Raw genomic sequence first — 57,341 nt, forward strand, 5'->3', positions numbered from 1 at the left:
GGGATGTACATGATGGCGAAGCCCTCGCCCGGCTCGAACACGCCCGGCTTGCTGTCGTCCTTCTCCGCGCCGTCCTTCGCCCAGGTGTCCTCGATGCGCTCCTTGGCCCGGTCCGTCTCCTGACCGGCCAGGACGTTGGTCCACCACAGCTGGTAGGCGACGAACAGCAGCATCACCACGCCGAAAGTGATGAACAGTTCTCCGACGGCTCGGCTGGCGACGACGCCGACGCTGTCCTTGGCGGCGCGGGCGGCGCGGCGGGCCTCGACGCGGGAGAGCGGGGCGGCCGGGCCGGCTCCGGCGGCCGGGGTGGCGGGGGTGGTCGCGGGGCCGCCCCGGCGTCCCTTGCCCCGGGTGCCGCCCTTGGCCGCCCGGCGGCGTTCCGCCCGGCCGGGCCCGGGAAGGGGCTCCACGGCCTCCAGGACGGTCGTGTCGCCCGGGGAGGGACTCCGAGGGGCCCGAGGGGTTTCGGGGGCCTCCGGGGCCTCGTACGGGGCCGCGGCGGCGTCTTCACGGGGAGCCGGGCGGGATGCCTCGTAGGGGGTCGCGCGGGGAGCCTCGTACGCGGGCTCCCGGGGCGCCTCGTAGGCGGGCTCCTGAGGAGCCGGGTAGGAGCCGGGCTGGGGCTGCCGGTACGTCTGCGACGCCTCCGGATACGACTGCGCCTGGTCCGCATAGGGCTGCTGCCGCGCGTTCGACTGCGCCTGGTCCGGATACGTCTGCGCGGGCTGCCGGTACGGCTGCGGGTGGTCCGGGTAGGCCTGCGGGGTTTCCTGGTAGGCCTGTTGGGGCTCCTGGTACGCCTGCTCCTGGTACGGGTACGGCGCCGGGGCCGGCTCCTGGTACGGCGAGGGAGCCGCGTACGGGTCCGCGGGTATCGGCTCGGGCTCCGGATCGTTCGACGGCCGGAACCAGGGGGAGCCCGTCGTCACGCGACGGCCTTGCCCACCACCGGCGCGAGGCCCGCCGACCGTCCGACCGCCCCCTTGTCGCCGCACTGCTCGAGCCAGTTGGCGAGCATCAGGTGCCCGTGCTCGGTGAGGACGGACTCGGGGTGGAACTGGACGCCCTCGACCGGAAGTTCGCGGTGGCGCAGGCCCATGATGATGCCGTCCTCGGTCCGCGCGGTGACCTCCAGCTCGGCCGGCAGGGCGGCGGGCTCGGCGGCCAGCGAGTGGTAGCGGGTCGCGGTGAAGGGCGAGGGCAGCCCGGCGAAGACGCCGCGGCCCTCGTGCGTGACGGGGGAGGTCTTGCCGTGCAGCAGCTCGGGCGCGCGGTCGACGACGCCGCCGTACGCCACCGCCATCGACTGCATGCCGAGGCAGACGCCGAAGACGGGCACGCCGGTGGCGGCGCAGTGCCGGACCATGTCGATGCAGACCCCGGCCTGCTCCGGTGCGCCCGGCCCGGGCGAGAGCAGGACCCCGTCGAACCCGTCCTGGGCGTGGCTCAGCTCGACCTCGTCGTTGCGGAGGACTTCGCACTCCGCGCCGAGCTGGTAGAGGTACTGAACGAGGTTGAAGACGAAGCTGTCGTAGTTGTCGACGACGAGAATGCGCGCGCTCACTGGCCGTCCACCGTCACATCGTTGAACGGAAGCAGCGGCTCCGCCCAGGGGAACACGTACTGGAAGAGGACGTAGACGACCGCGAGGACCAGCACGATCGAGAGCAGCGCACGCACCCACGCGTTGCCCGGCAGATGCCGCCAGATCCAGCCGTACATGACGTCGACCGCCCCTTCTGTTCGTTACGGGGACCAGAGTACGGGGCGAGGGGGCCGTCGGGGGTCAGCTGTCCAAAGCCTGTGGACGGCCGTCGGCGACCGGGAGGGTCGCGTCGAGGTGCGCCCAGACGACGAGCCGGTGGCTGCTGCCCCACTCGGGTTCGCAGGTGGTGAGGGTGAGGTAGCGGCCGGGCCCGTCGAATCCCGACTTCGCGGGGACGGGGTCGATGACGCCGACGTCGGTGGGGACGGTCCGGTGGGGGGCGCGGTCGACGCGGTACGTGAACCAGGTCGTCCCGTCGGTGAGGACGATCGCGTCGCCGGCGCGCAGCCGGGGGAAGTCCTTGAAGGGGTCTCCGTAGGTGCGGCGGTGGCCGGCGACGGCGAAGTTGCCGGTGGCGCCGAGGCGGGCGGTGCCGGCGTAGTGGCCGAGGCCCTTCTTCAGGGTGTCGACGCCGGTGCCCTGGAGGACGGGCCACTTCCAGTCCCTGCCGAGCCGGGGCACGTACATGACGGCGATGCCCCTGCCGGGGGCGTAGGGCGCGGCCTCGGGGGTGGGGGCGGCGGCGGTCGGGACGGGGGTGTCGGTCCACGCGCGCTGGAGGGTGTCGATCTGGCCGGCGCTGGCGCTCGCGGCCTGGACCCCGGTCCAGTACAGGACGTACACGACGAAGAGGACGATCAGGGCGCCGACGGTGACGCACAGCTCGCTGAAGGTCCTCACGACGAGACGCAAGCGGCCCTCCCGCAGTCGGCTCCCGGCGGCGGCCGGCCGGCCGCGCGTGGCGTCAGCCCACCGGCTTCGCCTGGTGGAGGTCCACTGTGCCCGAGTACCCGGGGAGAGTCACCGCCCGGTGGTCGTCGACTTTCCAGCCGAGTCCGTACGCCTTCACGTACAGCTGGTAGTTCTGGATCGCCGGGGAGGCCGCGAGGGCCCTGGTCAGCTTTCCGCGGTCGCCCACGGCGGTGATCTTGTAGGGGGGCGAGTAGACGCGGCCCTGGAGGATCAGGGTGTTGCCGACGCAGCGGACGGCGCTGGTGGAGATGAGCCGCTGATCCATGACCCGGATGCCCTCGGCGCCGCCCTGCCACAGGGCGTTGACGACGGCCTGGAGGTCCTGCTGGTGGATGACCAGGTCGTTCGCCTGGGGCTCGGGGTAGCCGGGGGCGGCATGGGCGTTCGGCGGGGCGTCGTCGAGGGTGACGGTGAGACCGGAGCCGGAGATCTCGGTGGTGCCGGCCGCCTTCTCCAGCGCGTGGAGTTTCGCGTCCTCCGCGCGCGTGGAGCCGTCGTCGCGGGCGGCGAGGGAGTCGACCTGGGAGCGCAGCGCCGAGGTGGACTCGTCGAGTCCCTCGTTCTTGTGACTGCGCTCCTCGATCAGGTCGGAGAGCCGCAGGAGCGAGGCGTCGGTGCGGATGTTCGTACCCTTGGCGGTGTTGAAGCTCGTGACGAAGATCAGTCCGGCGAGGGCGAAAACGGCAAGGGTGAGCACCCGGACGGGGCGCCACCTCGCGGTGCGGCCCGGTCCTTCGGGAGTGCCGGCGGAATTGCTCAACGTACCCTGATCCCCTTCGGTGCCGCGGAACCACTACGCTAACGGACGCCTGGGGGACGCAGTCGTCCTCCTTCGTCACATCCCGGCGCCAGCCACAGTTCCCTGCGCGGTCACGCAGCGCATCGACAGGAGAGTCCCTCGTGCCGAAGTCACGGATCCGCAAGAAGGCCGACTTCACGCCCCCGCCCGCGAAGCAGGCCACCTCGATCAAGCTGACCAGCCGCAGCTGGGTGGCGCCTGTGATGCTCGCGCTGTTCGCCATCGGGCTGGTGTGGATCGTGGTCTTCTACGTCACCGACGGTTCGATGCCGATCGAGTCGCTCCGGAACTGGAACATCGTGGTGGGCTTCGGCTTCATCGCGGCCGGCTTCGGCGTCTCCACGCAGTGGAAGTAGCCCCGTAGCCCAGGGCGCCGGTGGCTCCAGCGGCGCCGGACGGCGGCGAACGACAGGGGTACGGCGGCCGTCTAGCGGGCGTACCGGTTGCTCGTCAAGCTCTCCCCTGAACTTATCCACAGCGTTGTGCACAGCACTGGATAACTTACGAAGATCTGTGGATAACTCGCACGCGGTTGACGCCGGTATGACCGGAATCACCCTCGGCCGGGACGACAAAGCCCCTCGCCTCCCTGAAGAAACACCAGGTCAGAGGCGAGGGGCGCAGTCTTTCCCCACAGAGTGGGGAGAGCCCGCCACACACTGTGGATAACTCTGGGGAAAGCTCACAGAGAAGCTCGTCCACAGCCCTGCACGCTCAGGTGAGCGCCGCGGAGCGGGCCAGCACGATCCCCACGTCGATCAGCAGCACCAGGGCCAGCGCCCCGTACTGCACCAGGTTCCGGCGGGCCCTCGGCGCGTGCACGAGCGCGTACGTGACCACCGCGCCCGCGACCAGACCACCGACGTGGGCCTCCCAGGAGATCCCCGGTCGGGTGAATGTCATCAGCAGGGACAGGGCCACGAAGAGGACCACCGGCCGCATGTCGTGGCGCCGGCGGCGGGCGAGCACCACCCAGGCCCCGATCAGGCCGTAGACGACACCGGACGCGCCCAGCGAGGGCTGGTTCTGCGCGGCGACCAGATAGGCCAGCACGGAGCCGGAGAGCCCCGAGAGCAGGCACAGGGCCGCGTACCGGATCCGCCCCAGTTCGGGCTCGACGATCCCGCCGATCACCCACAGACCCAGCACGTTGAAGAGGATGTGCCAGATCTCCTGGTGGAGGACGGTCGCCGTGAGCAGCCGGTACCACTCGCCGTCCGCGACCCCGACGAGTTCCCCGAGCGCCGGGCTGTAGGCGTAGCCGATGAGCACCAGCTCGTCGACGAACCGGTCGCCGAACGCCAGTACGGCGAGGTACACCGCGAGGTTGATCCCGATGAGGATCTTCGTGACGAGGCGGTCGTCCGACGCGACCCGGCCGCCCGCGAGGGTCCGCGGCTGGTTGGCGTCGGCGGCGTGGCCGGTCCCCGAACCGCTGCGCACGCAGTCGGGGCACTGGAAGCCGACGGAGGCGGAGACCATGCACGAGGGGCAGATCGGCTTCTCGCAGCGCGTGCAGCGGATGCCGGTCTCCACCTCGGGGTGGCGGTAGCAGCGCGGCACACCGGTGTGGTCGCGCGCGGAGGGTTTCGGTTCCACGAGAGGTGCCGTCCCTTCCGTCTCAGCGCTTCTCGATCACCACGGAGTCGATGACCACGTCCTGCAGCGGCCGCTCGGTGTGCGGGTCGGTCGCGGTGGCCGCGATCGCGTCCACGACCTTCCTGCTCTCCTTGTCCGCCACCTCGCCGAAGATGGTGTGCTTGCGGTTCAGCCAGGTCGCGGGGGCGACGGTGACGAAGAACTGCGAGCCGTTGGTGCCCGGGCCGGCGTTGGCCATGGCCAGCAGGTAGGGGCGGTCGAAGAAGAGCTCCGGGTGGAACTCGTCGGCGAACTCGTACCCGGGACCGCCCGTGCCGTTCCCCAGCGGGTCGCCGGCCTGGATCATGAACCCCTTGATGACCCGGTGGAACACCGTGCCGTCGTACAGCGGGTCCGAGGAGACCGTGCCCGTCCCGGGGTGCGTCCACTCGCGCTCACCGCCGGCGAGCTCGACGAAGTTCCGGACGGTCTTCGGGGCGTGGAACGGCATGAGCCGCACCTCGATGTCACCCAGGCTGGTCTTGAGGATCGCGTACAGCTGCTCGGCCACGGTCGCCTTCCGTCCACGTCATGTCACGTCTGTCGCTGCCGTGTCCGATCCTCGCATGCCCCGGATGCCCACCCCACATGCCGGACTTGGCTCCGGGGGGCATGATTCCGAAGAGGATGGAAAGGCGAAAAGCCGACATCGTCGCCACCGAGGAGGAGGAATCCCGTGACCCGCATGGACAGCGTGCGCGCCGCGTCAGATTCGGCGAAGGAGAGCGTCCTGCACGCCGCGGAAGCGGTGGCGCCGTACGCCGGTACGGCCAAGGACCAGGCCGCGCACTACGCCCACGAAGCACGTGTGGTGATCGCGCCGAAGGTCTCCAAGGCCGCTCAGCAGGCTCGGGCGCAGGCTCGGGCGCAGTACGACTCGTACGTCGCACCGCATGTTCCGCCGCGGGTCGACGCGGCCGCACAGCGTGCGGCGGTCAAGACCCGCCGGGCCTGCCGTCAGGCGGCCGACTACACCGTTCCGCGTGTCGAGCACGCGGTCGCCGCGACCGGTCCCGTCCTGGAGGAGGCCGGGTCGCGTTCCACCGCCGCCTGGGCCGCGCTGCGCGGTCAGGTGACGCCGGGGGAGATCGAGAAGATCGTGAAGAGGCACGAGCGCCGGGCTCGGGCCGGACGCCTCGCCAAGGGCCTCCTGGTCCTGGGCGTCGTCGTCGGCGGCGCGTTCGCCGCCTGGAAGTGGTGGGACAAGCAGGCCAATCCCGACTGGCTGGTCGAGCCGCCCGTCGCCACCGAGGTGGAGGAGGGCGCGGTACTGGCTTCCTACGAGGAGGGCGGGGACGTCCTCGACCCCGAGGTGGAGGCCAAGCAGTCCGAGGCGGAGGCCGCTGCGGCGGCCGAGGAGGCCGGCGACCACGACGAGCGCCGCTGACCCACGGGGAGGACGCCGGGCCGTTCCGGCCGACTCCCCCCGTATGTGACCAGGGCCCTGTCATCCACTGCCGGGGTCCTGGTTGCTGCCGGGGTGCTGCGGGGTCCTACGGGGATGCCGTGGGGTCCCGCGGTGATGCTGCGGCGTCCTCCGAGGATGCCGCGGGGTCCGCGGGGTCCGCGGGGTCCTGCTGACGAACGGGTGGTGCTCGGCTGTACGGCGATCCGGCCGGTGAGAGCCGGGGTCGAGCCGGGCTCCGTGGTGGCCGGGGTGATGCTCGGTCGTCCTGCGATCCGGCCGGGAAGGGCCGGGGTCGTGCCGGGCTCCGTCGGGGTGGTGCCGCCGGGGCCCGCGTCGTACGGGGCGAGGCCGTACGGGGACGTGCGGATACGCGTACGGGTACGGGTACGGGTGCGCGGAGTGCGCATCGTCGTCTCCCCGCGCCCTACGCCGACGCGGCGAGCGCCAGCTCCGTCAGCGCGGCCGGCTCGTCGCCCTCGGAGAAGGTGGTCACACCGGCCGCGGAGCGGTTGCGGGTGGCGGGAGAGGAACCGTGGGCCTCGGCGGCGATGCGCTGCTTGATCGTGGGCGGCAGGGAGCGGTCCCCGACCAGCGGCAGGCGATGCGCCCGCTGCGCCGGTACGGACGCCAGTGCGGCCCGCTTCTCCGCGGCGGCGGCACCGGCGGCCGGACCGGCCGGCTCCTCCGGCTGCTGGACGGCGGGCTGCTGGGCGGCTGCGGCGGTGCTCGCCAGGCCGACGGAGGCGAGCAGGGCGAAGAGGACGGAGATGAAGGCGGTCCAGAACTGCTTGACCTTGGCGGTGGCCATGGCCCCTCACTTTCGTGATGTTCTCGAATGGTTCATTTCGGTTTGCGCGCTTTACGTACTTTCCTCATGATGTGGATGCGCGCCCGATTTCCACGGAACGTCGCCGCCGTCGCGCAGTTCTTCCGATGAACACCACCCGTCCGGAGCAGCGGCCCGGTCCGGCCCCCCGTTCGACGCCCGGAGGGACGGCCGGGGACACCCGGCACGGGAGAAGGCGGCCCGAGGCCCGCCGGGACAGGGCGAGCGAGCCGGCCGAGGCCGCCGCAGCCCCCGCCGACGCCACCCGCCCCAGACATGCGAAAACCCCCTGTGACCTGCGTTTCCGCAGTTCACAGGGGGTGCTTTCCGTGGAGCCTAGGGGAGTCGAACCCCTGACATCTGCCATGCAAAGACAGCGCTCTACCAACTGAGCTAAGGCCCCGGAACGAGAACAGCGTACCGGGTCACCCCCCATGCCCGGCAAAAGGATTGGGACTCCCGGTCGGCGACCACGCTCCGTAAGATGCTGATCGAGGTTCGCAGTGGCGAACCTAGGGATGGGGAGAAGAAATGGACGCAGCGCAGCAGGAAGCCACGGCGCGAGCCAGAGAGCTTCAGCGCAGTTGGTACGGAGAGCCGCTGGGGGCGCTCTTCCGTCGGCTGATCGACGATCTGGGACTCAACCAGGCCAGGCTCGCGGCGGTGCTGGGGCTCTCCGCGCCCATGCTGTCCCAGCTGATGAGCGGCCAGCGGGCCAAGATCGGCAACCCGGCCGTCGTCCAGCGCGTCCAGGCACTCCAGGAGCTCGCCGTGCAGGTCGCCGACGGCACCGTCAGCGCCGCCGAGGCCACCGACCGCATGGACGAGGTCAAGAAGTCGCAGGGCGGCTCCGTCCTCACCAGCACCGGCCAGCCGGCCACCGGGTCGGGCGCCCCGACCGTTCGCAGGGTGGTCCGCGAGATCCAGTCGCTGCTGCGCTCCGTAGCCGCGGCCGGCGACATCATCGACGCCGCCGACTCCCTCGCCCCGGCCCACCCCGAACTGGCAGAGTTCCTCCGGGTGTACGGCGCGGGACGCACCGCGGACGCGGTCGCGCACTACGAGTCGCACCAGAACTGACGCGGTCGGCAGCCGGCCGGCATCGCCTCGACAGGGACCAACGGGGAGCGGACGCAGCACGATGGGTGAGGTTTTCGCCGGGCGGTACGAGCTGGTCGACCCGATCGGGCGGGGCGGTGCGGGCGCGGTGTGGCGCGCCTGGGACCACCGGCGCCGCCGCTACGTGGCGGCCAAGGTGCTCCTGCAGAGCGACGCGCACACCCTGCTCCGCTTCGTCCGCGAGCAGGCGCTGCGGATCGACCATCCGCACGTCCTCGCCCCGGCCAGCTGGGCCGCCGACGACGACAAGGTCCTGTTCACCATGGACCTGGTCGCCGGCGGCTCCCTGGCCCATGTGATCGGCGACTACGGCCCGCTGCCGCCGCGGTTCGTCTGCGTCCTGCTCGACCAGCTGCTCTCGGGCCTGGCCACGGTGCACGCGGAGGGGGTCGTGCACCGCGACATCAAGCCCGCGAACATCCTCATGGACGTCACCGGGACCGGACGGCCGCACCTGCGGCTGTCCGACTTCGGCATCTCCATGCGCAAGGGCGAACCCCGCCTCACGGAGACCGACTACGTGGTGGGCACGCCCGGCTACTTCGCGCCCGAGCAACTCCTCGGCGCGGAACCCGACTTCACCGCCGACCTGTTCGCCGTCGGCCTGGTCGCCCTCTATCTGCTCCAGGGCCGCAAGCCGGACTCCCGGGCACTGATCGAGCACTTCGCGGCCCACGGCACCCCCGGCGCCCCCGACGGCGTCCCCGAGCCCCTGTGGCAGGTGCTCGCCGGTCTGCTGCAGCCCGACCCGCAGGCCCGCTTCCGGACGGCCACGGGCGCGCGCAAGGCCCTGGCCGCGGCCGTCGAGATGCTGCCCGAGCCGGGCCCCGACGAGGAGCGGGTCGAGATCTTCGACCAACTCGGTCCGCTGCCGCCCGGCTTCGGCCCGCAGGGCCCGACGGGACCCGCCGGCGGCGAGCCGGGCGGCCCCGCGGCGCGCGCCCAGGGTGCGGGCACGGCCCCCGCACCCGCTGCGGCGCCCGTCGGCGCACCGACGGCCCCCACCACGCCCGTGGTACCGCCCCAGCAGCCCCCACAGCCCCCGTACGGGCCCCCGCACCCGGCCGTTCCCGCCACGGCCCCGCTCGCCGCCCCCGTCACGACGTCCGCGCCGCTGCCCGGGCCGTCCGAGACGGGCAGCTTCCACCTGCCCCCGCCGCTCGCCCCGCCGGCGCCCTCCTTCGACGGGACGCCGACCTGGCCCGCACCGTACGGACAGGCCCCGGCGCATCCGTACGCCGCTCAGCCCGTCCAGACACCCGGGCCGTACGGCAGTCCCACGCCGCCCCCGGCGGCGCCGCCCGCCCCGGTACGCCGGCCGGGACCGCCCCCCAAGGTGGCGATCCCGGTCCTGCTGCTCGCGCTGGTCTGCTTCGCGGTCGGCTTCTGGGCCCTCGCCCAGACCTGACCCGGACCGGCACCGCGCCCCGTCTACGCCGCCGCGCGCCTCCGCGCCAGCAGCGTCCATCCGCCGAGCCCCAGGAGCAGAACCGTTCCGCTGCCGATCCCGGCGACCGCGACGACCCGCAGGGAGCCGTCCGCGTCCACCGCCTGCGCCCCGGATACGCCCTGGTCCGCCGCCTCCCGGTCGTCGGCGGTCACGCTGAACCGCCCGGGGTCGCCGTCGTACCCCGGCCCCGGCTTCGCGGCGCCGCGGAGCGACACCCGCAGGGTCAGCGGCACCGTGCGGTCCCCGTACTCCGCGGCCATGGCCGGGTTGAGCGTGGCCGACAGGTAGTACCAGCCGGCGAACCGCATGCCGTTGGTGGCCTCGTCGGAGGAGCTGCGGTTCTCGTGGGCCACCGGCCGCAGCGCGTCGAGCGCGAGCGTCGCCGGCTTCCCGCTGTAGGAGACGGTCCCCTCGTCGACGTGGCCGAGCGCCGGGTTCTCCAGCGAGAGGACCAGGGCGTGGCCGATGTACTCGTCGCCGCTGGCGCTGCTGCCGAGTTCGGCGGTGGTGAAGAGCTGCTGCCCCCAGTCGACCGGCACCCGGTAGAACAGCGTCTGGCCGGGCCGGATGTCGGAGCGCCACTCGCCCTGCGTCAGCGAGATCGCGTCGTGGATCCCGGACCCGCCCTGGCGCTGGCGCGGGTCGCCCGGCGGCGGTCCGGGGGTGCCGGACGCCCAGACCTCGGGGAGTTCGGTCGGCCCGGCCTTCTTCAGGAGGGGCTCGGAGGCGTAGCGGATCTCCAGCTCCCAGTCCTCCGTGCTCGCCTTCGACTCGCGCTCGACGAGCACGTAGTAGGCGCCCGCGCCCTGGCAGGTGGAGCTGTCCGCGTCGATGATGCGGCGGGCGTAGGCGGCGAGCGGCCGGGCGAACTCGCCGGAGGAGAAGTTCGCCTGCTGGTAGCCGCACTCGAAGCCGGAGCCGTCCTGGATGCTGACCTTGAAGCCGTCGCCGTACTCGGCCTCGCCGCCGGCCCTGGGCACCGCGACGACGGAGACGTACGCGTTCTGCCGGTCGAGGTCGACCCGGTAGTAGACCTTGCCGTCCTTCTTGAGCGTGTCGCGGTAGGTCTGCCCGGTCCGCAGCTGGACGGCGTCCGAGCTCGACGCGGCGCCCTGGACGCGCTGGGCCGAGCCGTCGAAGGCGTACGGCGGGATCGCACCCCCGGCGGCCGCCGCACGCGCGGGAAGCGCCGCCGACCGCCCCGGAAGGGCCGCCGCCGGCCCGGGGAGGGCCACGACCGCCCCCACCGCAGCGACCGCCGTGATCAGGGCCCCCGCCCTCCGGCCGAGGCCCGCCTGCGTCTTCACGCGCTGCTCCTCTTCACTCAAGCACGTCGGCATTTTGCTCAGGCAAAGCAAAGCCCCGGCCCGCTCTCGCGCGGCCGGGGCTTCACCCACAGAGGGTTCGGGTCTCAGACACCGGAACCTGCGGGCACGGAGTCGGTCGCCTCCGTCCACAGGTCCTGCTCGGCGCGATCCGCCTGGATCTGGCGGTACACGAGGAGCCCGCCGATGGCGGCCAGTGCGACCAGGAGAAGCTTCTTCACCGCGCGACCTCGTCTTTCGTTGACGTAGGAGACTTCTGACGCCCACTCTACACATCGACCGATACCGATCGGTGACCTGTACGAGGTTCAAACCTCTCAGGGCCCCCGGACAAAGAAAACGACCCGGACGGAGGAACCGTCCGGGTCGATCTTCACTGTGGGGCTAACAGGATTTGAACCTGTGGCCTCATCCTTATCAGGGATGCGCTCTAACCAACTGAGCTATAGCCCCGCCGCGCTCTGCGGTGTGTGTCCCGCGCGCTGACTCCTGAACATTAGCGCACAGGAGGGCCAGTCCCAAAATCGGTAACCGACCGGCCCCCTCGCAGGTCACTCGCCCGTCACTCGTCCTCGGCGAGCGTGAGCTCCACGCCGCCGACGAAGCCGGCCGACAGGTTGTAGATGAACGCGCCCAGCGTCGCCAGCGCGGTCATCAGGACCACGTCGATCACGGCGATCACCGAGGTGAACATCAGCACCCGCGGCAGCGACAGGAACGACTGGAGGTCGAAGCCGTTGGACTCGTTCGAGCCGGTGGCCTCACTGATCGTGCCGCCGACGGTCGAGAAGACGCCCATGGCGTCCATGACCATCCACAGCACCGCCGCCGCGACGACCGTGCAGATGCCCAGCGCGATGGAGAGCAGGAAGCTCACCTTCATCACCGACCACGGGTCGGCCTTGGCCACCCGCAGCCGCGCCTTGCGCGTACGGGGCGTCGTGCGGGCCCCCGTGCGCGGCCGGCGCACCGCGCCCGTCTGACCGCCCGCCGTGCCGCCCGGCGCCGGAGCGCCGTACGCCTGCGGCGGGTGGTAGGGGCCCGCCGGCTGCTGCGCGCCCGCGCGCTCGCCGGGCAGCGGCCCGTTGTAGGTCTCGTACGAGGGCTGCTGCCCCCGAGTGTCCGTCACCGCAACCCCCTGGGAGTCCGTGGCGGAGCCACGGGCGCCGTTCGCTCCAGCACCAGCAGAAGCTCCGGCGGCCGCCGATCCGGCGCCCGTGGCTCCACTCACGCTCTTACTCCTCGTGCTCCCCGGCCGAGGGCTCCGTGCCCTCGACTGCCTCGGTCTCGACCACGACGGTCCCGACCGCTGCCTCGGCCGCCTCCACGGCGCCCTCGGCGTCGACTGCCTCGTCGATGTCGTCGTCCTCGCTGCCGGCCTCGGCGTTCCGTGCGATGCCGACGACGGCATCCCGCTTGCCCAGGTTGATCAGCTGGACGCCCATGGTGTCACGGCCGGTCTCCCTGACTTCGTTGACTCGCGTACGAATCACACCGCCGGACAGCGTGATGGCGAGGATCTCGTCGGTCTCCTCGACCACCAGCGCGCCCACGAGCGAGCCGCGGTCCTCCACGATCTTGGCGGCCTTGATGCCGAGGCCGCCACGACCCTGGACGCGGTACTCGTCGACGGGGGTGCGCTTCGCGTACCCGCCGTCGGTCGCGGTGAAGACGAACGTACCGGGCCGGACGACATTCATCGAGAGCAGTTCGTCGTCTGCGCGGAAACTCATCCCCTTGACGCCCGATGTGGCACGTCCCATCGGACGCAGCGCGTCGTCCGTGGCGGTGAAGCGGATCGACTGCGCCTTCTTGCTGATGAGGAGCAGATCGTCCTCGGCGGACACCAGCTCGGCCCCGATCAGCTCGTCGTCGCGGCCGTCCTCGGTCTCCCTGAGGTTGATCGCGATGACACCGCCGGATCGCGGCGAGTCGTAGTCCTTCAGCGCGGTCTTCTTGACCAGGCCCGCCTTGGTGGCGAGCACCAGGTACGGGGCGGCCTCGTAGTCGCGGATCGCCAGGATCTGGGCGATCTGCTCGTCCGGCTGGAAGGCCAGCAGGTTGGCCACGTGCTGGCCGCGGGCGTCCCGGCCGGCGTCGGGCAGCTCGTAGGCCTTGGCGCGGTAGACCCGGCCCTTGTTCGTGAAGAACAGCAGCCAGTGGTGGGTGGTGGAGACGAAGAAGTGGTCGACGATGTCGTCCTGCTTCAGCTTCGTGCCCCGCACGCCCTTGCCGCCGCGCTTCTGCGAGCGGTAGTCCTCGGTCTTGGTCCGCTTGACGTAGCCACCGCGCGAGATGGTGACGACGATGTCCTCCTCGGCGATCAGGTCCTCGATGGACATGTCACCGTCGAAGGGCACCAGCTTGGACCGGCGGTCGTCGCCGAACTTGTCGACGAGCGCGGCCAGTTCCTCGCTGACGATCGCACGCTGGCGCGCGGGCGAGGCCAGGATGGCGTTGTACTCGTCGATCTTGGCCTGGAGGTCGTCGTGCTCGGCGACGATCTTCTGGCGCTCCAGGGCGGCGAGCCGGCGGAGCTGCATCTCCAGGATCGCGTTGGCCTGGATCTCGTCGATCTCCAGCAGCCCCATCAGGCCCGTGCGGGCCACCTCGACGGTCTCGCTGCGGCGGATGAGCGCGATGACCTCGTCGATGGCGTCCAGGGCCTTGAGGAGGCCGCGCAGGATGTGGGCGCGCTCCTCGGCCTTGCGCAGCCGGAACTTCGTCCGGCGGACGATGACCTCGATCTGGTGCGTCACCCAGTGGCGGATGAACGCGTCCAGCGAGAGGGTGCGCGGCACGCCGTCGACGAGCGCCAGCATGTTCGCGCCGAAGTTCGTCTGCAGGTCGGTGTGCTTGTACAGGTTGTTGAGGACGACCTTGGCGACGGCGTCGCGCTTGAGCACGATGACGAGGCGCTGGCCGGTGCGGGACGAGGTCTCGTCGCGGACGTCGGCGATGCCGCCGATCTTGCCGTCCTTGACCAGGTCGGCGATCTTCTGCGCGAGGTTGTCCGGGTTCACCTGGTACGGGAGCTCCGTGACCACCAGGCACTGGCGGTTGTGGATCTCCTCGACCTCGACGACCGCGCGCATCGTGATGGAGCCGCGACCGGTGCGGTACGCCTCCTCGATGCCCTTGCGGCCGACGACGAGCGCGCCGGTGGGGAAGTCCGGGCCCTTGATCCGCTCGATCAGCGCGTCGAGGAGCTCCTCGTGGCCGGCGTCGGGGTGCTCCAGCGCCCACTGGGCGCCCGCCGCGACCTCGCGGAGGTTGTGCGGCGGGATGTTGGTCGCCATGCCGACCGCGATGCCGGCGCTGCCGTTGATCAGCAGGTTCGGGAAGCGGGACGGCAGGACCGTCGGCTCCTGGTTGCGGCCGTCGTAGTTGTCCTGGAAGTCGACGGTCTCCTCGTCGATGTCCCGGAGCATCTCCATCGACAGCGTCATCAGCTTGCACTCGGTGTACCGCATGGCGGCGGCCGGGTCGTTGCCCGGGGAACCGAAGTTGCCGTTGGAGTCGACGAGCGGCATGCGCATCGACCAGGGCTGGGCGAGGCGGACGAGCGCGTCGTAGATCGAGGAGTCGCCGTGCGGGTGGTAGGTGCCCATGACGTCGCCGACGACGCGGGCGCACTTGTAGAAGCCCTTCTCGGGCCGGTAGCCGCCGTCGTACATCGCGTACAGGACGCGCCGGTGGACGGGCTTGAGGCCGTCCCGTACGTCGGGCAGCGCGCGGGACACGATGACGGACATCGCGTAGTCGAGGTACGAGCGCTGCATCTCGGTCTCGAGCCCGACGGGCTCGATCCGCAGCACGGGCTCTTCTTCGGTGGTCCCGGTCGGGGTGGTTTCGTCGGCCATTGCTGGTCGTCAGTCCTTTCGTACGGTCAGCTGAGACCGACTCAGATGTCGAGGAAGCGAACGTCCTTGGCGTTGCGCTGGATGAACGAGCGGCGTGCCTCGACGTCCTCGCCCATCAGCACCGAGAACAGGTCGTCGGCCTGCGCGGCGTCGTCCAGGGTGACCTGGCCGAGCACGCGGTGCTCGACGTCCATGGTGGTGACGCGCAGCTCCTCGGCGTTCATCTCGCCGAGACCCTTGAAGCGCTGGATCGAGTCTTCCTTGATGCGCTTGCCGCTCTGCTTGCCCAGCTCGACGAGCGCGTCCCGCTCCCGGTCCGAGTAGGCGTACTCGAAGTCGTCCCGGCCCCACTTGATCTTGTAGAGCGGGGGGCGGGAGAGGTAGACGTGGCCCGCTTCGACCAGCGGCCGCATGAAGCGGAAGAGGAAGGTCAGCAGCAGGGTGTTGATGTGCTGGCCGTCGACGTCGGCGTCCGCCATCAGGATGATCTTGTGATAGCGGAGCTTCTCGATGTCGAAGTCCTCGTGCACACCGGTGCCGAAGGCCGAGATGAGCGCCTGGACCTCGGTGTTCTGCAGGATCTTGTCGATCCGGGCCTTCTCGACGTTCAGGATCTTGCCGCGGATCGGCAGGATGGCCTGGTACATCGGGTTGCGGCCGGACTTGGCCGAGCCGCCGGCGGAGTCGCCCTCGACGATGAAGATCTCGCACTTGGCCGGGTCGTTCGACTGGCAGTCGGACAGCTTGCCCGGCAGCGACGCCGACTCCAGGAGGCCCTTGCGGCGGGTCAGGTCGCGCGCCTTGCGCGCGGCCACGCGCGCGGTGGCGGCCTGGATCGACTTGCGGATGATGTCCGCGGCCTCGATCGGGTTGCGGTCGAGCCAGTCGTTGAGGTGCTCGTAGACCGCCCGCTGCACGAAGGTCTTGACCTCGGTGTTGCCCAGCTTGGTCTTGGTCTGGCCCTCGAACTGCGGCTCGCTCAGCTTGACCGAGATGATCGCGGTCAGACCCTCGCGGATGTCGTCGCCCGTGAGGTTGTCGTCCTTCTCGCGGAGCAGCTTCTTGTCGCGCGCGTACTTGTTGATCAGCGAGGTCAGCGCCGCACGGAAGCCCTCCTCGTGCGTGCCGCCCTCGTGGGTGTGGATGATGTTGGCGAAGGAGTACACGCCCTCGCTGTAGCCGCTGTTCCACTGCATCGCGACCTCGAGGGACAGGGACTTCTCCTTGTCCTCCGCCTCCAGGTCGATGACGGTGGGGTGCACCAGCTCGCCCTTGCGCGAGTTGAGGTACTTCACGAAGTCGACGATGCCGCCCTCGTAGTGGTACTTCACCGTGCGCGCGGCCGGCTCCGCGGCCGCCTCGGCGTCGGGGTCGTCGGCGCCGACCGTGGCCTTGGCGGACTCGCGCTCGTCGGTGAGCGTGATCGTCAGGCCCTTGTTGAGGAAGGCCATCTCCTGGAAGCGGCGCGAGAGCGTCTCGAAGGAGTACTCGGTCGTCTCGAAGATGTCCGGGTCGGCCCAGAACGTGACCGAGGTGCCGGTCTCGTCGGTCGCCTCGTGCTGGGCGAGGGGCGCGGTCGGGGCGCCCATCTTGTAGTCCTGCGTCCAGCGGTGGCCGTCCGTCCTGATCTCGACGGAGACCTTGGTGGACAGCGCGTTCACGACCGACACGCCGACGCCGTGCAGACCGCCGGAGACGGCGTAGCCGCCGCCGCCGAACTTGCCGCCCGCGTGGAGCACGGTGAGGACGACCTCGACGGCCGGCTTGCCCTCGGAGGCCACGATGCCGACCGGGATGCCTCGGCCGTTGTCGACGACGCGCACGGCGCCGTCGGCCAGGATCGTCACGTCGATGGTGTCGGCGTGACCGGCAAGGGCCTCGTCGACCGAGTTGTCGACGACCTCCTGCACCATGTGGTGCAGACCGCGCTCGCCGGTCGAGCCGATGTACATGCCAGGGCGCTTGCGCACCGCATCCAGGCCTTCGAGGACCTGGATGTTGCTGGCGGTGTACTGGTTGTTCTCGTTGGGGTCGCCGGAATCGGCCACGAAGCGCCCTTTCTGGCACAGCACAGGCCGTTCTCCGGGCATACGGGAGCGGCTGCGTCGTTCGACTTGTTCCGCAGGGTGGCGGGATTGTCTCCCAGTCTACCGGTAGCGCCGACAGTCATGGGGGTTTGCCGGTGCCTGAGTCCGCATGTGCCGCCCTGAGCGGGAGCCAAACGACTCCCCATATCCGGACAGGGGCTCCAGAGCCCCCTGACGGCCACCCAGCGCTTCGGACCGATGCCTCGCTGTGGGCACTCGCCGCGCGGGGTGGAAGAGGGGTGGGCACGACGCGGCCGCGCGGCGTCCGTGCTCCGGACCCGCGCCGCGGGAACCGCCCCCGGTGACGGCTACCCGTGGGTATCCCCGGGGAGCGGGAACCGCCCCCGGTGACGGCTACCCGTAGGTATCCCCGGGGCCCACGGAGCCCGGCGCCCGCAGCGGGCCGTAGCCCCGGCGGGGCCCGCCCGGCCCGAGCACCTTGATCATCCGCACGGTGCCGTGCCCGAGGTCCTCGTTGAGCCGCGCGACCAGCGTCGGCGCCAGCAGCCGCAGCTGGGTGGCCCAGGCCGTGGAGTCGCACTGCACGGTCAGCACACGGGCGTCCGGCTCGTCGTCGAACCGCACCGGTACGCAGTGCTTGGCCAGGTCCTCGCCGACGATCTGGGGCCAGCGGCCCATGACCCCGCCGACGGCCGCCGGCGTCTCCCAGCCCCGCTCGGTGATCAGCCGGTTGATCGCGGCGCCGAGCGCCATCGGGTCGCGTCCGTCGGCGCGCGCGCCGGAGCGCAGTCCGCCGCCGCGGCGCGCCTGCTTCTTCTGCTGGGCGGCCGCGCCCCTGGCCTTGGCCTGCTCCTTGGCGGCGCGGAGCGCGACCCGGGCGAGATCGACCCCCGAGGACTCGGGGACGGCCGGCGCCGACGGAGTATCCACAGGCTGGGGAAGCTTTTCCTCGCTCATACGCGCTCCGCCGTCCCTCCGGCCACCCGGTACCGGGTCCCCGCGAGGACTCCGGGCACGTCGTCGTCCACGGCCGCCGTCACCAGGACCTGCTCGCCGCCCGCGACGAGCTCCGCGAGCCGCTCGCGCCGCCGCGCGTCCAGTTCGGCGAAGACGTCGTCGAGGACGAGGACCGGCTCGTTGCCCTCGGACCGCAGGAGGTCGTACGAGGCCAGCCGCAGCGCCAGCGCGTACGACCAGGACTCGCCGTGGCTGGCGTACCCCTTCGCGGGCAGCTCGCCGAGCTTGAGGAGCAGTTCGTCGCGGTGGGGTCCGACGAGGGTGACGCCCCGCTCGATCTCCTGCTTGCGGACCTCGGCCAGCGCGTCGATCAGCTGTCCGTACAGCTCCTCGCGGGTGTGCCCGGTGCCGGGCGCGGAGGGCCGGTACTCCAGCAGAACCGGTCCGCCGCCGGGCGCGAGCTGCTCGTACGCCTTGTCCGCGAGCGGCTGGAGTACGGCGATCAGGTCGAGCCGCTGGGCGAGCAGCTCGGCCCCGGCCCGCGCGAGGTGCTGGTCCCAGACGTCGAGGGTGGACAGGTCCATGCCGCGGCCGCCGTGCCGCCGGGCCATCGCGGCGGACTTCAGGAGCGTGTTGCGCTGTTTGAGGACACGGTCGTAGTCGGAGCGCACGCCCGCCATGCGCGGCGCGCGCGCCGTGATCAGCTCGTCGAGGAAGCGCCGGCGTTCGCCCGGGTCGCCCTTCACCAGGGCGAGGTCCTCGGGCGCGAACAGCACGGTCCGCACGATGCCCAGCACGTCTCGCGGTCTGACCTGCGAGGACCTGTTGATCCTGGCGCGGTTGGCACGGCCGGGGTTGAGTTCCAGCTCGACCAGCTGGGAGCGCTCGCCCTGGGTGACGGCGGCGCGGATCACCGCGCGCTCCGCGCCCATCCGGACGAGCGGGGCGTCGGAGGCGACGCGGTGGCTGGCGAGGGTCGCGAGGTAGCCGACGGCCTCGACCAGGTTGGTCTTGCCCTGGCCGTTCGCGCCCACGAAAGCGGTGACGCCCGGGTCGAGCGGGACCTCGACCCGGGCGTAGGAGCGGAAGTCGGCCAGCGACAGATGCGTGACGTGCATGGTTGGGCGCCGACCTTCTTCCCCCGGCGGCTGTGCACCGCGGGGTGCACAGCCTGTGGATTACTTCTTCGTCTCGACCGCGTGGCCGCCGAACTGGTTGCGCAGCGCGGCGATCATCTTCATCTGCGGGGAGTCGTCCTGACGGGAGGCGAACCGCGCGAACAGCGAGGCGGTGATCGCCGGCAGCGGGACGGCGTTGTCGATGGCGGCCTCGACCGTCCACCGGCCCTCGCCGGAGTCCGACGCGTAGCCGCGCAGCTTGTCCAGGTGCTCGTCCTCGTCGAGGGCGTTGACCGCGAGGTCCAGCAGCCAGGAACGGATGACCGTGCCCTCCTGCCAGGAACGGAAGACCTCGCGCACGTCGGTGACGGAGTCGACCTTCTCCAGGAGCTCCCAGCCCTCGGCGTAGGCCTGCATCATCGCGTACTCGATGCCGTTGTGGACCATCTTCGCGAAGTGGCCGGCGCCGACCTTGCCCGCGTGGACCGAGCCGAACTCGCCCTCGGGCTTGAGCGCGTCGAAGATCGGCTGGACCTTGGCGACGTCCTCGGCGGAGCCGCCGTACATCAGCGCGTAGCCGTTCTCCAGGCCCCAGACGCCGCCGGAGACACCGCAGTCGACGAAGCCGATGCCCTTGGCCTTCAGCTCCTCGGCGTGCTTCTCGTCGTCGGTCCAGCGGGAGTTCCCGCCGTCCACGACGATGTCGCCGGGGGAGAGCAGCTCGGCCAGCTCGTCGATGGTGGACTGGGTCGCGGCACCGGCCGGGACCATGACCCACACGACGCGGGGCCCCTTGAGCTTGGTGACAAGCTCTTCGAGGCTCTGGACGTCGGCGAGGTCCGGATTGCGGTCGTATCCGATGACGGTGTGGCCTGCGCGGCGGATGCGCTCGCGCATGTTGCCGCCCATCTTGCCGAGACCGACGAGACCGAGCTCCATCAGAGATTCCTTTAGCGTCGTGTGCGGTGTACCCGGGTCCGAGCCTACGCCCGGACACCGGTGCACACCTGTGGGGTCAGCCGCTCAGGCGATCCCCCGGAAAGCGCGACGCGGACCGGCTCAGCCGCTGAGGCGCACCGGCATGATCAGGTACTTGTAGGCCTCGTCCGCCTCGGCGTCCAGGGCAGGCTTGCCGCTCAGCAGCGCCGGCTTCGTGGAGGTCGTGAAGGAGAGCTGGGCGACCGGGGAGTCGATCGCGCTGAGGCCGTCCAGCAGGAAGGTCGGGTTGAAGGCGATCGAGATGTCGTCGCCCTCCAGCTGCGCGTCGACGCGCTCCACAGCCTGTGCGTCGTCGCTGGAGCCGGCCTCCAGGATCAGCACGCCCTGCTCGAAGCTCAGCCGGACCGGGGTGTTGCGCTCGGCCACCAGGGCCACGCGCTTGACGGCCTCGACGAACGGCGCGGTCTCGATGACGGCGACCGAGTTGAACTCGGTGGGGAAGAGCGTCCGGTACTTGGGCAGGTCGCCCTCGAGGAGGCGGGTGGTGGTGCGGCGGCCCGCGCCCTCGAAGCCGATGAGGCCCTCGCCCTTGCCGGAGCCCGAGAGCGCCAGGGTGACCGTGTCGCCGCTCGTGAGCGCCTTGGCGGTGTCCAGGAGGGTCTTCGCGGGCACCAGGGCGACCGCGGAGGCGTCCGGGGACTCCGGCTTCCACAGGAACTCGCGGACCGCGAAGCGGTAGCGGTCGGTGGAGGCCAGGGTGACGGTGTCGCCCTCGATCTCGATGCGCACACCGGTGAGCACCGGCAGCGTGTCGTCGCGGCCGGCGGCGATGGCCACCTGGGCGGCGGCGGAGGCGAAGACCTCACCCGGGACGGTGCCGGTCGCGGTGGGCATCTCCGGCAGCGCCGGGTACTCCTCCACGGGAAGGGTGTGGAGGGTGAAGCGGGAGGAGCCGCAGACCACGGTCGCCCGTACACCGTCTGTGGAGATCTCCACCGGCCGGTTCGGGAGGGCGCGGCAGATGTCGGCGAGCAGACGGCCGGAGACCAGGACGGTGCCGTCCTCCTCGACCTCCGCCTCGACGGAGACGCGGGCCGAGACCTCGTAGTCGAAGCTCGAGAAGCTCAGCGCGCCGTCCTCGGCCTTCAGCAGCAGGCCCGCGAGCACGGGAGCCGGCGGACGGGCCGGGAGGCTGCGGGCCACCCAGGCCACCGCCTCGGCAAGTACGTCGCGCTCCACCCGGATCTTCACCGGAACCGCCTCCTGCTTGTTGCTGGCTCTTCGTCGACTGCGGGAACCAGTCTGACGTACGCCGCAGACACTCGGTGCTGCTCGGGGTCAAGTCGCGACAAGAGCGGCTCGACGCTCCGGCGCCGAGTTGTGCACAGGCCCCACTTCGAAGCGGATTCCTAGCTAACTCTGAGTGGGAGTAGTAGTAGGGCCTGTGGAAACGGTGGATAACGTCGTTTTCCCAGGTCAGACCCGATTTTTTGTCCACTGCGCCTGTGGGTGGAACCGGTGGACAACTGGGGGTCTCTGTGGACACCCGAAAGTTCTGCACACCCGATACACAGGCCATGGGGAGTTCTCCCCAGCGCTGTCCCCAGCTTTACCCACGTTCCCCACAGCCCAACCGTCCTCCTTGGTGTGACGGCTTTCACTCGACGCGGTGAGCGGAGGCGATTCGTTGCCGAACAGTGGACAGGGGTGTGGAGAAGCTGTGGGCAACGGACCCTCCCCTGTGGGCGGCCAGTGGACAACTTTCCGGCGCCTCTGTGGACGGATCTTCTGTCCACAGGCTGTGGAGATCTTTTACCAACAATTCCACAAGGGCCTGACCTGGGGTGATGGTCTGTCAACAGCCAGGCCTGTGGACACGATCCGGATAACTCGACAGTCCCCACCCTGTGGACGGGAGATCATCCCGCAATCTGTGGAGAACCCGCCACCGGAACGGAGTAATCGAACAGCCCGTCCCCCGGACGAGGGCCCGGACCGGTCCCAGGCGCGCTCGCGGAGGGCTTCCGACGCCCTCCGCGGCCCCTCCCGGAGGGCCGGGAGGGCGCATCCACGGCTCCCGCGGCCGACCGCAGAACGGCTCCAGGAGAACCGCGCGGGGGCACCGGGAGAACTGTGCGGGGGCTCTGGGAGGACGGCCCAGGGGCTCCGGACGAACCGTGCCGGGACTTCGGGAGCAACGGCGTCGAGGCAGCGGGAGGACCCGGCGTCGAGGCAGCGGGAACGCCGATGGGCGCCCCGGGAGGTGTCCCGGGGCGCCCATCGCAGGCGGGCTCGGCCGCGATCGCGGCGGTGGCGGTGGCGGTGGCGGCCGCGGCGGCGTCAGCCGTTCTTGATGCGGTTCGTGAGCTCGGTGACCTGGTTGTAGATGGAGCGGCGCTCCGCCATCAGCGCGCGGATCTTCCGGTCCGCGTGCATCACCGTCGTGTGGTCGCGGCCGCCGAACTGCGCGCCGATCTTCGGCAGCGACAGATCCGTGAGCTCACGGCACAGGTACATGGCGATCTGCCGGGCCGTCACCAGGACGCGGCTGCGCGAGGATCCGCAGAGGTCCTCCACCGTCAGCCCGAAGTAGTCGGCGGTGGCCGCCATGATGGCCGGCGCGGTGATCTCCGGCGAGGAGTCCTCGCCGCCCGGGATCAGGTCCTTGAGGACGATCTCGGTGAGCCCCAGGTCCACCGGCTGCCGGTTGAGGCTCGCGAACGCCGTCACCCGGATCAGCGCGCCCTCCAGCTCACGGATGTTCCGCGAGATCCGGGACGCGATGAACTCCAGCACCTCCGGCGGGGCGTTGAGCTGCTCCTGCACCGCCTTCTTGCGCAGGATCGCGATGCGCGTCTCCAGCTCCGGCGGCTGCACGTCCGTGGTCAGGCCCCACTCGAAGCGGTTGCGGAGCCGGTCCTCCAGGGTCACCAGCTGCTTGGGCGGCCGGTCGGAGGAGAGCACGATCTGCTTGTTCGCGTTGTGCAGGGTGTTGAAGGTGTGGAAGAACTCCTCCTGCGTCGACTCCTTGCTCGCGAGGAACTGGATGTCGTCGACGAGCAGGATGTCCACATCGCGGTAGCGCTTGCGGAAGGCGTCGCCCTTGCCGTCGCGGATCGAGTTGATGAACTCGTTCGTGAACTCCTCGGAGCTCACGTACCGCACACGGGTGCCCGGGTAGAGGCTCCGCGCGTAGTGACCGATCGCGTGCAGCAGGTGCGTCTTGCCGAGCCCGGACTCCCCGTAGATGAAGAGCGGGTTGTACGCCTTCGCCGGCGCCTCGGCCACCGCGACCGCGGCCGCGTGCGCGAAGCGGTTCGAGGAACCGATGACGAAGGTGTCGAAGAGGTACTTGGGGTTCAGCCGCGCGTGCTGCTCACCGGGGGCGCCGGCCCCGCCCTGAGCCGACGAGGAACCGTGACCGCCGCCGGGACCCCCGCCCGGAACGCCCGGCCGGGGACCGGGACGGGCGCCGTGGTTCTGCGGGTCCGGCAGCTCCGCCCGCTCCGGACGCGGCTGCTCGTAGCTCCGCGGCGGCTCGTCGTACCGCGGCTGCCGGGACTGCTCGGGCGCGCTCGGACCGGTGTACGGGGCCCGCTCCTGGTAGCCGCCCAGCCGGGGCTGCTGCCAGGACAGGTCCTCCTGGGTGCGCGGCCAGGCCCCGGGGTCGGGGCGCTGCTGTGTGTAGTCCGGGTAGGCCGGGCGCGCGGTCGGCAGGCCGTCGTCGGGCATCGGCCGGTGGCCGTAGCCGTCGTACTTCTCGTACGGCTCGTGCTGCTGGCGCTCGTCGTAGCGGGGCTGCTGCGGCTGCTGGAGCGGCGGCGCCGGCGGGGTCGGCTCGCCGGCGGAGTCGTCGACGGTGATCGCGATCCGGATCGGGCGGCCGCACTCACGGCTGAGCGTCTCGCTGATCAGCGGGGCCAGCCGGCCCTCCAGGACGCGCTTGCCCCACTCGTTCGGCACGGCGAGCAGCGCCGTGTCCGCGACGAGGGCGAGGGGCTGGCAGCGCTCGATCCACTGCTTGTCCTTGGGCTCGATTCCCTGCTGGCCCTCGGAGAGGAGGTGCTCGAGGACGCGTGGCCACACTGCGGCAAGATCGGCAGGAACGTCAGCCACAGGGCACGCTTTCTCGCAGGTCCCACGATGGTGTGGTTCTCGGGGGACGGTGGGGCGATGTCCGGGAGGACAGATCCGCGGGGAACAGGTAAGGACAGAACGGAAAAGATTGTGGAGACCAACCACGGTAGTCGCGGCGGCTGACGTGGTTCAAGTTGTTGTCCACAGCCTGTGCACAATGGGGGGTGGCGACAGGTCGGTTTGACCGGATGGCGTAGCCGCGCGTACCGTAACCAGGTCGAGTTGTCGATGGCTGCTGCCGCCTGCCTCCGATGGGCAAAGATCACGGTCTGTGATCGTGAAGCGGTGCACTCGGGCGTATTGCGAGCTACTCGTGGGCGCACGGTGACAGCCAGGCGATGTCCCGCCATCTACGAATCATTTCTGGAGCCCCCGAGTGAGCAAGCGCACCTTCCAGCCGAACAACCGTCGTCGCGCCAAGACCCACGGCTTCCGCCTGCGGATGCGTACGCGCGCCGGCCGCGCCATCCTTGCGAACCGCCGTTCCAAGGGTCGCTCGGCGCTGTCCGCCTGATCCGCTTAAACAGGTCATGACGTGCTGCCTACCGAGAATCGGCTGAGGCGGCGCGAGGACTTCGCAACCGCGGTACGCCGAGGTCGCCGGGCCGGTCGCCCGCTCCTCGTCGTCCACCTACGCAGCGGTGCAACGAACCCGCACGCGCCTGGGGAGAGCGCTCCCCCGGCACGTGCGGGTTTCGTCGTGAGCAAGGCCGTGGGCGGGGCGGTCGTACGCAACCAGGTCAAGCGTCGCCTGCGCCACCTCGTCCGCGACCGGCTCACCGAGCTGCCCCCCGGTAGCCTGGTGGTCGTACGGGCGTTGCCCGGAGCCGGCGACGCCGAACACGCACAGCTGTCCCGAGACCTGGACGCCGCTCTTCAGCGGCTGCTGGGAGGGGGCGCGCGATGAAGTACCCGCTGCTGGCTCTCATCAAGCTGTACCAGTGGACGATCAGCCCGCTTCTCGGGCCCGTCTGCCGGTACTACCCGTCGTGTTCCCACTACGGATTCACGGCCATCGACCGGCATGGCGCGATCAAGGGCACGGCCTTGACCGCCTGGCGCATCCTGCGGTGCAACCCGTGGTCGCCCGGCGGTGTGGACCATGTCCCCCCGCGTAAGCGCCCCCGCTGGCACGAAATGCTGAGGAACGCGCTGCGCGGCGACAAGGGCGGGTCCACCGCCGAGACGAGCCCGGCCGCAGAGACCTCGCCCAATGCTCAAGGAGCCTGATTAGTGGACACGATTGCCAGTCTGTTCAGCTTCATCACCACACCTGTCTCATGGGTGATCGTCCAGTTCCACAAGGTGTACGGGGCGGTCTTCGGCCCTGACACGGGCTGGGCCTGGGGCCTGTCCATCGTGTCCCTCGTGGTGCTGATCCGTATCTGCCTGATCCCGCTGTTCGTCAAGCAGATCAAGTCGACCCGGAACATGCAGGCGCTCCAGCCGAAGATGAAGGCGATCCAGGAGCGCTACAAGAGCGACAAGCAGCGTCAGTCCGAAGAGATGATGAAGCTGTACAAGGAGACGGGTACCAACCCGCTCTCCTCGTGCCTTCCCATCCTGGCGCAGTCGCCGTTCTTCTTCGCCCTCTACCACGTGCTCTCCAGCATCGCCTCGGGCAAGACCATCGGCGTCATCGACGACCAGCTCCTCGCGAGCGCCCGGCAGGCCCACATCTTCGGTGCCCCGCTGGCGTCGAAGTTCACGGACTCCGCCGCCGAGGTCGCCGCGCTCGACGCCTCGCTGACCTCGGTCCGCATCGTCACCGCGATCATGATCATCCTGATGTCGGCCTCGCAGTTCTTCACCCAGCGCCAGCTGATGATGAAGAACGTCGACCTCTCGGTGAAGACCCCGTACATGCAGCAGCAGAAGATGCTCATGTACATCTTCCCGGTGATCTTCGCCGTCATGGGCATCAACTTCCCGGTCGGTGTCCTCGTCTACTGGCTGACCACCAACGTGTGGACCATGGGCCAGCAGATGTACGTGATCAACCAGAACCCGACCCCGGGCAGCAAGGCGCAGGACTCCTACCTCCAGCGCCTGCTGAAGAGCATCACGCAGCACGGTGAGGTCCGCGGCCGCCGCCGGAAGACGATCGTCAAGGTCATCGTCGCCAAGGGCAGCGACCGCAACGAGAACGAGCGCCGCTTCTTCGCGGGCCTGACCAAGGCCGGCTTCGCCGCCCAGGCCGACGGCACCGTGATCAAGGGCGACATGATCGTCGCCGACGCCGAGGGCGGCGCCGCCGCCAAGCGTCAGCAGCCCAAGCGCCAGACCAAGGCCCAGCGCCAGGCTGCCGCGGCCCAGCACACCACGGCGAAGGACACCGAGGACGCTTCCGAGTCGGCCGCCGAAGAGGCACCGGTCACCTCGCTCGAGAAGAAGCCCCAGGGTTCTGCCAAGGCCGGTGCCAAGGAAGAGCCCAAGGGCGAGGCCCAGGGCGACAAGCCCGCGCGTCCCCGTGCCAACTCCGGAGGGGCCCGCCAGCAGGGCAAGTCCGGTCAGCGCAAGGGCCAGCAGCGGCCCAAGCACCCGTCCTCCAAGAAGTAAGCCTCGCCGAAGCAAGAAGGAGTCCATCCGTGACGGAAGGCACCACCTCCGCCGCCGCCGAGGGTGGCGACACCCTGACCCGCCTGGAGCAGGAGGGTGAGATCGCGGCCGACTACCTCGAAGGCCTGCTCGACATCGCCGATCTCGACGGCGACATCGACATGGACGTCGAGGCGGACCGCGCCGCGGTCTCGATCATCAGCGACTCGGCGCGCGAGCTGCAGAAGCTCGTGGGTCGAGACGGTGAGGTCCTGGAGGCCCTCCAGGAGCTGACCCGGCTGGCCGTGCACCGGGAGACCGGTGACCGCAGCCGTCTGATGCTCGACATCGCGGGGTTCCGCGCCAAGAAGCGCGCCGAGCTCGCCGAGCTGGGAGCCAAGGCCGCGGGCGAGGTGAAGTCCACCGGCCAGCCGGTCAAGCTGGACCCGATGACGCCGTTCGAGCGCAAGGTCGTGCACGACGCGATCGCCGCCGCCGGTCTGCGCAGCGAGTCCGAGGGCGAGGAGCCGCAGCGCTTCGTCGTTGTTCTCCCGGCCTGAACCCTCACGTAGTCTCGGCCCCGTCTGTTCGCAGGCGGGGCCGATCTTTGTCAGCCTGATAGTCAGCCACCACAGCGCGCCCGCAGACGATGCGTGCGGTACGGAAGGACGGTTCCCGTGACGGAGGAAGCGCAGCTCCCCGAGGCTCCGGAGCAGGCGCGGACAGTCTTCGGCGAGTACTTCCCGGAGGCCGTGCGGTATGCGGAGCTCCTCGCGGACGCGGGTGTGAAGCGCGGTCTGATCGGCCCGCGTGAGGTGCCGCGGCTGTGGGAGCGCCACCTGCTGAACTGTGCCGTCCTCTCCGAGGTCGTCCCCGAGGGCGTCACCGTCTGCGACGTGGGCTCCGGCGCCGGCCTTCCCGGCATCCCGCTGGCCCTGGTCCGGCCCGACCTGAAGATCACGCTTCTGGAGCCGCTCCTCCGCCGGACGAACTTCCTCCAGGAGGTCGTCGAGCTGCTCGGCCTCGACCACGTGACCGTGGTCCGCGGGCGCGCGGAGGAGATGCTCGGCAAGATCACTCCGGTGCACGTGGTGACGGCCCGCGCGGTGGCGCCCCTCGACCGGCTGGCCGGCTGGGGCGTGCCCCTGCTGCGTCCGTACGGAGAGATGCTGGCACTCAAGGGCGACACCGCGGAGGAGGAGATCAACGGCGCGCGTGCCGCGCTCTCCCGCCTCGGCGTCGTGGAGACCTCCGTGATGCAGGTGGGCGAGGGGATCGTCGACCCGCTGTCCACGGTCGTCCGGGTGGAGGTCGGGGAGAGCCCGGGCGGTGTGCGGTTCGCCGCCAAGCGGGCCAAGGCCGCCAGGACCAGCAAGACCCGTCGACGCCGCTGAACGTCGCATTCGTACCATTTCGGAGTGTCGAACGGTCCCGGCTCAGGAGCAGGGGCATGGTGTTTCACGTGAAACGTCGCTCACTGCTGCAGGGAATCATCAGCCGCGGTCGCGCGGCTGCCACGCCCCGGGACCGTCGACCTCGCGTGAACCCACCCACGAGGGTGACGGGGATGTCCACAGAGGTGGATTCACCCACAGAACCACCGGCCTCGCTGGTTCACGACCCCGAAAGCATGGCAGGCTCTCCCCATCGCGAGCCTGAAGCCGAGGAGAGTGAATCCTTGCGGTCCGACGCCAACATCGCGGGACCGATGACCGATCCGGTCCCCGGTCCCCGAACCGAATCGGCGGGGGAGGATGTTTCACGTGAAACACCGCCCCCGATGGACGACACCCCCATTGGTCGTGCTGCCCAGCTGGCAGTAGAGGCCCTGGGTCGTGCCGGTGAGGGACTTCCCCGCCCGGCGCAGACTCGCGTGATGGTGGTCGCCAACCAGAAGGGCGGCGTGGGCAAGACGACCACGACGGTCAACCTTGCCGCGTCCCTCGCCCTGCACGGGGCCCGGGTCCTGGTCATCGACCTCGACCCGCAGGGCAACGCCTCGACGGCGCTCGGCATCGACCACCATGCCGAGGTCCCCTCGATCTACGACGTCCTCGTGGACAGCAGGCCCCTCTCCGAGGTCGTGCAGCCGGTCATGGACGTCGAGGGCCTGTTCTGCGCCCCCGCGACCATCGACCTCGCCGGCGCGGAGATCGAGCTGGTGTCGCTCGTGGCCCGTGAGAGCCGCCTCCAGCGCGCGATCCAGGCCTACGAGCAGCCGCTCGACTACATCCTGATCGACTGCCCGCCCTCGCTCGGTCTCCTCACGGTCAATGCCATGGTGGCCGGAGCCGAGGTGCTGATCCCGATCCAGTGCGAGTACTACGCCCTGGAGGGGCTCGGCCAGCTCCTGCGGAACGTCGACCTGGTCCGGGGGCACCTCAACCCGGCACTCCATGTCTCGACGATCCTGCTCACCATGTATGACGGCCGGACGAGGCTCGCCTCGCAGGTCGCCGACGAGGTGCGCACCCACTTCGCCGAGGAGGTGCTGCGGACCAGCATCCCGCGGTCCGTCCGCATCTCGGAGGCGCCGAGCTACGGGCAGACGGTCCTCACCTACGACCCGGGCTCCAGCGGTGCCCTGTCGTATCTCGAAGCGGCCCGAGAGATCGCCCTGCGGGGGGCGACCGTGCACTACGACCCGCAGCACGCCCATGTCGGGCACCAGAACCACCAGCGCAGCATGTCGGAGGGGATCCAGTGAGCGAGCGACGTAGGGGATTGGGGCGTGGGCTCGGTGCGCTGATCCCCGCTGCTCCCCAGGAACGGCAGTCGTCATCGAGCGGCGTGGGCGTGGCCTCGCCCGGTACGGCCGCCGGCATTCCTTCGGATCGCGGGGTGGCGGCTGCGAAGCTGGCATCGCTCCCGCAGAGCACCCCGTCACCGGAGTCGGCGCCCTCGTGGAACGCCGCCGAGCCGGTGGTCCGGCCGGAGCCCCCGGCGGGTGCCTACTTCACCGAGCTTCCGCTCGACTCCATCGTTCCCAACCGGCACCAGCCCCGTGAGGTCTTCGACGAGGACGCCCTGGCGGAGCTCGTCGTCTCCATCAAGGAGGTCGGCCTCCTCCAGCCCGTGGTCGTGCGCAAGACCGACGGCGAGGGCTATGAGCTGGTCATGGGTGAGCGGCGTCTCCGGGCGTCGAAGGAAGCGGGCCTGGAGCGGATCCCGGCGATCGTCCGGGACACCGACGACGAGAAGATGCTCCTGGACGCGCTCCTGGAGAACCTCCACCGAGCCCAGCTGAACGCGATCGAAGAGGCCCACGCCTACGAGCAGCTGCTCAAGGACTTCGGCTGCACGCACGATCAGCTCGCGGAGCGGATCGGGCGCTCCCGTCCGCAGATCTCCAACACGCTGCGTCTGCTGCGGCTGTCGCCGCCGGTGCAGCGGCGGGTCGCCGCCGGGGTGCTGTCCGCCGGCCACGCGCGGGCGCTGCTCGGTGTGGACGACCCGGAGGCCCAGGACAAGCTGGCGTACCGGATCGTCTCCGAGGGCCTGTCGGTGCGGACCGTCGAGGAGATGGTCAGCCTCATGGGTTCCGAGGAGCCCGGTGCGGTCAAGCCGACGAAGCCGCGAGCCGGTGGCCGGGTGTCGCCCGCGCTCTCGGATCTCGCCTCGCGTCTTTCGGACCGCTTCGAGACCCGGGTGAAGGTCGACCTCGGGCAGAAGAAGGGCAAGATCGTCGTCGAGTTCGCCTCGGTGGAGGATCTGGACCGCATCCTGGCGACGCTGGCCCCCGGCGAGGGCCGGGTCATGGATCAGCACCACACCGAGAAGGGGGCGGAGGGCTGAGGCCTTCCGCTGACGCAGGCCGCTGAGGGCGGGCCGTGCTCCGGTTTCACCGGAATGCGGTCCGCCCTTTGCCTGTGAGCGGTGTCGTCCGGATCGGCCGATGGATACGATTCCAAGAGGCGTATCCGTGATCGATTCGCGAGGGAAGTGAGGCGCGGCCGTGGGGCGTCGGCTCGTACCGCTCACGTTGGACAACCTTCCGGATCTGCCCACGAGGTGCCGCTCCTGCGTCTTCTGGGAGCTCGATCCCGTCAGCGGGGAAGCCGCGGTGAAAGCGGGTCGGGCGGAGCCGGAGAAGGAGGCCTGGATCTCCGGGGTCCTCCTGGAGTGGGGTTCCTGCGGCAGGGTGGTCTATGTCGACGACGTGCCGGTCGGCTATGTGCTCTACGCTCCCCCGGACTATGTGCCGCGTTCCACCGCCTTCCCCACGAGCCCGGTCGCGGCCGATGCGGTGCAGCTGATGACGGCCTGGATCATGCCGGGGTACCAGGGTCAGGGGCTCGGCCGGATGGTTGTACAGACGGTGGCCAAGGATCTGTTGCGGCGGGGCTTCAAAGCCATCGAGGCGTTCGGGGACGCCCGGTGGAAGGAACCGGCCTGTGTGCTTCCCGCCGAGCATCTGCTGGCGGTGGGCTTCAAGACGGTACGGCCCCACCCGGCCTACCCCAGGATGCGACTGGAGCTCAGGACGACGCTCTCCTGGAAGGAGGACGTCGAGATGGCGCTCGACCGGCTCCTCGGCGCGGTCCAGAAGGACCCGGTCCTCCGCCCTCTGTAGCGTCGGTCTCGGTGTGCCGGGTCCGGAGCACGCGAACGGCCCGCCCCCTTCCGGGAGCGGGCCGTTCGTTGTTTCACGTGAAACGCTGCTTCTGTTTCACGTGAAACGGAAGCGGGAGCGTCAGGCCTTGGTCGGCTCGACGAAGCCCTCGAGGTCACGCAGGATGGCCGCCTTAGGCTTGGCACCGACGATCGTCTTCACGACCTCGCCGCCCTGGTAGACGTTCAGGGTCGGGATGGACATGACGCCGTACTTGGCAGCCGTGGCCGGGTTCTGGTCGATGTTGAGCTTCACGATCTCGATCTCGCCGTGCTCGGCGGCGATGGCCTCGAGCGACGGGGCGATCTGGCGGCACGGGCCGCACCACTCGGCCCAGAAGTCCACCAGGACAGGCTTGTTGCTCTTGAGGACGTCCTCTTCGAAGGAAGCGTCGGTCACAATCTTCAGGGCCACAGCGGCCTCCTTGATCTCGCGGGGTGTGGGGTGGGGAGAGACGGGGTCAGACCGCGGGGGTCTCGGCCAGCTTCTCGCTGTCGGCGAGGGCGGCCAGGAATCGCTCGGCGTCCAGCGCGGCGGAGCAGCCGGTGCCGGCGGCCGTGATGGCCTGACGGTAGGTGTGGTCGACGACATCGCCGGCGCCGAAGACACCGGTGAGGTTGGTGCGCGTCGACGGGGCGGAGACCTTGAGGTAGCCCTCCTCGTCGAGCTCCAGCTGGCCCTTGAAGAGCTCGGTCCGCGGGTCGTGGCCGACCGCGATGAAGAGGCCGGTGACAGGCAGCTGGCGGGTCTCGCCGGTCTTCGTGTCGCGCAGGGTCACACCGCTGAGCTTCTGCTCACCGTGGATCTCGGTGACCTCGCTGTCCCAGGCGAAGGAGATCTTCGGGTCGGCGAAGGCACGCTCCTGCATGGCCTTCGAGGCACGCAGGCTGTCCCGGCGGTGGACGATCGTCACCGTCTTGGCGAAGCGCGAGAGGAAGGTCGCCTCCTCGATCGCGGTGTCGCCACCGCCGACGACGGCGATGTCCTGGTCCTTGAAGAAGAACCCGTCGCAGGTGGCGCACCAGGAGACACCGCGGCCGGAGAGAGTGTCCTCGTTGGGGAGGCCCAGCTTGCGGTGCTGCGAGCCGGTGGTGACGATGACGGCCTTGGCGCGGTGCACGGTGCCGGCGGTGTCGGTGACGGTCTTGATCTCACCCGTGAGGTCCACGGAGATGATGTCGTCGGGGACGAGCTCGGCACCGAAGCGCTCGGCCTGCGCCCGCATGTTGTCCATGAGGTCCGGGCCCATGATGCCGTCGCGGAAGCCCGGGAAGTTCTCGACCTCGGTCGTGTTCATGAGCGCGCCACCGGCGGTGACGGCGCCCTCGAAGACCAGGGGGTTCAGCGACGCTCGGGCGGTGTAGAGCGCAGCGGTGTACCCCGCGGGCCCGGAGCCGATGATGATCACGTTACGGACGTCGCTCACGGGTTTCTTCCTCGTCTCTGCAGACTGCCACTGCCTACGGGGCGGTTGTCTCGGTCACTCTCACCCCACCCAACGGATCCTAAGGGGAGTACATTCCCGAAACCGCCGCGCGGCGCCGCTGCCGGACGGAGAGAGGGGTCAGGAGCGAGGGTACGTCTCGCTGAACAGCAGATCAGCGGCCGGGCTTCCGCTCCCGGTGGTCTGTTCCGTGCAGGAGGCATCGAGGACGTAGGCCTGGACCCGCTTGCTGTCCGCTGGGTCGCTGAGGACCAGGAGGTAGGCCGGCTTCCCCTGGTATTCGCCTCGCTCGTGCTGCAGCACCGCGTCGGAGCGGCCGGTGCCGGCCACGACGCAGCCGGGCACGGCGCCGTCCCTGTTCCGCTGGGGAGCGGTGCTCCGGCCTTCGGCGGACATCGACTCCGGGGTGATGCCTCGGGGCGTGATGGCGGAGCCGCCCTCGGCCAGGAGAGCACGGACGCGGTCCTCCACCGGAGATCCGGAGAAGGGGGTCAGTGCCGCGCCGGCGGCGGTGTCGGCCTTCTTGGTGTCGCCCGCCTGGACTCCGGCTGTCATGTCGGCCGACTGGGTGAGATAGAGGCTCGTGCCGAGCACCACCGCTCCGAAGGCGGCGCCGAGCGTTGACAGCAGGGCGACACGGCGGCGCCGGGGCTTCCCGGCCCGCCCGGGGCCGGTGGCGGCACCGGAACGGCCGGCGGGGCGGTCCGCGGCCCGGCCGGAGGAGCGGTCGGACGGAGAGGAGGCGCCCGAGGAAGTCGGCTCGGAGGCGTCGGGCGTCGTTTCACGTGAAACGACGGAGTCGCTCTCCGGCGTGGTGGCGTTGAGGAGGGCTTCGGCGGCGAGGGCGGCATCGATCCGTCCCGCGATCTCCGCAGGCATGCGGGGCGGCCCGGGAAGGGTGCCGAGAAGTCCGCGGATCTCCTCCAGGGAGGTGCGTACATCGGCGCAGAGGGGGCACGCGTCCAGATGCAGGCGGACTGCGGCCGAGCGGGGCGGTGAGAGGAGCCCCTCGGTCAGATCGGAGATCTCCGAGACGTCCGGGTGCTGTGTGGTGTTGGCCTTGTCGGCCGTGGAAGTCACGTGCGCCCACCTCCGCCCTTCACAGCAGCTGGATCAGTCGTTCCGGTGTCCGTCGGCCCCGGCACCGGTGGGACGGATGTCCCCGGCGTCCGGTTCCTTCCCCCGTCGGGGGCTTGGGTACCCACGGATTCGGCGCGCAGATGAGTGACCAGCGGAAGCAGGCGTGCCCGCCCGCGTGCGCAGCGGCTCTTCACGGTGCCGGTGGGAACGCCGAGGATACGGGCCGCCTCCGCGACGGGGTATCCCTGCATGTCGACCAGGACGAGGGCGGCGCGCTGGTCGTCGGGGATCGACGCGAGCGCGGCGAGGACCTCACGGTGGACGTCCCCCCGCTCCACGGGCGCCTCCGCTGACTCGTGGGGCTCCAGGAGCTGCTCGAAGCGGTCGTTGTCGTCGACGGGCGAGGTCTTGCGCGAAGCCGCCTTACGGATGCGGTCGAGGCAGGCGTTCACCGTGATGCGGTGGAGCCACGTCGTGACGGCCGACTGGCCGCGGAAGGTATGGGCGGCCCGGAAGGCCGACAGCAGGGCGTCCTGGACGGCGTCAGCGGCCTCCTCGCGGTCCCCCAGGGTGCGCAGGGCCACCGCCCAGAGCCGGTCGCGGTGACGCCGCACGAGCTCACCGAAGGCGTCTGGATCGCCGGCCACATGGCGAGCCAGGAGTTCCTGGTCGTCCGTGGCGTCGTCTATCGGTCGGTCCAACGGTGAGCCCCCTCCCCTGCGGTCGTCAGCCCATGATCTTGATTTCGCTCAGCTTGCCCCGGTAGCCCCCGTCGTTGGAAGGGAGCTTCGTCAGCCACACGAGAACGTAGCGGGTGGTGACGGGCTTGGAGAGCTTGAGGGGCACCTGGCTGCCCGTGCCGGACACCTGGGTCGTGTAGCCGTCGGGGCTGCCCGGCTCCGCGGTCGCGTCGGCGGGCGCCGTGCGCAGCTCCACCGCGGTGTCGCCCACGAAGGACAGGTCGACCGTGCTGATCTTCTGTGCCTTGCCCAGGTCGAGCACGAGGCCCACGCCGGACTTCAGATTGGCGAAGTCGGCGCCGTAGTAGTTCTCGGTGTACCAGTACGTGCTGGGATCGCCGTCGAAGGCCAGGTCTATGGCCTGGGGCTTCTCGGAGCCGTTCCCCAGCGGGTCGAAGTCGTGGGCCGACGCGATGGCGACCGGCTTGAGGGGCGCCGGCTTCTCGTCGGTCGTCGTCTGCGGGACCGGGGTCTCCTTCCGCGGGGAGTCCGGTGCGAGGAGCCGGTCCGCGATCTGCCAGCTGCCGAGGCCCAGGGCGGCGATCAGCAGGGCCGAGACGGCCCACTTCAGCGCCTTGCCGGTACGGCTCTGCAGCGGGGGCGGCGGGATCAGCGGCTGGGTGGCCGCGGGGTGCGCCGGAGGACGCCCGTAGGTGCCCTGCTGGTACGTCGTGCGCTGGTACTCGGGCGGGGCGGTGAACTCGGGCTCCGGGGGCTTCACGCGGGGCATGGCGGCCACCGCCTTGGCCAGCTCGTCGGGAGTGGTGCAGGGCGGCTCCTGGCGGGACGCGGTGGCCCCGTCGTTCGCGAGGGCGCGCATGGCGATCTCGGAGAGGCCCCGGTGCACACCGGCGCGGACCTGGTCGGGCGGGAGCAGGCCGACGCCCTTGGGCAGGCCGGAGAGGCCGTAGGCGTCGCTGTCGTACGGCCAGCGCTGGGTGAGAGCGGCGTACAGGAGCGCGCCGATCGCCTCGGTGTCGTTGCGCTGCGGACGATCGGCGGTGATGCCGCGCAGGGCGGCGTTCACGGCGAGGCCGCGGATCCGGTACTGACCGGTGGAGCTGCGCAGGACGGCGCTCGGCGTGAGCCGGAGGTGGGCGAGGCCTTCGCGGTGGGCGGCGGCCATGGCCTGGGAGACCTGGCTGACGAGCTGGTAGGCGTCGTGAGGCTCCAGCGGGCCGGCCGCGAGCAGCGCGGTCAGCTCGGTGGAGTCGGGCAGCCACTCGTGCACGACGTACACGAGGTCGTTCTCCTCGACGGCGTCGAGGACCTGCACGAAGCGGGGGTCGCCGAGGAGCGCCGAGGCCCGGGCCGAGGCCAGGACCGAGCGGGCCCTGGGGTGGTCTGCGGGCAGCAGGTGGACCCCGACGGCACGCCGCAGTTTCTCGTCGACGGCACGCCAGCTGCTGAATCCGTCCAGACGGGTGACGCACTCCTCCAGCCGGTAGCGCCTGGCCAGCTTGTGGCCGCTGTGCAGCTCCGGAGCCGTGAGGGAGGCCTGCTCGCCGCTCTGTCGTTCGACCGCCTTCTTCTCCGTGGCCTCGGCGGGCTGTTCCGCCGTCTTCTGCTTGTCCGCCACCCCGTCGGTCGCGGCCGTGTCCGCCTTGGCGGTCAGCGGGTCGTCACCGCTGTTGTCGGCCACGTCGACGGCAGCCGTGCTACGTTCCGCCACCGTCGTTCCTGCCTCCCCATCCGTTGCGCCACATCCAACAGCCAAGCCAATTGTGCCCACAGTCGGACGCTATGCACGACACGCGGTTCCCCCCGATGGTTGTGCTGGCCCGACGGGTTCAGCGTCCCAGGCGTCCGCGCACCATGCCGACCAGGGTGTTCAGCTCGGCGATCCGCATCCGCTTGGCCGCGACGAAGAAGACTCCGAGGAGTACCGCACCGCCGACGATCAGGGCGACGAGCGAGCCCAACGCGCCTTCGCCGAGCAGCTTGAGCAGGCCGAAACCGACGGCGCCGGCGACGATCGCGGCGGGCACGGAGGCCATGCAGAGGCGGGCGTAGGTCCGCATCACGTGGGTGCCGTCCAGATCGCCCCCCAGCCGCTTGCGGAGTCGGCGCCAGGCGATGCCGACGCCGACGGCGTAGGCCAGGCCGTAGGAGGCGGCCATGCCGACGACGGCCCACTGGGCGGGCAGGACGACGTAACAGATCGCGGAGGCGGCCGCGTTGACGGCGGCGACGATGACCGTGTTGTAGAAGGGCGTCCGGGTGTCCTCGTAGGCGTAGAAGCCGCGGAGCACGACGTACTGGACGGAGTAGGGGATCAGGCCGAGGCCGAAGGCCATCAGGATGAAGCCCATGCCCTGGGCGGCCTCGACGCCGCTGGAGGCGTAGAGCAGGGTGCACATCGGGACGCCGAGCGCCAGGAAGGCGAACGAGACCGGGACGATCGCGACCGCCGAGTTGCGCAGCCCCTGCGAGATGTCGTCCCGGACGGCGCCGGGGTCGTCGTCGTGGGCGGCGCGGGAGATCCGCGGCAGCAGCGCGGCCATGACGGAGACCGTGATGATGGCCTGCGGCATGCCCCAGATCAGCTGGGCGTTGGAGTAGGCGAGGAAGCCGGCGCCGTTCTTGCCCGACGCCTCACCGGCCGCGGTCGCGAGCTGGGTGACGACCAGGACGCCCGCCTGGTTGGCGAGGACGAAGAGGACGGTCCACTTGGCGAGCTTGACCGTCTTGCCGAGCCCGTGGCCCTTCCAGTCGAAGCGGGGCCGGAAGCGGAAGCCGGTCTCCCGCAGGTACGGGATCATCGCCAGGGCCTGGACGACGAGGCCGAGCAGGGTGCCGATGCCGAGCAGGCGGATGCCCTCGTCGGGGATGGTCTGGACACCCATGTGGGACTCGGCGGAGGTGCCGTAGACCCAGATGAACAGGCCGAAGGTGACGATCATGACGATGTTGTTGAGGACCGGGGTCCACATCATCGCGCCGAACTTGCCGCGGGCGTTCAGGATCTGACCCATCACCACATGCACGCCCATGAAGAAGATGGTGGGCAGGCAGTAGCGGGCGAACGTCACGGCCACGCTGTTGGCCGCGGCGTCGTCGGCGATGGTGTTCGACATCAGCCGGATGAGCAGCGGGGCCGAGAAGACGGCCAGGACGACGATCGCGCCGAGCGCCACCATCACCAGGGTGAGCAGGCGGTTGGCGTAGGCCTCGCCGCCGTCCTCGTCGTTCTTCATCGAGCGGACGAGCTGCGGGACGAAGACCGAGTTGAGGCCGCCGCCGACGGTGAGGATGTAGATCATCGTCGGCAGGGTGTAGGCGATGGTGAAGGTGTCGCCGAGCAGGGCGGCACCCAGCGCGCCGGTGATCACCAGGCTGCGGACGAAGCCGGTGAGCCGGGAGACCAGGGTGCCGGCGGCCATCACCGCGCTCGACTTCAGCAGCCCCGAGGCGCGGCCGGACTTCTTGGGGGCGGGCGCGGGCATGGGATCCGGCTCCGGGGCGGGCGGGGGCACCTGGCCGGGAGCCTGCTGGTCCCGGTAGAGGTGCGCGAAGGCGTCCGGCTCGGGCTCCTCCTCGCCGGCCCGGGTCACCAGGTCGTCGACGCCGGTGAACTGGACGGTGCGCGCGTCGTCGCCGTACGGCAGGTGCCGGGAGGGGCCCTCGGGCTCCGGGGCGGGGGTCTGCGCCCACACCCGCGGATCGGGGGCGTGGTGGGGAGCGGCCGGCTGCTGGTAGAGCGGCTGCGGCTCGGGGTACGTGCCGGGCGGGGGCGGCGGGTGCGCGGCGCGGTCGTAGAGCGCCTCGGTCACCGGGTCCTGCGCGGACAGGTCCTGGGCCCGGTACGGGTCATGGGTGAAGGCGTCCTGGACGTAGGGGTCCTGGGCGTAGGGGTTCTGCTGGTAACCGTCCTGTGGGTAGCCGTCCTGGGCGTAGCCGCCCTGCGGGTGCGGGGCGTATCCCTGCCGGCCGGCGTCACCGGGCGGCGGGGGCGGCACCGGCGGGTGGCCGGAGCCGGGGGACGCCTCGGGCGTCACACCGGAAGGCGGGGTGCCGCCCGCACCCTGCCCGCGGTCACCGTCGTACGGCGCGTTCATGGTTACCCCACCTCATCGTCCCCGGCCGACCGGCCACGACATCGCTCAACGGTCCACCTTCTCACCCGGGCCCGACGGGTCGCCGCTTTCGGACCCGGTGTCCGGTGTCGGGTCACTCGGCTGCTCGGGTTCGTCCGCGGCGGACTCCGCCGAAGGCGCTGCGGGCTCCTGCGGCGTGTCCGCCCCGGATTCCGGCCGCGGTCCCGGCTCCACCGGCTCGGTGCCCGCCTCCGCCGCCAGGGCCTCGGCCTCGGCGTTCCGGGCGGCGACCCGCTTGCGCTGGCTGTACATCCGCACGCCGGCCAGGACGAGGAGGAGGACGCCTCCGGCGATCACGAGCATCACCGTGGCGGTGATCTCGGAGACCTTCACGGTGAAGGTCATCGGCTGACCGTAGGGGGTGCCGTCCTCCGTGTAGAGCTGGGCCGTCATCGGCACCTGGCCGTTGACGTTGGCCGAGGCCGAGAACTTCACCGACTGGCTGTGGCCGCCGCTGATCTTCACGGGCAGCTCTTTGTACGGCTCGCCGTTCAGGTTGAGGCGGTTCTTGTTGCCGGAGGTGAGCCGCAGCACCAGGTGCACGTCCTGCAGCAGCTTGTTCTGGACGGTCACGGGGATCGTCGCGCTGCGGCCGGAGAGGGTGAGGTCGGACTTGTCGACCAGCTGAACGCCCTCGGTGAGCGTCTGCAGGTACTCCAGCACGTTGATCCGGTACAGCGCGGCGGCCCGGGCCTGGCCCCGCCACGAGGTCGACATCTCGCGGTTGATCGCGTTGGTGAAGGGCGGCACCACCCGGTACTGGGCGGTGAGGATGACCTTGAAGTCGTCCATCTCGTCGCGCGTGGTCTTCATGTCGCGGAAGGCCTGGACCGGCAGCTCGCTGTCGCGGAGCTTCTTCGGGTACCGGGAGCCGGCGGGTACCGCGGTGGAGGCGTCGGGGTCCGGCTTGGCCGCGGCGGCCGCCAGGAGGTCGCTCGGCTGGCTCCAGCGCTTGGCGGCGAGCCCCCGCAGGGCGGTCGCCATGGTCTGCGCCTGCGCGACGCTCGGGACCCGCTGCGGGGCGACCACGATGCTGCGCTGGTCCTCCGGCTGTTCCAGGGTGACCGCGAGGGACTGGGCGAGGAACTCCTGGACCGCGCGGGTCGAGTTCTCCGACCGGACCATGTCCCCCTCGAAGGCCGTGGACAGGAGCGCGTCGCTCACCACGGCGGTCGTGCCGTTGCTGAAGGGGCGGGCCGCGGTCGGTGTGTAGGCGAGGTCGTCGCGGACGCTGTCGCTGCGGGCGATCACCTTGTCGGCGCCGGCGGAGGTCGCGACCGCCAGGATGGAGGGGTCGACGGCGCCGTCGACGGGCCAGGCGAAGTCGGTCGCGGGCTGCACGTGGAGGATGGTCTCGACCGTCGTCCCCGCGAGCGCCGTCGCCGACTGGAGGTGTCCCAGGGAGCCGGGGACGTCCTTGCCGCGGTGGGCGAGGGACGCGAGATCGGGGTCGGCGAAGGGCAGGGCGACGACCTTGTGGCCCTGGACGGCCTTCTCCAGTGCGTCCAGCCAGCGCTCGGCGATCTCCTGGTTCTTGCCGGGGACGTGCAGGGTGCCGTCCTTGACCCGGTAGCCGTTCGCCATGGCGTCCACGGAGGCCAGCAGGTCCGGGTCGACCACCCAGGTCACCGGGAGGTCCTTGCCCAGCGAGACGAGCTCGTCGAGGCGCCCGCCGGGCTTGAGCTCCGCGGCGAGGGCGTCGTCCTCGAAGACCGGAGTCTGCTGGTCGTCGTTCGCCGTCTCGGCCGACACGTGGGCGGAGGAGATCAGCGGCCAGAGATAGGTGAGCTGGGTCCGCTTCTCGGTCGCCTCCGGCTGGTACGGGAGGAAGGTGCGCTCGATGCCGAGGACCCGGTCGTAGCGGCGGTCCGAGGTCTGCCCGGTGAGCGAGACCCCCAGCTGGTACACGCCGGCCTCGTCGAGCCCGAGGTCGGACACGGGCACCGAGAGGGAGAAGTCCGCCGTGAGTCCGGGACCCAGCCGCGGGATCTTGACGGTGGGAGCGTCGTCGAGGGGGGCGGGGTCGCTGTAGCTCCGGTAGCCCGTCCGCTCCGAGACCTGCTCGATCTCGCTGCGGCTGGTCATCTGCGGTCCGACCCGCAGATCCACCTCCGCGTCGGTCACCGTCTTCTTGCTCCGGTTGGTCACCGAGCCGGAGATCGTGACCGTGTCCCCCTCGACGGGAGCGCTCGGCGTCAGCGTGTCGAGCGACACATCGACCGTCTTCGAGCCGCCGGTGTCGTCGGCTGCGAAGGCCGGAGAGTCCGTGGCCGGGGCCTGGAGGAGACCGGCGAGGAGCGGCGCCCCGAAGGCGACGACGATCGTGCGCCGCAGCCACCGGCGGGCAGGTGAGGGACCGGTCCCCTGGATGTCTGCCGCCTCGGCCACGCGTTCGCCCGTCCTCGTCGTTGTCTCTGGTGTCAGTGGGGTGGGTGGTTCCCGGTTGCTGTGTCCAGGCATGGTAACGAGGCACGCTGGGAGCAAGTGCCGGGGACTGCTCCAGGCGATCTTCGACCATGTCCGCCCGACGGCCTCCGGTGCCCCGTGCGCGGGAAAACGAGGACGTCGTCACGGGCCGGGGCACGTACCCTTTTCTGTTGTGCCGAACGCCAACGAAGACACCCCGACTGCACTGAGCCAGGTGCAACGCCGCGCGGTCAGTGAACTGCTGCGCGTGTCCCCTGTCGCCGACGACCTCGCCCGCCGTTTCCAGGATGCCGGGTTCAGCCTCGCGCTGGTCGGTGGCTCGGTACGGGACGCCCTGCTCGGTCGGCTCGGCAACGACCTGGACTTCACCACCGACGCCCGCCCCGAGGACGTGCTGAAGATCGTCCGCCCGTGGGCCGACGCGGTGTGGGAGGTCGGCATCGCCTTCGGGACCGTCGGCTGCCAGAAGGAGGCCCGCGTCGGGGACGTCGATCAGAGCTACCAGATCGAGGTCACCACGTACCGCTCCGAGGCGTACGACCGGACCTCCCGCAAGCCCGAGGTCTCCTACGGCGACTCCATCGACGAGGACCTCGTCCGGCGTGACTTCACCGTGAACGCCATGGCCGTGGCCCTCCCGCAGAAGGAGTTCATCGACCCGTACGGCGGGCTCGAGGACCTCGCCGCCCGGGTGCTGCGTACGCCCGGCACGCCCGAGGCGTCCTTCTCCGACGACCCGCTGCGCATGATGCGGGCCGCGCGCTTCGCCGCTCAGCTGGACTTCGAGGTGGCCCCCGAGGTCGTCACGGCGATGAAGGAGATGTCCGGCCGGATCGAGATCGTCTCCGCCGAGCGGATCCGTGAGGAGCTCAACAAGCTGCTGCTCTCCTCGCACCCCAGGAAGGGCCTCGGTCTCCTGGTGGACACCGGTCTCGCCGACCACGTGCTCCCCGAGCTGCCGGAGCTCCGGCTGGAGAGTGACGAGCACCACCGCCACAAGGACGTCTACGAGCACTCCCTGACCGTGCTCGACCAGGCCATCGACCTGGAGGAGGACGGCCCCGACCTGGTGCTGCGCCTCGCGGCACTGCTCCACGACATCGGCAAGCCGCGCACCCGCCGCTTCGAGAAGGACGGTCGCGTCTCCTTCCACCACCACGAGGTGGTGGGCGCGAAGATGACCAAGAAGCGCATGACCGCGCTCAAGTACTCCAACGAGATGATCAAGGACGTCTCCCGGCTCGTGGAGCTGCACCTCCGCTTCCACGGATACGGCACCGGCGAGTGGACCGACTCGGCCGTGCGCCGTTACGTCCGGGACGCCGGGCCGATGCTCTCGCGTCTGCACAAGCTGACCCGATCGGACTGCACCACGCGGAACAAGCGCAAGGCGAGCGCGCTCTCCCGTGCCTATGACGGGCTGGAGGACCGCATCGCCCAGCTTCAGGAGCAGGAGGAGCTCGACGCGATCCGTCCCGACCTCGACGGCAACCAGATCCAGGAGATCCTGGGCATCGGCCCCGGTCCCGCCATCGGCCAGGCGTACAAGTTCCTGCTGGAGCTCCGGCTGGAGAACGGGCCGATGGAGCACGACCAGGCCGTCGCCGCGCTCAAGGAGTGGTGGGCCGAGCAGGGCTGAGCCTCGTCCGTGGGCGTCGGTGTTTCACGTGAAACACCGACGCCCACGACGTTGTGAGGGGTGGTGTTTCACGTGAAACATCACCCCTCACGGCGTTCTCCCCGCAGGGCCAGGGCGATGCCCGCGTAGAGCACGGCCACCAGCACGATCACCAGGGCGGAGCGTCCGTCGGGCGGGAGCATCAGCGCCGCGACGCCGGCCGCCGCCACGAAGGCGACGTTGAACAGCACGTCGTACAGGGCGAAGACCCGGCCCCGGTAGGCGTCGTCCACGGAGGTCTGCACGACCGTGTCCGTCGCGATCTTGGCTCCCTGGGTGGTGAGCCCGAGGACGAAGGCGGCGGCGAAGAAGGGCACGGGGGCGAAGGTCAGACCGAGCAGCGGTTCGAGCACCGCGGCCGTGGCCGCGCAGACGGTCATCCAGCCGAAGGGGCCGAACCGTCCCACGGCCCACGGGGAGAGCACGGCGGCCGCGAAGAATCCCGCGCCCGAGGTGGCGACGGCGATCCCGAGGAGCCCGAGGCCCTCGGACTCGGTGGAGCCCCATGTGTAGCGGCAGAGCATGAGCACGGTGACGAGCAGCGCGCCGTAGCAGAAGCGCATGACGCCCACCGCGGCGAGAGCGCGGGCGGCGGGCCGCCGCTCCGCGAGGTGGCGCAGTCCTTCGACCAGTCCCCGGGCCGTCGAGGCCAGGGCGGAGGAGAGTCGCTCGGGCACGAGGGCCGGGTCGGGACCGAGGAGCTCCCGTGACATCCGGAGGGAGGCGAGGGCGGCGCAGAGGTAGAGGACGGCGCCGAAGGCCACCACGGCGGCGTCGGACCGGTCGGCGATGAGCTGGATGCCGAACGCGATACCGCCGCCCGCGGTGGCCGCGAGCGTGCCCGCGGTGGGGGAGAGCGAGTTCGCCACGACCAGTCGCTCGGCGTCGACGACCCGCGGGAGCGAGGCGGACAACCCCGCGAGGACGAAGCGGTTGACGGCCGTGACGGAGAGCGCGGAGGCGTAGAAGAGCCACTCGGGGACCGAGACGAGGACCAGGACGGCGGTCCCGCCTGCGAGGAGGGCGCGCAGGAGGTTGCCGTACAGGAAGACCTGGCGGCGCTGCCAGCGGTCCAGGAGCACCCCGGCGAAGGGGCCGACGAGCGAGTACGGCAGCAGGAGGACCGCCATGGCGGAGGCGATCGCGGCCGGGGAGGTCTGTTTCTCGGGGGAGAACACGACGTACGTGGCCAGGGCCACCTGGTAGACGCCGTCGGCGCACTGGGAGAGCAGCCGGACGGCGAGGAGGCGGCGGAAGTTCGTCAGGCGCAGGAGTACGCGCAGATCACGTACGACGGACATGGCAGCAAGACTCACATACGAAGAGGGCCCCCGGGCAGTGCCGCGGGGACCCTCGATCGACAAGCGTGGGGCGCTTTAGCGCTCGACCTCACCCTTGATGAACTTCTCGACGTTGGCCAGGGCCTCGTCGTCGAAGTACTGGACCGGCGGGCTCTTCATGAAGTAGCTCGACGCGGAGAGGATGGGGCCGCCGATGCCGCGGTCCTTGGCGATCTTCGCGGCGCGCAGGGCGTCGATGATGACACCCGCGGAGTTCGGGGAGTCCCACACCTCGAGCTTGTACTCCAGGTTCAGCGGAACGTCGCCGAAGGCACGGCCCTCGAGGCGCACGTACGCCCACTTGCGGTCGTCCAGCCAGGCCACGTAGTCCGAGGGACCGATGTGGACGTTCTTCTCGCCCAGCTCGCGGTCGGGGATCTGCGAGGTGACGGCCTGCGTCTTGGAGATCTTCTTGGACTCGAGGCGGTCGCGCTCGAGCATGTTCTTGAAGTCCATGTTGCCGCCGACGTTGAGCTGCATGGTGCGCTCAAGACGGACGCCGCGGTCCTCGAACAGCTTCGCCATCACGCGGTGCGTGATGGTCGCGCCGACCTGCGACTTGATGTCGTCGCCGACGATCGGGACGCCCGCCTCGGTGAACTTGTCGGCCCACTCCTTGGTGCCGGCGATGAAGACCGGGAGGGCGTTGACGAAGGCGACCTTGGCGTCGATCGCGCACTGCGCGTAGAACTTCGCGGCGTCCTCGGAACCCACCGGCAGGTAGCAGATGAGAACGTCGACCTCGCGGTCCTTGAGGATCTGGACGACGTCCACCGGCTCCTCGGCGGACTCCTCGATGGTCTGGCGGTAGTACTTGCCGAGACCGTCGAGCGTGTGACCGCGCTGGACCGTGACGCCCTTGTTCGGGACGTCGCAGATCTTGATGGTGTTGTTCTCGCTGGCGCCGATGGCGTCCGAGAGGTCGAGGCCGACCTTCTTCGCGTCGACGTCGAAGGCCGCGACGAAGTCGATGTCACGGACGTGGTAGTCGCCGAACTGAACGTGCATCAGGCCGGGGACCTTGGTCGCCGGGTCGGCGTCCTTGTAGTACTCGACGCCCTGAACCAGCGAGGCGGCGCAGTTGCCCACGCCGACGATGGCTACGCGAACCGAACCCATTCCGGTTGCTCCCTGTGTGATCGTGGAAGCCCTGCTGTGCGCAGGGTTTCACTTGGCGGTGTCGTCGGACGGATCCGGCCGGGTACTGCCCCCGTGCCGGGGCAGGCCGCCCGTTTCTCCAGAATCGTTGTCGTGCAGAGCGGGGGCGTCGGTGCCGGATCGCTGATCCCGCCCTGCCCGCTCGCTCTCGATGAGCTCGTTCAGCCAGCGCACTTCGCGCTCCACGGACTCCATACCGTGGCGCTGCAGCTCAAGCGTGTAGTCGTCGAGGCGCTCGCGGGTCCGGGCCAGGGAGGCGCGCATCTTCTCCAGACGCTCCTCCAGCCGGCTGCGGCGGCCTTCGAGGACCCGCATCCGCACCTCGCGCTCGGTCTGCCCGAAGAAGGCGAAGCGGGCGGCGAAGTGCTCGTCCTCCCAGGCGTCGGGGCCGGTGTGGGACAGGAGCTCCTCGAAGTGCTCCTTCCCCGCGGCCGTCAACCGGTAGACGATCTTGGCTCGGCGTCCTGCGAGTGAAGCGGCGAGCGCCTCCTCGGGAGCGCTGCCCGGTTCCTCGATCAACCAGCCGTTGGCGACCAGCGTCTTGAGGCAGGGATACAGCGTTCCGTAGCTGAAGGCCCGGAAGACGCCCAGCGAGGTGTTGAGGCGCTTGCGCAGCTCGTACCCGTGCATCGGAGCCTCGCGCAGCAGGCCGAGGACGGCGAACTCGAGAATGCCGGAGCGTCTGCTCATCCGTCGCCTCCTCCTCCGCTCACAGGTCCTTATGCCGCGCTGATGTATCGACTCGATACATCAGCACGATAGAACGGCCCCAAGGTCCCGACAAGTGGGACCGCCGTGACCGGCGTCACATCGTCAATTCACAGCGTGCGACTTGCCTGATTTGGGGTGAACTCCGGCCCCTAGGCGGGTTTTGGCCGTGCGTAGGCTGTGCCGCATGCAGAACACCGGGAACCGAGCGCTGCCGCGGGGCGTCAGTGCTCCGGGTGACCGGCTGCGATACGGAGGGGCCTCCGATGGGGTTCCGGCCGTGCGCATTTCGGGGGGACCGGAACTCAACTGCCGCTTCCAGGCGTTCACGCCTGCCCGAGGAGTAGTCGTTCGATGAGCGAGCATCGTCGCAAAATGCCGCCGCAGCAGCCGCCGACGGGCGGTCGCGCGGCGGCACGGCGCGCTGCCCAGCAGCCGGTGGGCCGCAGGTCGGCCCCGGCCCAGGACTTCGGTACGGGGGCCCCTTCGGCCTCGTACGGGCCCACCTCCTCCCCCGGGGAGGAGCAGCGGCCGTACGGCGGTCGCGCCGAGGCCCGCAGGGCCGCCCAGCGCGGCAGCCGCCGCAGGGGGGCCGACAACGGCCCCGGCGGGCCCGGCGGCGGACGGCGCGGCGGTGGTGGTGGCGGCCGCGGCGGCGGTGCGGGCCGCGGTCCCGGCGGTGGCTCGCCGGGCAAGAAGCGGGTGATCGACTACCCGCGGTACGGAAAGTACGGCTGGCGTCGCTGGATGCCGTCGTGGAAGCTCGTCACGGGCACCTTCCTGTTCTTCGCCGCCAGCCTGATGGGCGCGGCCGCGATCGCGTACTCGCAGGTGGACATCCCCAACGAGGCGCTGACCGCGAAGTCGCAGAACAACATCTACTACTGGTCGGACAAGACCCGGATGGTCGCGACGGGCAGCGGCACCAACCGCCAGATCGTCCCGTTCGACAAGATCCCCAAGTCCATGCAGAACGCCGTGATCTCCGCGGAGAACAAGACCTTCTGGACGGACTCCGGCATCGACCCCATGGGCATCGGCCGCGCCGTGTGGAACATGGCCAAGGGCGGCGAGACCCAGGGTGGTTCGACGATCACCCAGCAGTACGTGAAGAACAACCGCCTCGACGACCAGTCGCAGACCCTCAGCCGGAAGGTGAAGGAACTCTTCATCTCCATGAAGGTCGGCAGCCAGGTCGACAAGGACGAGATCATGGCCGGCTACCTGAACACCGCGTACTACGGCCGCGGTGCCTACGGTGTCCAGGCGGCGGCCCGCGCGTACTTCAACGTCGACGCCGAGAAGCTCAACCCCAGCCAGTCGGCGCTCCTCGCCGCGGTGCTCAAGGGCGCGACCTACTACGACCCGGCCGGCTACCCCGAGATCGACTCCGAGGCCACGCCCGAGAAGAACACCGAGCGGGCCACGCTCCGGTGGGGGTGGATCCTCGACGAGATGCAGAAGGACGGGCACCTCCCGGCCGCGGAGCGCGCGAAGTACACGACGTTCCCCAAGGTCGAGAAGCCCAAGAAGAGCGCCAACCTCAGCGGTCAGATCGGCTACCTGGTCACCACCGCGAAGGCCAACATCAAGGCCCAGTTCGGGATCACCGAACAGGATCTGGAGCGCGGCGGCTACGAGATCTACACCACCTTCGACAAGAAGAAGGTGGACGCCATGGAGGACTCGGTCACGAAGATCCTCAAGGAGTACATCGACCCGAAGAAGCGCCCCAAGACGGACACCAACGTCCAGTTCGGCGGCGCGTCCGTCGACACGACGACCGGCAAGATCGTCGCGCTCTACGGCGGTGTCGACGCGACCAAGCACTTCCGGAGCAACGCCGACAACACCGGTGCGCAGGTCGGATCGACGTTCAAGCCGTTCGTGCTCGCCGCCGCGATGCGGGACGGCGTCCGGGACAAGTCCCTGCAGGCGGAGCAGGACGCCTCCACCCGCACGATCGTGGACCCCGACAAGAGCCGCTACTCCGGCCAGAACAAGCTGAAGATCCGCAAGTACAACGGCGAGATCTGGCACAACGAGCAAGGCAAGGAGTGGCTCCAGACCAATGACGACGACGCGAGCTACAAGGACATGACGCTGCGTCGCGCCATGGTCAAGTCGGCGAACTCGCCGTACGTGCAGCTCGGCATGGACGTCGGCATCGACCGGGTCCGCAAGGCGGCCGTCGACGCGGGCCTGCGCCCCGACTCGCTCGTCGGGGGCGAGGTGCCCTCCTTCTCCCTCGGCATCTCCAGCCCGAGCGCCATCCGCATGGCCGGCGCCTACGCGACCTTCGCCAACGAGGGCAAGCAGAACGACCCCTACTCGGTCGAGTCCGTGAAGAAGGAGGGCGTCGTCATCCACCAGCACAAGACGGAGACGAAGAGCCCCTTCAGCCCGGCCGTCGCCAACAACGTCACCGATGTCCTCCGCTCCGTCGTGGACGACGACGAGGGCACCGGCAAGAAGGCCCGGATCCCGGGCCGCGAGGTCGCCGGCAAGACCGGTACGACCGACGGCAACAAGTCGGCCTGGTTCGTGGGGTACACCCCGCAGCTGTCGACCGCGATCGACATGTACCGCTTCGACGACGACGAGACGAAGAAGAACCGCGAGTTCCAGGAGATGTTCGGCACGGGTGACCAGCCGAAGATCCACGGTTCCTCGTTCCCGTCGCGGATCTGGCAGGACTACATGACCGAGGCCGTGGAGGGCTACCCGGTCAAGAGCTTCCCGGAGGCGGAGAAGCTGGAGGGCGCCGAGGCGGTCTTCGGCGGTGGCGCCTCCAGCCCGACCCCGACCCCGACGGCCACGCCGACGCCGACCGAGACGACGGCCACGCCGACTACGTCCGCGCCGACCACCACGCCGCCGCCGACGACGACTCCCCCGACCACGACGCGGACGCCCAAGCCGGACAAGACGACCTGCGGAGTCTGGGGCTGGGGCTGCACCGACGAACCGGGCGATCCCGGCGGCAACACCGGAGAGCCCACCACGGAGCCGCCGACCGGCACACCGACGGGGACCGGCACACCGACGGACGACGGCAACGGGGGCGGCGGAGGGAACGGCAGGCCCGGCGGCCTGTCCCCCTGATCCGCCGGAACACCCGACGGTCCCGCGCCGCCGCGTGGGACGAGGGCCGTCGCGGCCGGCCCGTACCTTCCCGTACGGGCCGGCCGCGGCGGCCCTCGCGGTTTTCCCGGAGTCGTACGGCAGGATGTCCCCCATGCCGAGCCTCCAGAAGACGAGCGCGCCGCAGGACCGGCCCGAGCGCCGCCCGCAGACGGTCATCCCCACCCACCGGGACAAGGTGGCCGCCGCGGGCAGCGAACTGATCGGCGGCCCTTACGGCCGGCGGGCGAGGACCGGCACCGGGCAGCTGACGCCGGTGCGGGTGATCGCCCTGGTGGCCATCGGCATGTTCGCCCTCGGCATGGTGCAGAAACTGCCCTGCTACAACTGGGCCTGGTTCCGCGGCACGACCTCGCAGTACACCCACGCCTGCTACTCGGACATCCCGCACCTCTTCACCGGGCGCGGCTTCGCCGAGGGCCTGGTGCCCTACTTCGACCGGCTGAACGGCGACATACCGTTCCTCGAGTACCCGGTCCTGACCGGGCTCTTCATGGAGGTCGCGGCCTGGCTGACGCCGGGCGGCGGCGACACGATGCAGCGCGAGCAGGCGTACTGGCTGGCGAACGCGGGGCTGCTGATGGTGTGCGCGGCCGTTCTCGCGGTCTGCGTGGCCCGCACGCACCGGCTGCGCCCCTGGGACGGTCTGCTCGTCGCGCTGGCGCCCTCGGTCGCCCTGACCGCGACGATCAACTGGGACATACTGGCCGTCGCGCTGACGGCCGCCGCCGTGCTGATGTGGTCACGGGGACGCCCGCTGGCCTTCGGGATCCTGCTCGGCCTCGCCACCGCCGCCAAGTTCTACCCGATACTCCTCCTCTGCCCGCTGCTGCTGCTCTGCTGGCGGGCCGGGAAGTGGCGGGAGTACGGCACCGCGGTGCTGGCTGCGGCCGGCGCGTGGCTGGTCGTGAACCTGCCCGTGATGCTGCTCGCCCCCGAGGGCTGGAAGCAGTTCTACCTCTTCAGCCGCGACCGGAACGTCGACTTCGGATCGGTCTGGCTGCTGATCAGCCAGCGGACCGGCACGGCGATCACCCCGGGCCAGGCGAACCTGTACGCGCTGCTGCTGATGCTCGCGGCGGTCGGCGGACTCGCCTACCTGGCGTTCACGGCCCCGCGCAGGCCCCGCTTCGTCCAGCTGGCGTTCCTGATCGTCGCCGCGTTCGTCCTCACCAACAAGGTCTACTCGCCGCAGTACGTGCTGTGGCTGGTGCCGCTGGCGGCGCTCGCCCGGCCGCGCTGGCGCGACTTCCTGATCTGGCAGGCCTGCGAGGTCATGTACTTCGTGGGCGTGTGGATGTACCTGGCGTTCACCACCAGCGGCAACAAGCAGGGCCTGCCGGTGGACGGCTACCAGTTCGTGATCGTGCTGCACCTGCTGGGCACGCTGTACCTGTGCGTGATGGTCGTACGCGACATCCTCACGCCCGAGAAGGACCCGGTCCGGCAGGACGGCGCGGACGACCCCTCCGGGGGCGTCCTGGACGGCGCCGAGGACGTCTTCGTCGCGGGCCGGGCCGCGCATCCCGCCCGGCACGCCGCCCCCGCGGCCGAGGACGGACGGCTGCTGGTGGAGTGGGGAACCCCCGGAAGCTGATCTCCATGAAGAACCCCCGGAAGCCGAGCTCCCGGGGGTTCAGGGGGTGTCGACCGGCTCAGCGCTCGACGAGCCGGTCGAACTGCGTCGTGGTGTGGCGCAGGTGCGCCACGAGCTCGTCGCCGACCCGGGGCTCCTGGGCGTCGGCCGGCACGAACAGGATCGACACCTGCATGTGCGGCGGCTCGGCGAACCAGCGCTGCTTCCCGGCCCAGACGAAGGGCGACAGGTTCCGGTTGACGGTGGCCAGACCGGCCCGGGCGACGCCCTTGGCGCGCGGCATGACGCCGTGCATGGCCTTGGGGGCCTCCAGGCCCACACCGTGCGAGGTGCCGCCGGCGACGACGACCAGCCAGCCGTCCGACGCGGCCTTCTGCTGGCGGTAGCCGAACCGGTCCCCCTTGGCGACCCGGGTCACGTCGAGGACCGCGCCGCGGTACTCGGTGGCCTCGTGGTCGCCCAGCCAGAGCCGGGTGCCGATGCGGGCGCGGAAGCGGGTCTGCGGGAACTGCTGCTGGAGCCTCGCCTGCTCCTCGGCCCGAAGGTGGCTGACGAACATGGTGTGCAGCGGCAGCCGCGCGGCTCGCAGCCGGTCCATCCAGCCGATGACCTCCTCGACGGCGTCGGTGCCGTCCGGGCGGTCCAGCGGGAGGTGGAGGGCGAAGCCCTCCAGGCGCACGTCCTCGATGGCGGAGTGGAGCTGCTGGAGCTCCTCCTCGCGGACGCCGTGCCGCTTCATCGAGCTCATGCACTCGATGACGACACGGGCTCCCACGAGGGCGTGGACGCCGTCCACGGACGACACGGAGCGGATGACCCGGTCGGGCAGCGGAACCGGTTCCTCACCCCGGCGGAAGGGGGTGAGGACCAGCAGGTCGCCGCTGAACCAGTCCTTGATCCGCGCGGCCTCGTACGTGGTGCCCACGGCGAGCATGTCGGCGCCGAACCGGGCCGCCTCGTCCGCGAGGCGCTCGTGGCCGAAGCCGTAGCCGTTGCCCTTGCAGACCGGGATGACACCGGGGAACTGGTCGATGACGTTCTTCTGGTGCGCCCGCCAGCGAGCGGTGTCGACGTAGAGGGAGAGCGCCATGGCCGGCCCGGAACCTTTCTGATGGCAGCGGTGAGTCAGCGGTGAGTCAAAGGTATGTACGAGACTACGGAAACGTCAGCGACACGGCACGGGTCAGCGACGGGACATGTAGATGTCGAGCGCCTTGTGCAGCAGCTTGTTCAGCGGGAAGTCCCACTCGCCGACGTACTCGACGGCCTCGCCGCCCGTACCCACCTTGAACTGGATGAGGCCGAAGAGGTGGTCGGTCTCGTCGAGCGAGTCGGAGATGCCCCGCAGGTCGTAGACGGTCGCCCCCATCGCGTAGGCGTCGCGCAGCATGCGCCACTGCATCGCGTTCGAGGGGCGGACCTCACGGCCGATGTTGTCGGAGGCGCCGTACGAGTACCAGACGTGGCCGCCGACGACGAGCATCGTCGCCGCGGAGAGGTTCACACCGTTGTGGCGGGCGAAGTAGAGCCGCATGCGGTTGGGGTCCTCGCTGTTGAGGACGGTCCACATGCGCTGGAAGTACGAGAGCGGGCGCGGCCGGAAGTGGTCGCGGACGGCCGTGATCTCGTACAGCCGCTGCCACTCGGCCAGGTCCTCGTAGCCGCCCTGGACGACCTCGACGCCGGCCTTCTCGGCCTTCTTGATGTTGCGGCGCCACAGCTGGTTGAAGCCCTTGAGGACATCGTCCAGCGAGCGGTTCGCGAGCGGGACCTGGAAGACGTAGCGGGGCTGCACGTCGCCGAAGCCGGCTCCGCCGTCCTCGGCCTGCTGCCAGCCCATCTTCCGCAGCCGGTCCGCGACCTCGAAGGCGCGCGGTTCGATGTGGGTGGCCTCGACGTCCTTGAGGCGCTTCACGTCCGGGTCCTGGATGCCGGACTTGATCGCGGCCGAGTCCCAGCGGCGGATGACGACGGGCGGGCCCATCTTCACCGAGAAGGCGCCCTGCTGCTTGAGGTGCGCCAGCATCGGGTTCAGCCAGTCGTCGAGGTTCGGCGCGTGCCAGTTGATGACCGGGCCCTCGGGCAGGTAGGCCAGGTAGCGCTTGATCTTCGGGAGCTGGCGGTAGAGGACCAGGCCGACGCCGACCAGCTCGCCGCTCCTGTCGAACCAGCCGAGGTTCTCCGAGCGCCACTCCGTCTTCACATCAGCCCATGCCGGGACCTGGCAGTGGCTCGCCGCGGGCTGGCTCTGGATGTACGCCAGATGCTGCTCACGGCTGATGGTCCTCAGGGTCAGGCTCATGCGGGGCGCTCCTCGGCAGGTGTGTCCCCATCGGTCAGGGGCTCCGGCTCTCGCGCCGAAGCCTACTGTGACCGGGGAGCGCCCCGGATGGGCGTGTACGCCCTGACGTGCCGCTGGGCTCAGCTGATGACGCCGCCGAAGAGCCCGCCGTGCGCCATGCCGAGGTAGAAGCCGAACGCCGAGGCGCCGAGTCCGAGGACCAGCAGGAAGCGCTCGCGGGTGGTCACGGAGATGAACTGCCCGTAGGCGCCGGTCAGGATGCCGATGAGCCCGGTCCAGGAACTCAGCAGGTGCAGGCTGTGGAACTGGGCTGTGACGAACGCGATGACACCGAGGATCAGGGTCACGCCCACCAGCGCGTCCTGGAGCGGATGCGGTTTGCCGTCGGTGGCGAAGAGGGAGTGGCCGGGGTCGGGTCGCATTGCCTGTGCCATGGGGCACCTCCTGGCGTAGCTGCCGGAAGGCGGCGCATCGTAGCGCCGCCGACATCCGTTGCGTACAGATTGCGTCCCCTCACCAGTGAATTTCAACCGGAGGGCGGTGAGCGGGTACTCTGTACGGTCTGCACCGGTGTCTGCCCTGGTCCGTCCTGGATCCCGGCGGTGCCCCTCGTTCGCCGAGGGGGACTGTCAGTGGTGGCCGATACCGTTGCGTACGCATCACGACCCTCCTGCCACGGAACGACCGTGGCCGCTGAGTCCAAAGGAGGTGGGTTCCACATGCGTCACTACGAAGTGATGGTCATCCTCGACCCCGATCTCGAGGAGCGCGCTGTCTCCCCGCTGATCGAGAACTTCCTTTCCGTCGTCCGTGAGGGCAACGGAAAGGTCGAGAAGGTCGACACCTGGGGCCGTCGTCGTCTCGCCTACGAGATCAAGAAGAAGCCCGAGGGCATCTACTCGGTCATCGACCTGCAGGCCGAGCCTGCGGTCGTCAAGGAGCTCGACCGACAGCTCAACCTGAACGAGTCGGTCCTCCGGACCAAGGTCCTCCGCCCCGAGACCCACTGAGCTTCTAGCTCAGTGGTCATCGGATCCGAGTAGCAACACAGCAGCCAGAAGCAATCCCGCCGAGAGGTTCCCCCATGGCAGGCGAGACCGTCATCACGGTCGTCGGCAATCTTGTCGACGACCCCGAGCTGCGCTTCACCCCGTCCGGTGCGGCGGTCGCGAAGTTCCGTATCGCGTCCACCCCCCGCACCTTCGACCGTCAGACCAACGAGTGGAAGGACGGCGAGAGCCTCTTCCTCACCTGCTCGGTCTGGCGTCAGGCGGCGGAGAACGTCGCCGAGTCGCTTCAGCGAGGCATGCGCGTCGTCGTGCAGGGCCGGCTGAAGCAGCGGTCCTATGAGGACCGTGAGGGCGTCAAGCGCACGGTCTACGAGCTGGATGTCGAGGAAGTCGGCCCCAGTCTCAAGAACGCCACGGCCAAGGTCACCAAGACCACCGGTCGAGGCGGCCAGGGTGGTTACGGCGGCGGCGGTCAGCAGTCCGGCGGCGGCGGTGGCAGCTGGGGTGGGAACTCCGGCGGTGGCCAGCAGGGTGGTGGCGGTGCTCCCGCCGACGACCCGTGGGCGACCGGCGGTCCCTCCTCCGGCGGCGGCGGCCAGCAGCAGGGCGGCGGCGGTGGCGGCTGGGGTGGAAACTCCGGCGGCGGCTACTCGGACGAGCCCCCCTTCTAGGGCACTCCCTCGAAGCAGCTCGTACCCCCATTCTTGATCACACAGGAGAAACACCATGGCGAAGCCGCCTGTGCGCAAGCCTAAGAAGAAGGTCTGCGCGTTCTGCAAGGACAAGACCCAGTACGTGGACTACAAGGACACGAACATGCTGCGGAAGTTCATTTCCGACCGCGGCAAGATCCGTGCCCGCCGCGTGACCGGCAACTGCACGCAGCACCAGCGTGACGTCGCCACGGCCGTCAAGAACAGCCGTGAGATGGCGCTGCTGCCCTACACGTCCACCGCGCGATAAGGAAAGGGTGACCGAATAATGAAGATCATCCTGACCCACGAGGTCTCCGGCCTCGGCACCGCCGGCGACGTCGTCGACGTCAAGGACGGCTACGCCCGCAACTACCTGGTCCCGCGTGGTTTCGCGATCCGCTGGACCAAGGGTGGCGAGCAGGACGTGGCGCAGATCCGCCGCGCCCGCAAGATCCACGAGATCGCGACCATCGAGCAGGCCAACGAGATCAAGGCCAAGCTCGAGGGCACGAAGGTGCGCCTGGCCGTTCGCTCCGGCGACGCCGGCCGTCTCTTCGGCTCCGTGACCCCGGCCGACATCGCCTCGGCGATCAAGGCTGCGGGTGGCCCCGACGTCGACAAGCGTCGCGTCGAGCTCGGCTCGCCGATCAAGACCCTGGGCTCGCACCAGGTGTCCGTGCGTCTGCACGCCGAGGTTGCCGCGAAGCTCGGCGTCGAGATCGTCGCCGCGTAACGCTGTCGCCGGCGCTCTGCGCTGAGCAGTGAGGAAGGGCCGCACCCCTCGGGGTGCGGCCCTTCCGCCGTCGTACGGGGCGGATGGCGGCGTCCGCTGCGGCGGAGCCCCCTGGAGGCCTTGACCCTGTTTCACGTGAAACAGGGTGTTTCACGTGAAACCGTCAGCGTGTGGCGCCGGTGACGATCCAGCGGCCCGAGCGGGAGCGGAACCAGAGGGTGGCCATCCGGACGGACATCATCATCGTCATCGCCCACCAGAGGGCGGTCAGACCGCCGCCGAGCGCGGGGATCAGCAGGGCCACCGGGGCGAATACGGCGAGCGTCAGAAGCATCGCCCAGGCCAGATAGGGGCCGTCTCCCGCGCCCATGAGGACCCCGTCGAGGACGAAGACGACCCCGGAGATCGGCTGGGAGAGGGCGACCACGAGCAGGGCCGGGAGAAGGGTGTCCTGGACGGCGGTGTCGCCGGTGAAGAGCGGGATGAACAGGGGGCGGGCGACGATGAGCAGCGCGCCGAGCACGACGCCGGAGACCACGCCCCACTGGACCATGCGACGGCAGACCTGTCGGGCGCCCTCGGCGTCGTTCGCGCCGAGGTAGCGGCCGATGATGGCCTGGCCCGCGATCGCGATGGCGTCGAGGGCGAAGGCCATGAGGGACCACAGGGACAGGATGATCTGGTGGGCGGCCACCTCGGCGTCTCCCATGCGGGCCGCGACGGCCGTGGCGATCATCAGGACCGCGCGGAGGGAGAGCGTACGGACGAGGAGAGGGACGCCCGCCTGGGCGGAGGCGCGTATGCCTGCCGCGTCGGGGCGGAGCGACGCTCCATGGCGCCGGGCGCCCCGTACGACCACGACGAGGTAGGCGACGGCCATGCCGCACTGGGCGATCACGGTGCCCCAGGCGGATCCGGCGATGCCGAGGCCGGCTCCGTAGACGAGGCCCACGTTGAGGGCGCCGTTGGCTGCGAAGCCGCCGATGGCCACGTAGAGCGGCGTACGGGTGTCCTGGAGGCCGCGGAGGACGCCGGTGGCGGCCAGCACCACCAGCATGGCGGGGATGCCGAAGCTGGAGATCCTGAGGTAGGTGACGGCGTGGGGTGTCGCGGTGTCGGAGGCGCCGAAGAGGTCGACGAGCCAGGGCGCCGCGGGCAGGGTCAGGGCGACCACGGCGAGGCCGAGGAGAAGGGCGAGCCAGATGCCGTCCATGCCCTGCCGGATCGCGGCCGGGAGGTCTCCGGCGCCGACACGGCGGGAGACCGCTGCCGTGGTGGCGTAGGCGAGGAAGACGAAGATGCTGACGGCGGTGGAGAGCAGGGCGGCGGCGATCGCGAGACCCGCGAGCTGGGGGGTGCCGAGATGGCCGACGATGGCGCTGTCGACCATGAGGAAGAGCGGCTCGGCGACGAGCGCGCCGAAGGCCGGCAGGGCGAGGGAGACGATCTCGCGGTCGTGCTGCCGGCGGACGGCCTTGGGTGTCGCGGGGGCCTGGGTCATGGGGTCAATCTAATCTTCCACAGGTAAGCGATGCAATGCATTACTGATCCTTACTTCTGGCAGGCAAGGCGCTTCGGGTGTGGGTCGTTTGTTCTGATCTTGGTCCAGGGACAGAAGTTTTTCTCCCCCACAGCCCGTGGATGGGAAAGCCCCAGCTCAGAGCCATGAAGGTGGGGGGTCTATGAGTTTGTCCACATGACTGTCCCCCGGTCCGTGCACAGGTTCCGGCGAGTTCTCCACAGCCTGAGGCCCTTCACCCACAGGGCCTGTGGATAACCAGATTGGCTGACGCCTCCGGCGGGCCTACCGTGGTCCGGCGCCCGACGCGCCAGAAGCGGTCGCAAAGCCACTCGTTGATCAAGCCCGTGGCGTAAGAAAGAGTGGCACGG

The 57,341-nt window shown here is 70.1% G+C and carries 51 protein-coding genes, 2 tRNA genes and 1 pseudogene; 20 read left to right on the plus strand and 34 right to left on the minus strand.

Translation table 11 applies throughout. From position 1 onward, the window contains the following. From ACF09E_RS28310 to ACF09E_RS28330, 5 genes and pseudogenes are all read right to left on the minus strand, one after another. Positions 1-932, minus strand: a pseudogene (locus ACF09E_RS28310) (class E sortase); the annotation flags it as partial. After that, positions 929-1,567, minus strand: a complete 639-nt coding sequence (locus ACF09E_RS28315; RefSeq protein WP_148003372.1) for an aminodeoxychorismate/anthranilate synthase component II — start codon at positions 1,565-1,567, stop codon at positions 929-931. The pseudogene ACF09E_RS28310 and the gene ACF09E_RS28315, both read right to left, overlap by 4 nt. Continuing rightward, positions 1,564-1,725, minus strand: a complete 162-nt coding sequence (locus tag ACF09E_RS28320; protein WP_017240377.1) for a hypothetical protein — start codon at positions 1,723-1,725, stop codon at positions 1,564-1,566. Before ACF09E_RS28320 ends, ACF09E_RS28315 begins: the two co-directional genes overlap by 4 nt. A gap of 64 nt (positions 1,726-1,789) precedes the next feature. After that, positions 1,790-2,461: a class E sortase gene (locus ACF09E_RS28325; RefSeq protein WP_388807183.1), complete on the minus strand. Its 672-nt coding sequence runs from the start codon at positions 2,459-2,461 to the stop codon at positions 1,790-1,792. A gap of 52 nt (positions 2,462-2,513) precedes the next feature. Beyond that, the gene (locus ACF09E_RS28330) at positions 2,514-3,281 is read right to left on the minus strand and encodes a DUF881 domain-containing protein (protein ID WP_388807181.1); all 768 of its coding nucleotides are present in this window, start codon (positions 3,279-3,281) and stop codon (positions 2,514-2,516) included. Positions 3,282-3,421: 140 nt separating this feature from the next. Here ACF09E_RS28330 and crgA point away from each other — a divergent pair, with 140 nt between their 5' ends. Continuing rightward, a complete protein-coding gene (gene crgA / locus ACF09E_RS28335; RefSeq protein WP_148003368.1) occupies positions 3,422-3,676 on the plus strand; it encodes a cell division protein CrgA in 255 nt (84 codons plus the stop codon). Between the two features lie 358 nt (positions 3,677-4,034). Here crgA and ACF09E_RS28340 read toward each other — a convergent pair whose 3' ends face one another. Together ACF09E_RS28340 and ACF09E_RS28345 are read right to left on the minus strand one after the other, a co-directional pair. Then, positions 4,035-4,919 carry a rhomboid family intramembrane serine protease gene (locus ACF09E_RS28340; RefSeq protein WP_392208135.1) on the minus strand — a complete coding sequence of 295 codons (885 nt, stop codon included), beginning with the start codon at positions 4,917-4,919 and terminating at the stop codon, positions 4,035-4,037. Between the two features lie 22 nt (positions 4,920-4,941). Next, a complete protein-coding gene (locus tag ACF09E_RS28345) occupies positions 4,942-5,469 on the minus strand; it encodes a peptidylprolyl isomerase (protein WP_388807178.1) in 528 nt (175 codons plus the stop codon). Between the two features lie 165 nt (positions 5,470-5,634). Between ACF09E_RS28345 and ACF09E_RS28350 the strand changes: the two genes are divergently transcribed. After that, positions 5,635-6,345: a DUF5324 family protein gene (locus tag ACF09E_RS28350; protein ID WP_392208137.1), complete on the plus strand. Its 711-nt coding sequence runs from the start codon at positions 5,635-5,637 to the stop codon at positions 6,343-6,345. A 445-nt stretch (positions 6,346-6,790) separates the two neighbouring features. On the opposite strand, the gene ACF09E_RS28355 is transcribed toward ACF09E_RS28350, so the two are convergent. Then, positions 6,791-7,174 carry a DUF6344 domain-containing protein gene (locus ACF09E_RS28355; protein WP_392208139.1) on the minus strand — a complete coding sequence of 128 codons (384 nt, stop codon included), beginning with the start codon at positions 7,172-7,174 and terminating at the stop codon, positions 6,791-6,793. A 348-nt stretch (positions 7,175-7,522) separates the two neighbouring features. Continuing rightward, a tRNA-Ala gene (locus ACF09E_RS28360) sits at positions 7,523-7,595 on the minus strand. A 128-nt stretch (positions 7,596-7,723) separates the two neighbouring features. Here ACF09E_RS28360 and ACF09E_RS28365 point away from each other — a divergent pair. Both ACF09E_RS28365 and ACF09E_RS28370 read left to right on the plus strand, forming a co-directional pair. After that, entirely contained in the window at positions 7,724-8,272 is a 549-nt protein-coding gene (locus tag ACF09E_RS28365; RefSeq protein WP_055601717.1) for a DNA-binding protein, read from the plus strand. Between the two features lie 61 nt (positions 8,273-8,333). After that, positions 8,334-9,719 carry a serine/threonine-protein kinase gene (locus ACF09E_RS28370; protein WP_392208141.1) on the plus strand — a complete coding sequence of 462 codons (1,386 nt, stop codon included), beginning with the start codon at positions 8,334-8,336 and terminating at the stop codon, positions 9,717-9,719. A 23-nt stretch (positions 9,720-9,742) separates the two neighbouring features. On the opposite strand, the gene ACF09E_RS28375 is transcribed toward ACF09E_RS28370, so the two are convergent. The 11 genes from ACF09E_RS28375 to dnaA form a co-directional block, all read right to left on the minus strand. After that, on the minus strand, positions 9,743-11,068 hold the full coding sequence (locus ACF09E_RS28375; protein WP_392208143.1) for a hypothetical protein: 1,326 nt from the start codon (positions 11,066-11,068) through the stop codon (positions 9,743-9,745). Between the two features lie 104 nt (positions 11,069-11,172). Further along, positions 11,173-11,307 (minus strand): DLW-39 family protein, encoded by a 135-nt coding sequence (locus tag ACF09E_RS28380; protein ID WP_003958712.1) that lies wholly within the window; start codon positions 11,305-11,307, stop codon positions 11,173-11,175. Between the two features lie 158 nt (positions 11,308-11,465). Then, positions 11,466-11,539, minus strand: a tRNA-Ile gene (locus ACF09E_RS28385). Between the two features lie 109 nt (positions 11,540-11,648). Beyond that, a complete protein-coding gene (locus tag ACF09E_RS28390; protein WP_361847472.1) occupies positions 11,649-12,215 on the minus strand; it encodes a DUF3566 domain-containing protein in 567 nt (188 codons plus the stop codon). 106 nt (positions 12,216-12,321) lie between these two features. Next, on the minus strand, positions 12,322-14,949 hold the full coding sequence (gyrA, locus tag ACF09E_RS28395) for a DNA gyrase subunit A (RefSeq protein ID WP_392208146.1): 2,628 nt from the start codon (positions 14,947-14,949) through the stop codon (positions 12,322-12,324). 41 nt (positions 14,950-14,990) lie between these two features. Beyond that, positions 14,991-17,021 (minus strand): DNA topoisomerase (ATP-hydrolyzing) subunit B, encoded by a 2,031-nt coding sequence (gene gyrB, locus ACF09E_RS28400; RefSeq protein WP_392208148.1) that lies wholly within the window; start codon positions 17,019-17,021, stop codon positions 14,991-14,993. 369 nt (positions 17,022-17,390) lie between these two features. Next, positions 17,391-17,954, minus strand: a complete 564-nt coding sequence (locus ACF09E_RS28405; protein WP_392208150.1) for a DUF721 domain-containing protein — start codon at positions 17,952-17,954, stop codon at positions 17,391-17,393. After that, complete coding sequence (gene recF, locus ACF09E_RS28410) at positions 17,951-19,072, minus strand: DNA replication/repair protein RecF (protein WP_361847483.1); 1,122 nt, start codon at positions 19,070-19,072, stop codon at positions 17,951-17,953. The genes ACF09E_RS28405 and recF overlap by 4 nt, the downstream gene beginning before the upstream one ends. Before the next feature lie 60 nt (positions 19,073-19,132). Next, complete coding sequence (gene gnd / locus ACF09E_RS28415) at positions 19,133-20,011, minus strand: phosphogluconate dehydrogenase (NAD(+)-dependent, decarboxylating) (RefSeq protein ID WP_361847486.1); 879 nt, start codon at positions 20,009-20,011, stop codon at positions 19,133-19,135. A 120-nt stretch (positions 20,012-20,131) separates the two neighbouring features. Further along, positions 20,132-21,262: a DNA polymerase III subunit beta gene (gene dnaN / locus ACF09E_RS28420; protein WP_015034855.1), complete on the minus strand. Its 1,131-nt coding sequence runs from the start codon at positions 21,260-21,262 to the stop codon at positions 20,132-20,134. A gap of 1,089 nt (positions 21,263-22,351) precedes the next feature. Continuing rightward, entirely contained in the window at positions 22,352-24,127 is a 1,776-nt protein-coding gene (dnaA, locus tag ACF09E_RS28425) for a chromosomal replication initiator protein DnaA (protein ID WP_392208152.1), read from the minus strand. A gap of 397 nt (positions 24,128-24,524) precedes the next feature. On the opposite strand from dnaA, the gene rpmH reads away from it, so the two are divergent. From rpmH to ACF09E_RS28470, 9 genes are all read left to right on the plus strand, one after another. Continuing rightward, positions 24,525-24,662, plus strand: a complete 138-nt coding sequence (gene rpmH, locus ACF09E_RS28430) for a 50S ribosomal protein L34 (RefSeq protein ID WP_007265229.1) — start codon at positions 24,525-24,527, stop codon at positions 24,660-24,662. A gap of 21 nt (positions 24,663-24,683) precedes the next feature. Then, positions 24,684-25,055: a ribonuclease P protein component gene (gene rnpA / locus ACF09E_RS28435; protein WP_073908709.1), complete on the plus strand. Its 372-nt coding sequence runs from the start codon at positions 24,684-24,686 to the stop codon at positions 25,053-25,055. After that, positions 25,052-25,378 carry a membrane protein insertion efficiency factor YidD gene (yidD, locus tag ACF09E_RS28440; protein ID WP_015034858.1) on the plus strand — a complete coding sequence of 109 codons (327 nt, stop codon included), beginning with the start codon at positions 25,052-25,054 and terminating at the stop codon, positions 25,376-25,378. Before rnpA ends, yidD begins: the two co-directional genes overlap by 4 nt. Positions 25,379-25,381: 3 nt before the next feature. Next, positions 25,382-26,707 (plus strand): membrane protein insertase YidC, encoded by a 1,326-nt coding sequence (gene yidC, locus ACF09E_RS28445; RefSeq protein WP_392208155.1) that lies wholly within the window; start codon positions 25,382-25,384, stop codon positions 26,705-26,707. A gap of 29 nt (positions 26,708-26,736) precedes the next feature. Further along, positions 26,737-27,246 carry a R3H domain-containing nucleic acid-binding protein gene (locus ACF09E_RS28450; protein WP_030321234.1) on the plus strand — a complete coding sequence of 170 codons (510 nt, stop codon included), beginning with the start codon at positions 26,737-26,739 and terminating at the stop codon, positions 27,244-27,246. 117 nt (positions 27,247-27,363) lie between these two features. Next, complete coding sequence (gene rsmG / locus ACF09E_RS28455) at positions 27,364-28,080, plus strand: 16S rRNA (guanine(527)-N(7))-methyltransferase RsmG (protein ID WP_361847499.1); 717 nt, start codon at positions 27,364-27,366, stop codon at positions 28,078-28,080. 236 nt (positions 28,081-28,316) lie between these two features. Then, a complete protein-coding gene (locus tag ACF09E_RS28460) occupies positions 28,317-29,393 on the plus strand; it encodes a ParA family protein (RefSeq protein WP_392208454.1) in 1,077 nt (358 codons plus the stop codon). Then, on the plus strand, positions 29,390-30,481 hold the full coding sequence (locus ACF09E_RS28465) for a ParB/RepB/Spo0J family partition protein (protein WP_392208157.1): 1,092 nt from the start codon (positions 29,390-29,392) through the stop codon (positions 30,479-30,481). The genes ACF09E_RS28460 and ACF09E_RS28465 overlap by 4 nt, the downstream gene beginning before the upstream one ends. A gap of 160 nt (positions 30,482-30,641) precedes the next feature. Then, positions 30,642-31,259, plus strand: a complete 618-nt coding sequence (locus ACF09E_RS28470; protein WP_392208159.1) for a GNAT family N-acetyltransferase — start codon at positions 30,642-30,644, stop codon at positions 31,257-31,259. 120 nt (positions 31,260-31,379) lie between these two features. Here ACF09E_RS28470 and trxA read toward each other — a convergent pair whose 3' ends face one another. The 7 genes from trxA to ACF09E_RS28505 all read right to left on the minus strand — a co-directional run bounded on the left by trxA (position 31,380) and on the right by ACF09E_RS28505 (position 41,047). Then, on the minus strand, positions 31,380-31,712 hold the full coding sequence (trxA, locus tag ACF09E_RS28475; RefSeq protein WP_392208161.1) for a thioredoxin: 333 nt from the start codon (positions 31,710-31,712) through the stop codon (positions 31,380-31,382). A 46-nt stretch (positions 31,713-31,758) separates the two neighbouring features. Further along, positions 31,759-32,724: a thioredoxin-disulfide reductase gene (gene trxB, locus ACF09E_RS28480; RefSeq protein WP_388807161.1), complete on the minus strand. Its 966-nt coding sequence runs from the start codon at positions 32,722-32,724 to the stop codon at positions 31,759-31,761. Between the two features lie 138 nt (positions 32,725-32,862). Beyond that, positions 32,863-33,822 (minus strand): hypothetical protein, encoded by a 960-nt coding sequence (locus ACF09E_RS28485; protein WP_392208163.1) that lies wholly within the window; start codon positions 33,820-33,822, stop codon positions 32,863-32,865. Then, the gene (gene sigM, locus ACF09E_RS28490; protein ID WP_392208165.1) at positions 33,819-34,523 is read right to left on the minus strand and encodes an RNA polymerase sigma factor SigM; all 705 of its coding nucleotides are present in this window, start codon (positions 34,521-34,523) and stop codon (positions 33,819-33,821) included. Before sigM ends, ACF09E_RS28485 begins: the two co-directional genes overlap by 4 nt. Before the next feature lie 25 nt (positions 34,524-34,548). After that, on the minus strand, positions 34,549-36,234 hold the full coding sequence (locus tag ACF09E_RS28495; protein WP_392208167.1) for a protein kinase family protein: 1,686 nt from the start codon (positions 36,232-36,234) through the stop codon (positions 34,549-34,551). Positions 36,235-36,352: 118 nt separating this feature from the next. Beyond that, entirely contained in the window at positions 36,353-38,620 is a 2,268-nt protein-coding gene (murJ, locus tag ACF09E_RS28500) for a murein biosynthesis integral membrane protein MurJ (RefSeq protein ID WP_392208169.1), read from the minus strand. Between the two features lie 45 nt (positions 38,621-38,665). Further along, positions 38,666-41,047, minus strand: coding sequence for a DUF6049 family protein (locus ACF09E_RS28505; protein WP_392208170.1), 2,382 nt, complete (start codon positions 41,045-41,047; stop codon positions 38,666-38,668). 211 nt (positions 41,048-41,258) lie between these two features. Between ACF09E_RS28505 and ACF09E_RS28510 the strand changes: the two genes are divergently transcribed. After that, a complete protein-coding gene (locus tag ACF09E_RS28510) occupies positions 41,259-42,725 on the plus strand; it encodes a CCA tRNA nucleotidyltransferase (RefSeq protein WP_392208172.1) in 1,467 nt (488 codons plus the stop codon). A gap of 80 nt (positions 42,726-42,805) precedes the next feature. Here the strand turns inward: ACF09E_RS28510 and ACF09E_RS28515 are convergent, their stop codons facing one another. From ACF09E_RS28515 to ACF09E_RS28525, 3 genes are all read right to left on the minus strand, one after another. After that, entirely contained in the window at positions 42,806-44,065 is a 1,260-nt protein-coding gene (locus tag ACF09E_RS28515) for an MFS transporter (RefSeq protein WP_392208173.1), read from the minus strand. A 75-nt stretch (positions 44,066-44,140) separates the two neighbouring features. Beyond that, entirely contained in the window at positions 44,141-45,223 is a 1,083-nt protein-coding gene (locus ACF09E_RS28520) for an inositol-3-phosphate synthase (RefSeq protein WP_361847531.1), read from the minus strand. A 48-nt stretch (positions 45,224-45,271) separates the two neighbouring features. Then, positions 45,272-45,952: a helix-turn-helix transcriptional regulator gene (locus ACF09E_RS28525; protein WP_361847534.1), complete on the minus strand. Its 681-nt coding sequence runs from the start codon at positions 45,950-45,952 to the stop codon at positions 45,272-45,274. 372 nt (positions 45,953-46,324) lie between these two features. Between ACF09E_RS28525 and ACF09E_RS28530 the strand changes: the two genes are divergently transcribed. Both ACF09E_RS28530 and ACF09E_RS28535 read left to right on the plus strand, forming a co-directional pair. Then, entirely contained in the window at positions 46,325-49,075 is a 2,751-nt protein-coding gene (locus ACF09E_RS28530; protein WP_392208175.1) for a transglycosylase domain-containing protein, read from the plus strand. Between the two features lie 133 nt (positions 49,076-49,208). Continuing rightward, positions 49,209-50,711: a glycosyltransferase family 87 protein gene (locus ACF09E_RS28535; RefSeq protein ID WP_392208177.1), complete on the plus strand. Its 1,503-nt coding sequence runs from the start codon at positions 49,209-49,211 to the stop codon at positions 50,709-50,711. A gap of 58 nt (positions 50,712-50,769) precedes the next feature. Here ACF09E_RS28535 and ACF09E_RS28540 read toward each other — a convergent pair whose 3' ends face one another. The 3 genes from ACF09E_RS28540 to ACF09E_RS28550 form a co-directional block, all read right to left on the minus strand. Then, positions 50,770-51,801, minus strand: a complete 1,032-nt coding sequence (locus ACF09E_RS28540) for an alanine racemase (protein ID WP_361855309.1) — start codon at positions 51,799-51,801, stop codon at positions 50,770-50,772. Positions 51,802-51,894: 93 nt separating this feature from the next. After that, on the minus strand, positions 51,895-53,013 hold the full coding sequence (locus ACF09E_RS28545; protein ID WP_392208179.1) for a lipid II:glycine glycyltransferase FemX: 1,119 nt from the start codon (positions 53,011-53,013) through the stop codon (positions 51,895-51,897). A 119-nt stretch (positions 53,014-53,132) separates the two neighbouring features. After that, complete coding sequence (locus ACF09E_RS28550; protein WP_361855312.1) at positions 53,133-53,447, minus strand: hypothetical protein; 315 nt, start codon at positions 53,445-53,447, stop codon at positions 53,133-53,135. A gap of 285 nt (positions 53,448-53,732) precedes the next feature. Between ACF09E_RS28550 and rpsF the strand changes: the two genes are divergently transcribed. From rpsF to rplI, 4 genes are all read left to right on the plus strand, one after another. Beyond that, entirely contained in the window at positions 53,733-54,023 is a 291-nt protein-coding gene (rpsF, locus tag ACF09E_RS28555; RefSeq protein ID WP_015034882.1) for a 30S ribosomal protein S6, read from the plus strand. 74 nt (positions 54,024-54,097) lie between these two features. After that, entirely contained in the window at positions 54,098-54,694 is a 597-nt protein-coding gene (locus ACF09E_RS28560; protein ID WP_361855315.1) for a single-stranded DNA-binding protein, read from the plus strand. 55 nt (positions 54,695-54,749) lie between these two features. Continuing rightward, positions 54,750-54,986, plus strand: a complete 237-nt coding sequence (gene rpsR / locus ACF09E_RS28565) for a 30S ribosomal protein S18 (RefSeq protein WP_003967857.1) — start codon at positions 54,750-54,752, stop codon at positions 54,984-54,986. Between the two features lie 18 nt (positions 54,987-55,004). Further along, positions 55,005-55,451, plus strand: coding sequence for a 50S ribosomal protein L9 (gene rplI, locus ACF09E_RS28570; protein WP_361855318.1), 447 nt, complete (start codon positions 55,005-55,007; stop codon positions 55,449-55,451). Positions 55,452-55,614: 163 nt separating this feature from the next. On the opposite strand, the gene ACF09E_RS28575 is transcribed toward rplI, so the two are convergent. Then, positions 55,615-56,952: an MATE family efflux transporter gene (locus ACF09E_RS28575; protein ID WP_392208181.1), complete on the minus strand. Its 1,338-nt coding sequence runs from the start codon at positions 56,950-56,952 to the stop codon at positions 55,615-55,617. Between the last annotated feature and the right edge of the window lie 389 nt (positions 56,953-57,341).

The sequence above is a fragment of the Streptomyces sp. NPDC014891 genome, assembly GCF_043081085.1.
GTDB lineage: Bacteria > Actinomycetota > Actinomycetes > Streptomycetales > Streptomycetaceae > Streptomyces.

What these genes read in the sequence shown, in the direction of transcription:
- ACF09E_RS28520 (WP_361847531.1), bottom strand. Translation starts at nt 45,223, where the DNA reads ATGGGTTCGGTTCGCGTAGCCATCGTCGGCGTGGGCAACTGCGCCGCC.
- ACF09E_RS28320 (WP_017240377.1), bottom strand. Translation starts at nt 1,725, where the DNA reads ATGTACGGCTGGATCTGGCGGCATCTGCCGGGCAACGCGTGGGTGCGT.
- ACF09E_RS28545 (WP_392208179.1), bottom strand. Translation starts at nt 53,013, where the DNA reads ATGAGCCTGACCCTGAGGACCATCAGCCGTGAGCAGCATCTGGCGTAC.
- gnd (WP_361847486.1), bottom strand. Translation starts at nt 20,011, where the DNA reads ATGGAGCTCGGTCTCGTCGGTCTCGGCAAGATGGGCGGCAACATGCGC.
- ACF09E_RS28460 (WP_392208454.1), top strand. Translation starts at nt 28,317, where the DNA reads ATGGCAGGCTCTCCCCATCGCGAGCCTGAAGCCGAGGAGAGTGAATCC.
- ACF09E_RS28355 (WP_392208139.1), bottom strand. Translation starts at nt 7,174, where the DNA reads ATGGCCACCGCCAAGGTCAAGCAGTTCTGGACCGCCTTCATCTCCGTC.
- yidD (WP_015034858.1), top strand. Translation starts at nt 25,052, where the DNA reads ATGAAGTACCCGCTGCTGGCTCTCATCAAGCTGTACCAGTGGACGATC.
- ACF09E_RS28540 (WP_361855309.1), bottom strand. Translation starts at nt 51,801, where the DNA reads ATGGCGCTCTCCCTCTACGTCGACACCGCTCGCTGGCGGGCGCACCAG.
- ACF09E_RS28535 (WP_392208177.1), top strand. Translation starts at nt 49,209, where the DNA reads ATGCCGAGCCTCCAGAAGACGAGCGCGCCGCAGGACCGGCCCGAGCGC.
- ACF09E_RS28365 (WP_055601717.1), top strand. Translation starts at nt 7,724, where the DNA reads ATGGACGCAGCGCAGCAGGAAGCCACGGCGCGAGCCAGAGAGCTTCAG.
- gyrA (WP_392208146.1), bottom strand. Translation starts at nt 14,949, where the DNA reads ATGGCCGACGAAACCACCCCGACCGGGACCACCGAAGAAGAGCCCGTG.
- ACF09E_RS28530 (WP_392208175.1), top strand. Translation starts at nt 46,325, where the DNA reads ATGAGCGAGCATCGTCGCAAAATGCCGCCGCAGCAGCCGCCGACGGGC.
- recF (WP_361847483.1), bottom strand. Translation starts at nt 19,072, where the DNA reads ATGCACGTCACGCATCTGTCGCTGGCCGACTTCCGCTCCTACGCCCGG.
- rpsR (WP_003967857.1), top strand. Translation starts at nt 54,750, where the DNA reads ATGGCGAAGCCGCCTGTGCGCAAGCCTAAGAAGAAGGTCTGCGCGTTC.
- ACF09E_RS28575 (WP_392208181.1), bottom strand. Translation starts at nt 56,952, where the DNA reads ATGACCCAGGCCCCCGCGACACCCAAGGCCGTCCGCCGGCAGCACGAC.
- rplI (WP_361855318.1), top strand. Translation starts at nt 55,005, where the DNA reads ATGAAGATCATCCTGACCCACGAGGTCTCCGGCCTCGGCACCGCCGGC.
- ACF09E_RS28525 (WP_361847534.1), bottom strand. Translation starts at nt 45,952, where the DNA reads ATGAGCAGACGCTCCGGCATTCTCGAGTTCGCCGTCCTCGGCCTGCTG.
- ACF09E_RS28515 (WP_392208173.1), bottom strand. Translation starts at nt 44,065, where the DNA reads ATGTCCGTCGTACGTGATCTGCGCGTACTCCTGCGCCTGACGAACTTC.
- ACF09E_RS28370 (WP_392208141.1), top strand. Translation starts at nt 8,334, where the DNA reads ATGGGTGAGGTTTTCGCCGGGCGGTACGAGCTGGTCGACCCGATCGGG.
- rpsF (WP_015034882.1), top strand. Translation starts at nt 53,733, where the DNA reads ATGCGTCACTACGAAGTGATGGTCATCCTCGACCCCGATCTCGAGGAG.
- ACF09E_RS28560 (WP_361855315.1), top strand. Translation starts at nt 54,098, where the DNA reads ATGGCAGGCGAGACCGTCATCACGGTCGTCGGCAATCTTGTCGACGAC.
- ACF09E_RS28550 (WP_361855312.1), bottom strand. Translation starts at nt 53,447, where the DNA reads ATGGCACAGGCAATGCGACCCGACCCCGGCCACTCCCTCTTCGCCACC.
- ACF09E_RS28405 (WP_392208150.1), bottom strand. Translation starts at nt 17,954, where the DNA reads ATGAGCGAGGAAAAGCTTCCCCAGCCTGTGGATACTCCGTCGGCGCCG.
- murJ (WP_392208169.1), bottom strand. Translation starts at nt 38,620, where the DNA reads ATGAACGCGCCGTACGACGGTGACCGCGGGCAGGGTGCGGGCGGCACC.